Genomic DNA, 57,198 nt, shown 5'->3' on the forward strand with positions numbered 1-57,198 from the left:
ACAGCAGACCTCGCCGCAATCCACCACCTCACCCCTTGACACACCATAGGAGCATCATTGGGTGCGTGGGACGCAACCAACGCCACATTGGGTGCGTCAGATGCACCCAATGTGGCATTGGGGCGGTCTTGGCCGAGGCGGGCGGCGGGTGGCGGGTGGTGCTCCGCTGGAAGCGCGGTCACCAGCGCGGACACCCCCGGCGCGCGTCGCCGGACATGCTCACCCGGTACGGTGACCGGCTATGAGTGCTGAAAAGATCCGGGTCGCGGTCGTGTTCGGCGGGCGCAGCAGCGAGCACACCATCTCGTGCCTGTCCGCGGGCAGTGTGATCTCGAACCTGGATCCGGATCGCTTCGAGGTGCTCCCGGTCGGCGTCACGCCGGGCGGCGGCTGGGTGCTCGGCACCGGCGACCCGAAGCAGCTCAGCATCCAGGGCCGCGAGCTGCCGTCGGTCGAGTCCGGCCGCGCGCTCGTGCTCGCCGGCGACCCGACCAGCCGCGAGCTGCGCACGGTCGACCCCGGACAGGCCACCGAGGTGCTCGGCACCGTCGACGTCGTCTTCCCGGTGCTGCACGGCGCCTTCGGCGAGGACGGCACCATCCAGGGGCTGCTCGAACTCGCCGACATCCCGTACGTCGGGCCCGGCGTGTTCGCCAGCGCGGCGGCGATGGACAAGGAATACGCGAAGAAACTGCTCGCCGCGGAAGGGCTGCCGGTCGGCACGTACGCCGCGCTGCGCCGCGGACAGTCCACTTTGGCCGAACAGGACCGCGAACGCCTTGGCCTGCCGGTGTTCGTGAAGCCCTCGCGCGCCGGTTCCTCGGTCGGCATCTCCCGGGTCGCCGAGTGGTCCGAAGTGGACGCCGCGATCGAGCTGGCCCGGCGCACCGACCCGAAGGTGCTCGTGGAGGCCGCGGTGCGCGGGCGCGAGGTCGAATGCGGCGTGCTGGAATTCCCGGACGGCCGCGTCGAGGCGTCGCTGCCGGCGGAGATCCGGGTGCTCGCCGAGGGCGAGGACGCCTGGTACGACTTCGAGACCAAGTACCTCGGCGAGGACGCCGAGCTGGACATCCCGGCCAAGCTGGACGACGCGCTCTCCGACCGGCTGCGAGCGATGGCTGTCGAGGCGTTCCGCGCGCTCGACTGCCAGGGCCTCGCCCGCGTCGACTTCTTCGTCACCGAGGCGGGCGACCTGGTGATCAACGAGGTCAACACGATGCCTGGCTTCACCACGAAGTCCGCCTACCCGAAGATGTGGGAGGTGACCGGGGTGGACTACCCGACGCTGCTGTCGACGCTGATCGACACCGCGCTCGCCCGGGGCACCGGCCTGCGCTGACCGGCGGAACTACTGCTTTTCGAGCCGTCCGGTCAGTGGAAGCAGCGCCAGCGGGATCGCGACGGCCGCGGCGAGCGCGATCAGCAACGGCACGCGTTCGCCGGGCGTGAGATGGTGCAGCAGCTGGATATGGATCACCAGGTGCGGCGCGGCGAACGTCAGGTACACCGCGAGTGCGGTGCGCGCCAAGATCCGCCGGGTGACGAAAAAGCTCACGCCCAGCGCCACTGAGGTGGCCAGGCTCATCGCGCCGTAGTCCATCATCAGATGCGCGTTGTAGGGCATGCGCATGCCCACCCAGGGGATGTCGAAGAACGAGCGCGGCGACCACAGCGCCCAGTTCCCCACGGCGAACTGCGCCACGGCGATGAAGGCCAACCCCGCGCGCAGCCAGGCACGGGCGCTCATGCCGAAAGGAACTGGTCGAAGGTGATCCGGCCGTCCGCGTGCTCCGGGGTCAGATGTCCCCCTTCGCGGTAGCCGCGGAGGCCGGGCATCGGCAGCGACACCACCGGGCGGCGGCCTCCGCGCGAGCGAAGGTAAGCGCGGGCCAGGTCGGCGGCGGGGCGCACCTCGGGCCCCGCCCAGGTCGGGTGCCCGGCCGGACGGCGGCGCATCGGCCAGCAGGGCCAGGCGCGCGGCCACCTCGCCGGTGTCGACGGTTTGGAAGCTGACCCCGCGAGGCATCACGACCACCGGCAGCCACCGCTGGCTCGCGCACATCCAGGCGACGAGTTCGTGGAACTGGGTCGTCCGCTGGATCGTCCACGGCAGACCGGAGTTTTCCACGAGCCGCTCGCAGGCCAGTTTCGCGCGGTAGTAAGGCAATGCCACCCGGTCGACGCCGACGATGGACACGTACAGCAGATGCGGACGCCCGGCTCGCGCCGCCGCTTGGACGAGGTTGCGGGTGCCGTCGAGGTCCGAGCGGCCGTTTCCGGTCGCGCAGTGGACGATCGCCTCGACGCCGTCGACCGCCTCGTCGAGGCCTTCGCCGGTGAGCAGGTCGCCGTAGAGGGTTTGCGTCGAGGGCTTCCGGCTCAGCACGCGGACGGCGTGACCGTCCGCCGCAAGACGGGGAACGAGCGCGCGGCCGAGGCGGCCGGTGCCGCCGGTCACCAGGATCCGGGTTGTCACGGGTGTCCTCCTCTGGGAGAGAGCGTCCCCTTAAGAACCGGACAGGCCTCCCGAACGTGACAACGACCGGAGTTTGTCCGGGTTGGCGACGATGCGGACCCCGGTGATCCGGCTGTCCGACGTCTCCGGCACCAGCACACCCACCAACGTCTCGCCCATATAGGCCAGCAGCCCGAGCGAGCCGTTCACTTCCGCGGCCGACAATCTCGTCTCCGGACCGGCGAGGCGGAACGTGCCCGCGAAGTAACGCGCCACCTTGGCGAGGCCGGAGACGGGCCGCCGGGCCGCGCCGACCTTGCCGCCGCCGTCCACCCACACGGTCACGTCCTCGGCCAGCACCTTCTCCAGCCCCGGCAGGTCACCCTGCTCCGCGGCGGCCAGGAAGCGCTCCACCAGGTCGCGGCGAGGGGACGTCCGGCGCGCGGAGCTGTCACGGGTCTCGGCCAGGTGCTTGCGGGCGCGGGCGTACAGCTGCCGGGAGTTCGCCTCGGAGGAGTCGATGACCTCGGCCGTCTCCCGATGGCTGTAGCCGAAGGCTTCGCGCAGGACGAACACCGCGCGTTCCACCGGGTTGAGGCTTTCCAGCAGCACCAGGAAGGCCAGCGAGACGGTCTCACGCTGCTCGGCGCGGTCCAGCGGGCCCAGCGCGCCGCCCGCGGTCAGGACTGGCTCCGGCAGCCAGAAACCGGCGTAGCTCTCCCGGCGCGCACGTGCCGAGGTCAACCGGTTCACACACAGGTTGGTAGCGACTTTGGCCAGCCAGGCCCACGGCGAGGCGACCGCGTCGGCCCGATGCCAGCGCAGGAAGGTGTCCTGGACGACGTCTTCGGCCTCCTCGGCGGAACCCAGCATCCGATACGCCAGCCCGAACAGTTTCGGGCGGTGCCGCTCGAACTCCTCAACCGCGTCAGCTGTCACGCGGTGACCTTACGATGATCCACGAACACACCCAGCCCGGTAAGGAAAACAGCACGTGCAGATCGCATCCCGCCTCGACCGGCTCCCGGTCACCCGGCGGCACCGGTACTTCGTGGCAGTGGTCGGCATCGCCACCTTCTTCGACCTCTACGACTTGTTCCTCGCCGCGACCATCAGCACTGTCCTCACCAAGGAATTCGGCGTCACCCCGACGACGCTGAAGTACGTGCTGGCGTCGGCGTTCGTCGGCGCGTTCGTGGGCGCGGTGTTCCTCGGCAGGCTGGCCGACCGCCTCGGCAGGCGGCGCGCTTTCCTGCTCACCCTTGGCCTGTACTCGGTGTTCACGCTGCTCGGCGCGTTCAGCACCGACGTGTGGATGCTGGTGATCTGCCGCTTCATCGCCGGGATCGGCATCGGCGCGGAACTCCCGGTGGCCGACGCCTATCTCGCCGACCTCTTGCCCGCCCGCGCCCGCGGTCGTGCGACAGCTTGGGCTTACACGATCGGCTTCTGCGGCGTCCCGGCCGCCGGCTTCCTGGCCCGCGCGCTCGTCGGGCACGCGCCGCTCGGTATCGACGGCTGGCGCTGGCTGTTCGTGATCGGCGCACTCGGCGCGGCGATCGTGTGGGCGCTGCGGTTCACCCTGCCGGAATCGCCGCGTTGGCTTGCCGCACAAGGGAGAATCGGCGAAGCGGACGAGATCGTGCGCAAGCTCGAAGCGAGCGCGCCGCAGCCGTTGCCCGAACCGGAGCCGGAACCGCCCGCGCCCGAACCGGTGAGCGCGTCGGCGCTGCTGCGCCCGCCGTGGTTCCGCCGCACCGCGATGCTGTACGTGTTCCAGCTGCTGCAGTCGTTCGGCTACTACGGTTTCGGCTCGCTGGTGCCGATTGTGCTGGCGGCCAAGGGTTTCGGCCTCGTCAGCTCGCTGACCTTCGCCGCGCTCACCTTCCTCGGCTATCCGATCGGCTCCGCGCTGTCCATCCCGATCATCGAACGGCTGGAACGCAAGTGGCTGATCGTCGCGAGCGCGGCGGCGATGGCGGCGTTCGGCCTCGCCTTCGGCTACGCCACGTCCGGCGCGCTGATCGCGGTGTTCGGGTTCTGCTACACCGCCGCGAGCAACGTGTTCTCCAACGCGTTCCACACCTACCAGGGCGAGCTGTTCCCGACGTCGCTGCGCGGCACCGCGGCCGGTTCGGCTTACGCGCTGTCCCGGCTGGCGACGGCCGCGATGCCGTTCGTGCTGCTGCCGATCCTGCACGCGGCGGGCGCGACGACGATGTTCGCGGTGGTCGCGGGCGCGATGGTGCTGCTGATGATCGACGTGGCGGTGCTCGGGCCGCGCACGACCGGCGAATCGCTGGAGAGGATCGCGGCTAGAACGTCAGGGGCTTGACCGGCAGCTTGGCCGCGATCGCGTCCGAAATGGTCTGCAGCGGACCCGTTCCGGCGCTCGCCGGCACCGTCAGCGCGACGTAGACCGGCCGGTCGACCGCGTACCAGGTGGCCGAACCGCCCTGCTCGATCTGCAGCCACTGCACGGTGTTGACCACGCGCAGCGGCGAGGTGCGGGTGAGGTCCGGCGGGCGTTCCAGGCCGCAGCGCAGCACGACCGGATCCGGTTCGCCCCACGCGATGGTCGCCTTCGGCGCGGGCTCGGCGAGCGTGCGCGGCGACAGTTCCTTGCCGTTCGACGTCAGCGTGGACGGGACGCCTGCGGTCAGTTTCGCGCAGTCGGCCGACCCGGCCTGCGGCGCGGGAACGGAAACGAGCGCGAGGGGCTGGTTCGGGGCGGCCTGCTCGGAGGAGCTTTTCGTCAGCGCGACGACCGCGACCGCGACTGCCAGCGCGGCCACGAGCAACGACGCGGTGACGAGGACGACCTTCGGCGGGGCCCCGGTCTCGGTGTCTGCCACCGGATCAGTGGACCACGGCTCAGAGATGGACGACCGGGCAGGTCAGCGTGCGCGTGATCCCTTCCACGTTCTGCACGCGGGCGACGACGAGCTGGCCGAGCTGGTCCACTGTGTCCGCGGCGGCGCGCACGATCACGTCGTACGGGCCGGTGACGTCCTCGGAGCTGGTCACGCCCGGGACCCCGGCGATCTCCGCAGCCACCGCGGCGGCCTTGCCGACCTCGGTCTGGATGAGGATGTATGCGTGGACCACGGCGTGCCCTTTCGTCGGTGGCGGTCGAGTCGAGGTAGGAACGGTGTAGACGGTGTAGGAAACGTAGCGCCAGCCCTGGGAAAAACCTAGGGGATCCGATTGTCGGTGGCCGATCCGACACAGGCGAGGGAAACAGGAGGTGACCGGTGTCACCGGACGAGCACTCGGTGGCCGGGACGGGCGAATTCGGCCTGATCCGGCGGGTCACCGAAGGACGCGAGCAGCCCGCGTCGACATTGCTGGGCCCCGGCGACGACGCGGCGGTTCTCGCCGCGCCGGACGGCCGCGTGGTCGTGACGACCGACGTGCTGGTCCACGGCGTGCATTTCCGGCTCGACTGGTCGAGCCCGGAGCAGGCCGGGCGCAAGGCGGTCGCGGTGAACCTGTCCGACATCGCCGCGATGGGCGCGAAACCGACGTCGGTGGTCGTCGGCCTCGCCTGCCCGGCGGACACCCCGGCGCGGGTCGTGACCGAGATCATGGACGGCATGTGGGCCGAGGCGCGCGCCGCAGGCATCGGAGTGTCCGGCGGCGACCTCGTGAGCGCGGACCAGCTCGTGATCAGCGTCACCGCATTGGGCGACCTCGAAGACCGCGAACCGGTGACCCGCGCGGGCGCGCGCCCCGGCGACGTGCTCGCGGTGTGCGGACGGCTCGGCTGGGCCGCGGCGGGGCTCGCGGTGCTGCGCCGCGGATTCCGGTCGCCGGTCGGCGTCGTGAACGCGCAGCGCTGCCCGGAACCGCCGTACGCGGCCGGTCCGCAGGCCGCGCTCGCCGGCGCGACGGCGATGATGGACGTGTCCGACGGCCTGCTCGCCGACCTCGCGCACCTGGCCGCCGCGTCCGAGGTCGGGCTCGACGTGCAGACCGCGCTGCTGGAGGTTTCGACGCGGCTGAAGGAGGTCGGCAGCGCGCTGGGCGCGGACCCGCTGCAGTGGGTGCTGACCGGCGGCGAGGACCACGCGCTGGTCGCGACGTTCCCGCCGTTCGACGACCTGCCCGAGGGCTGGCGCAAGATCGGCGTGGTCACCATGCCCGGCTCCGGGGTCACTGTGGACGGCGAGGAGTACGCCCAGCAAGGCGGTTGGGAGCACTGGCAGCAGTAAATTGCCGTGAGGCCGGCAGCGAGTCTTCATTAGGCTGAGCACTGTGGACATCCGTGTGGTCGCCTTCGACCATCCCGACGCCGGCAAGCTGATGGCCGAGGTGCAGCTGGAATACGTGCGCCGCTACGGCTCCGAGGACGAGACCCCGATGGACGCCGCGCAGTTCGCGCCGCCGCGGGGTCTGTTCCTGGTCGGCTACCTGGACGACGTGCCGGTGGCGTCCGGCGCGTGGCGCGCGCACGACGGTCCCGAGCCGACCTTCCGGCCCGGCGACGTCGAGCTGAAACGGATGTACGTGGTCGAATCCGCGCGCGGCCGCGGTTTCGCCCGCGCGATGCTCGCCGAACTGGAACGCACCGCGGTCGCCGCCGGACGCCGCCGGGCCGTGCTGGAGACGGGTACCGAACAGCCCGAGGCGATCGCCCTCTACCGTTCGTCGGGCTACGTCGAGATCCCGGCCTTCGGCTATTACGGCGATCTGCCCGAAAGCCGCTATTACGGCAAGGACCTCGCGCACGACTACTGACCGGAGGCGGCTTTGGCCATCTACGCGCTCGGCGACCTGGTCCCGACGATCCACCCGGACGCCTACGTCCATCCCGACGCCACCGTGATCGGCGACGTCCGGATCGGGGCGCGCGCGTCGGTCTGGCCGCAGACGGTGCTGCGCGGCGACCACGGGTACATCGAGATCGGCGAACGCTCGAACGTGCAGGACGGCTGCGTCATCCACTGCACCGCGCGGCATCCGACGATCGTGGGCCCGTCGTCGGCGGTCGGGCACGCGGTGCACATCGAGGGCGCGAAAATCGGCACCGGCTGCCTGATCGCGTCGGGTTCGGTGGTGCTGAACGGAAGCGTGATCGAGGACGGCGGAATGGTCGGCGCGGGCGCGGTGCTGTCGTACGAATCGACGGTCGGGACCGGCGAGATCGCGCTCGGCGTCCCGGCGAAAACGCGGCCGAACACCTCGTTCCCGGCGGACCAGATCGCCTCGGTGGTGGATTCCTACGTCCGGCGCGGGGCCCGGTTCCGGGCGGAGTTGCGCAGGCTGGACCCGCCACAGTGACCCCGGGCACGTGGCGCTAGGCTCGCGGGCCGTGACTGGACGACCGCTGGACGAAATCGTCGAAGCCGGCTGGGCGAAAGCCCTGCAACCAGTGGCCCCGCAGGTAGCCGCGATGGGGGAGTTCCTCCGCGCCGAGATCGCCGCGGGCCGCACCTATCTTCCCGCGGGCGAGCACGTGCTGCGCGCGTTCAAGCAGCCGTTCGACGACGTCCGCGTGCTGATCGTCGGGCAGGACCCGTACCCGACGCCCGGGCACGCGGTCGGACTGAGCTTCTCGGTGGCCCCGGACGTGCGGCCGATCCCGAAAAGCCTGATCAACATCTACCAGGAGTACTGCGAGGACCTCGGCCACCCGGCGCCCGCCAACGGCGACCTGACCCCGTGGGCGGAGCAGGGCGTGCTGCTGCTGAACCGGTCGCTCACCGTGCAGCCGCACAAGTCCAACTCGCACCAGGGCAAGGGCTGGGAACAGGTCACCGAGCAGGCGATCAAGGCGCTCGCCGCGCGCGGCGGACCGCTGGTGGCGATCCTGTGGGGCCGCAACGCGCGGAACCTGCGGCCGATGCTCGGCGAGGTGCCGTGCATCGAATCGGCGCACCCGAGCCCGCTGTCGGCGCGCAACGGCTTCTTCGGGTCGCGTCCGTTCAGCCGGGCGAACCAGCTGCTGGTCCAGCAGGGCGCGGAACCGCTCGACTGGAAGCTTCCCTGACGCGGCGTGTCCAGTTCCGGCGGGCGGCGCCGACCACCAGGGTGAGGAACGACTGAACCCCTGGAGGAAAGCCATGACCGCCACCGTCACGTCCGCCGACGGCACCCCGATCGCCTTCGACACCTACGGTTCGGGTTCGCCGGTGCTGCTCGTCGGCGGCGCGGTGAACGACCGGACGACCGTCGCCGGACTGGCCGCGGTCCTGGCCGACGCCGGTTTCACCGCGGTCGCCTACGACCGGAGAGGCCGCGGCGACAGCGGGGACGCACCGGTCTACGCGGTCGAGCGCGAGATCGACGACCTCGAGGTGCTGATCGAGGCCGTCGGCGGGTCGGCCGCGCTGTTCGGCCACTCGTCGGGCGCGATCCTGTCCCTGGAAGCGGCGGCGCGCGGCCTGCCGGTCACGAAGCTGGCGGTGTACGAACCGCCGTTCATCGGCGACGACCGTCCGCGGCCTGCCGAAGACCTGGTCGACCGGGTCAGCGCCTGTCTCGCCGCCGGGGATCGGGACGGCGCGGTCGAGCTGTTCCTGGTCGAGGGCACCGGGACCCCGGCGCCGGTGGTGGAGTCGATGAAGTCCGCGCCGGTGTGGGGCTGGTTCGTCGGCCTGGCGCACACGCTGCCGTACGACCTGACGATCTGCGGGCGCGGCAACCACCTGCCGACGGACCGGCTGGGCGCGATCACCGTCCCGGTGCTGTCGCTGTCGGGCGGCGCGGGGGAGGCGTGGATGACGTCGTCGGCGAAGGCGGTCGCCGCGGCTGTCGTGCATGGGCGGCACGAGGAGGTGCCGGGGCAGGATCACGGGGTGCTGAACGCGCCGGAGTCGCTGCGGGATGTGCTGACGGGCTTCTTGAGGTGACGAGGGGGCCGAAGCACTCGCCCCTTTCCCTCCCAAGGCGACCCGGCGCGGGGGTCCAGGGGCTCGCCCCATGCCTGCTGGACCATCCACAAAGGACGCCAGAACCGCCGAATTGCCCGATTGATGCCTTCATGGCCGTATCTGAAGGTCCGTGAGGGGAACCCTGAGGGAATCAGGGTCCGTGAAGGTGGCCCTCACGGACGACCCCCCCGCGCCCGCCGACGCGCCCGGAGTCGCTGCGGCAGGTGCTGGCGGGCTTCCTGCGGTGACGAAAAAGGGGCGGGTGCCGAAGCACTCGCCCCTTTCCGAAAACCGCTGAACTCAGCCGCGGACGACCTTGCCCGCCTTGATGCACGAGGTGCAGGCGTTCAGGCGCTTGCGCTGGGACACGCCGACCTTCGCGTGCACAACCTGGATGTTCGGGTTCCACCGGCGGTTGGTACGCCGGTGGGAGTGCGAGACCGACTTGCCGAAGCCGGGTCCCTTGCCACAGACGTCGCACACGGCAGCCACGTCGAACTCCTCTGGATATGGGACAAAGAATGCGCGCCTGAACTTGCCAGGCAACTCGACCATAGTAACGAGTGGTTTCGGGGGCCTTGCCGCGGGGTCGTTACCCTCGCGGGGACCGGCTAGGAGGTTACGGGGTGCGGGTGCTGGACGCGGCGGCGGTGTCGGGCTGGGCGGCGGCCTCTGTGCGCAGCTTGGACGGGCTGCGCGCGGCGATCGACGGCATCAACGTCTATCCGGTCGCGGACTCCGACACCGGCTCCAACCTGCTGTACACGATGACCGGCGCGCACGAGGCCCTCTCCGAGGCGGAACCGGCCGACGCCGCCGAGGCGCTGGCGGTACTGGCGCGCGGGGCGGTGGCGCACGCACGGGGTAACTCGGGGGTGATCCTGTCCCAGGTCGTGCGGGGGATGGCCGACTGGGCAGCCGGCGGCGGGGATCTCGACGGCGCGGGTCTCGCCGCCGCGCTCGGGCGTGCGGACCAGGTCGCCACGGGCGCGGTCAGCAGGCCGGTCGCCGGGACGATGCTGACCGTCCTGCACGCCGTGGCCGCCGCCGTCCGAGGGACCACGCGGGCGTTGCCCGAGGTCGCGCGCGAGGTCGTCACTGTGGCCGCGGCGGCGCTGGAGGAGACGCCCAAGCAGCTGCCCGCGCTGGCCAAGGCCGGGGTGGTCGACGCCGGGGGCCGGGGCCTGGTCGCGGTGCTCGACGCGCTGGCAGGCGTGATCACCGGCGAGACCGAAGAACCCGGGCACGACCTGCGGGCGGTGGCTTCGCTGCCGGAGCAGGTGCCGTACGCGTGGGAGGTCATGTACTTGCTGGACGAGGTCGACGAGGCCCGGCTGCCGGCGTTGCGGAAGGAACTGAGCGGGTTCGGCGACAGCGTGACCGTGGCCGGCGACGGTTCGGGCAGCCACGCGGTGCACGTCCACTGCGCGGACATCGGCGCGGCCATCGAAGCCGGGCTGCAGCTGGGCAGGCCGCGCAAGATCCGGGTCGAACCGCTGATCACGCCGACGCCGATCGAACCGGGAGGCGGCATCGACCGGTCGGTGGTCGCGGTGGTGCGCGGCGGCGGGCTCGCCGAGCTGCTGCGGGCCGAGGGCGTCGCCGTGCTGGCGGTTCCGGACGGCGAGCTGCCCAGCGTCGAGGACATGATCGGGCTGTTCAACGAGGCGGCCGGGCGGCATCTGAGCGTGCTGCCGGGCGGGCCGGACCTCACCTCGGCCGCCGACGCCGCCGCCGGGCATCCGATGGCGGGCGAACGCGACGTCGTGGTGATCCCGTGCGCGTCGCCGGTGCAGGTGCTGGCCGCGCTCGCGGTGCACGACGGCGAACGCCGGGTCAACGACGACGTCGTGGCGATGGCCGAGGCGGCGGCCGCGACCAGGCGTGGCGAGCTGCGGATCGCCCGCGAGGAGTCGCTAACCTGGGTGGGCCGGGCCCAGTCCGGCGACGTGCTCGGTCTGGTCGACGACGAGGTGGTGCTGATCGAACCCGCCCCGGCGTCGGCGACGAACCTCGTCGCGGCGGCGGTCGGCGTGCTGAACCGGATGCTGGCGCTCGGCGGCGAGCTGGTCACCGTCCTGAGCGGCGCGGACGCCCCGCCGAGGGTGGCCGCCGAACTCGCCGGGCAACTGCGGCTGGAGCACCCCGAGGTGGAGTTGACGAGTTACGCCGGCGGGCAGAGCGACGCCGTGCTGCTGATGGGGGTCGAATAATCATGGCCGGGCTTCGCGACAAACTCCCGCTGCTGCTGGGCGCGAAAACGGCGAAGGCACTGTCGGCCGCGCTCGACATCGAGACGGTTTCCGATCTGCTGCGCCACTATCCGCGCCGGTACGCCGAACGCGGCGAGCTGACCGACATCGCCGGGCTGGAGCTCGGCGAGCACGCGACCGTGCTGGCGCGGATCGAGAAGATCAGCAAGCGCCGGATGAAATCCCGCAACGGCACCATCCTCGACATGGTGATCACCGACGGCAAGCGGCGGCTCGCGTGCGCGTTCTTCAACCAGGCGTGGCGCGAGAAGGAGCTGGCCCCCGGCAAGACCGGGCTGTTCGCGGGCAAGGTCACCGCGTTCCGGGACACGCTGCAGCTGGCCAACCCGGAGTACGAACTGCTCGACGCCGAACGCGAGGCCGAGGCGGTCGACAACTTCCTCGCCGAGATCATCCCGGTCTACCCGGCCGCGCAGGGCATGCCGACCTGGTCGATCGCCAAATGCGTGCGGCAGGTGCTGGACGTGCTGGAGGTCGGCGGCGACCCGATGCCCGAGGAACTGCGCAAGCGGCACGGGCTGCCCGGCCTGGAGCGCGCGCTGCGCGGCATCCATCGCCCGGAGGACTGGGCGCACCTGGAGACGTCGCGGCACCGGCTCAAGTGGGACGAAGCGATGGCCGTGCAGCTGATTTTCGCGCAGCGGCGGCATTCCGCGGTGTCGCGTCCGGCGAAGGCGAGCCCGCACGTCGACGGCGGCCTCCTCGACGCGTTCGACAAGCGGCTCCCGTTCGACCTGACCGCGGGCCAGCGCGCGATCGGCGAAGAGATCGCCGCCGACCTGTCGTCCGAGCATCCGATGAACCGGTTGCTGCAGGGCGAAGTCGGGTCCGGCAAGACGGTGGTCGCGCTGCGGGCGATGCTGCAGGCCGTCGACTCCGGGAGGCAGGCGGCGATGCTCGCGCCCACCGAGGTCCTGGCCGCGCAGCACGCGCGCTCGCTGCGCGAAATGCTCGGCGACCTCGGCATGGCGGGCGAGCTGGGCGCGGCCGAGAAGTCCACCCGGATCACGCTGCTCACCGGGTCGATGGGCGCGAAGGAACGCAAGAAAGCGTTGCTGGAGACGGTAAGCGGCGAGGCGGGCATCATCGTCGGCACGCACGCGCTGATCCAGGACACCGTGCAGTTCGCCGATCTCGGGCTCGTGGTCGTGGACGAACAGCACCGCTTTGGGGTGGAGCAACGGGACGCGCTGCGCTCGCGCGGAGCCGACTCGACGAGCCCGCACGTGCTGGTCATGACGGCGACGCCGATCCCGCGCACGGTCGCCATGACGGTCTACGGCGACCTGGAAATCTCGGCGCTGCGCGAAATGCCGGTCGGCCGTTCGCCGATCAAGACGACGGTCGTGCCGGTGGCGGAGAAACCCGCGTGGTTCGACCGGGTGTGGCAGCGGGTCAGCGAGGAAGTCGGCAAGGGGCACCAGGCGTACGTGGTGTGCCCGCGGATCGGCGACGAACCGCCGTCGGACAAGAGCGACAAACGCCCGCCGCTCGCGGTGCTGGACGTCGCGCCGGATCTCGCCAACGGCGCGTTGAAGGGCTTGAAGATCGCCGCCCTGCACGGCCGGATGCCGACCGACGAGAAGGACGCCGTCATGCAGGCGTTCGGCGCTGGGAAGGTCGAGGTGCTGGTCGCGACGACGGTGGTCGAGGTCGGCGTGAACGTCCCCAACGCCACGGCGATGGTCATCCTCGACGCCGACCGTTTCGGCGTGAGCCAGCTGCACCAGCTGCGCGGCCGCGTCGGGCGGGGGAGCGTACCCGGATTGTGCTTGCTGGTGACCGAAACTCTCGACGGGACTTCCACCCGCGAACGGCTGGCCGCCGTCGAGTCCACCACGGACGGTTTCGAACTGTCCCGATTGGACCTGGAACTGCGCCGGGAGGGCGACATCCTCGGCGCGGCCCAGTCCGGCAAGCGGTCCGGGCTGAAGCTGCTGTCGCTGCTGCGCGACGAGGACGTGATCACCGAAGCGCGGGCGCAGGCCCAGGAGATCGTGACGGCCGACCCGGAGCTGGCTTCGCTGCCGGGGCTGGCGCAGATGGTGGCCGACGTGGTCGACCTGGAGCGCGCGGAGTACCTGGAGAAGAGCTGACCCTTCTCGCGGCGGTGGGGCCGGGAGTCCCGGCCCCGCCTTCTTGATCAGTCGGATCCGTCGAGGTCGTCTGAGTCGTAGTCGTGCTTTCGCTTGCTGGAGCTGCCGCCGTAGCTGCCGCTGCTGTAGTTGCCCGAGTGACTGCTGCTGCCGTAGGTGCCGCTGCCGCCGTAAGTGCCGCCGCTGTGGCTGCCCGAGTGGCTGCTGGTGCTGGGCCCGTAGACGTATTGGGTGCCGTTGCGCCCGCTGCTGCCGCTGGGGTAGTAGCTGCTGCTGTGGCCGCCGCTGCCGCTCGGGTAGTAACTGCTGCTGTGCCCACCGCTGCCGCTCGGGTAGTAGCTACTGCTGCTGTGGTGGCTGCTGCCGCTCGGGTAGTAACTGCTGCTGTGCCCACCGCTGCCGCTCGGGTAGTAGCTACTGCTGCTGTGGTGGCTGCTGCCGCTCGGGTAGTAGCTGCTGCTGTGGTGGCTGCTGCTGGGATAGCCGCCGCTGTAATGACTGCTGCTGGACGGCTGAACGGTCCGGATGTAAGGCGCCGAACTTGAGGACGACCCGGCGTGCCCGCTGCCGCCGGAGTACCCGCCGCCGCTGTAGCCGCCGGAGTGGCTGCTGCTGCCGCCGTAGCTGCTGCTCGGCTTGACGGTCTTGACCTCCGGCACCCAGTCCGCGACCGGGTTTCCGCGGTAGCCGGGCGTGCCCTTCTTCCACCACACCTGGTTGGAACCGTTGCTCGGGGTCGTGTCCCGGTATCGCTGTTCCTTGCCGCCGCTGGCGTTGGAATCGGCGCGCTTCTCGAGCCAGCCGAACGAGTTGGGGTCGGCGTTGTGCGCCTGGTTCGCCGGGCGGTCGTTCTTGTAGCCCACTTTGTTGAAATGCGCGCTGGCCGAGGGGCTGTGCCCCATGACGAGGTTGCTGTGGCCCTTGACGACCCCGGTCGGGTTTCCCTGGTAGTCGCGGGTGTAGTAGCTCCGGTTCGGGTCCATGTACCACTTGGTGTCCTCGCCCCGCTTCTTGAAGGCGGGCGGCGGGGACACCGCACTGCGTTCGAAGATCGGCCGCATCGCCTTGCTGCGGTGGGACAGGTTGGCGTACCCGTAGTGGCCGCGCCGGTCTTTCGGGCCGGTTTTCTTGTGCTCCACGTACACCGTCCCGCCGGGGGACTGCTTCCGCGAGCGGCCCGACGGGTCCGGCGTGAGGCTGGGACCGCGGTCGTACGGGTCGGGGCTGGGGCTGCGCTCCGAACAGCTGCTGCCCGCGAGGCCGAGCGGGTCGACCAGGACGTGCGGGTTGCTGACGTAGGCGTGCGGGTCCGGTCCGCCGGCGAGTCCGATCGGGTCGGGGCTGACGTAGCGGGCGAGCGCCGGGTCGTAGTAGCGGTGCAGGTTGTAGTGCAGGCCGGTTTCCGCGTCGAAGTACTGGCCCTGGAACCGCAGCGGCGTCCCGGTTTCCCCGGCCGTGTCGACTACGAGGCCGAACAGGCTGGTGCGGGCGTGCCAGACGATCTGGCCCTGTTCGTCGAGCAGTTCGGTCGGGGTTCCGGAAGGCTCGGCCACGATGGCGAAGAACTGCGCGTCGACCTTCTCCTGCGGGCTCTCCGGAACGGCGCGGCGGCGCTGCAGCAGCGGCCGGAAGGAGTCCGGTTCGTAGTCCCACACGGTCGTTTCGGCCGTGCCGCCCGCGGAACGCGTTTCCTCGACCAGCGTGTCGCCCGCCCAGGCGAAGTCGACGCGTTCGAGCGAGGTGCTCCCGTCGGCGGCGAAGTGCTCCTTGCGGATCCGGCGGCCCATCGGATCGTAGGTGTAGCGCCACGAGGTGCCGTCCGGGACGCGGACCGCGACCAGCCGCTCCAGCGGGCCCCAGGTGTACTCCCAGGTCCGCCCGTCCTCGTGCCGGCGGGTGCGCATCCGGCCGGCGTCGTCGTAGGTGTAGCGGACGTCGCCCGCCTCGGTGATGACCGACGCCGGGCCCGCGCGCCTGCCGAGCCGGTCCTCCTCTTCCGGAGCGGGCCAGGCGGCGTCGACGAGCCGTCCGGTCGCGTCGTAGGCGTACTGCTCGCTCCAGCCCTCCGCACGGACCGACGTGACCCGGCCCCGGACGTCGAGGGTGAACCAGCGCGAGCCGGACGCCTGGTCGTCGATCCGGGCGGGCAGGCCGTCGGGGCGGTAGTGGTAGCGCCGGTCCCGGTCCAGTTCGCCGGACGCGGCCTGCACCGCCTGCCCGGCCAGCTGCCCGGCCGGGTCCCAGGAACGGAGGATCGCCGCGCCCTCGCCGAAGGTCCGGCGGACCTCGCGGCCCGCCGGGTCGTACTCGAACCGGGTGCTGCGGCCCGACGTGTGCAGCGCGGCGGGTTCGCCCGCTTTGCCGTACTCCCAAGTGCTTTGCGCCCCGGACGGCGTCCGCCGCCGGACCAGTTCGCCGGACTGGTCGTATTCGGTCCGGACGGTGCGCCCGTTGACCGTCTCGGCGATCACCCGGCCGGCCGCGTCCCGCGTGTACTCGATGCGGGTCGTGCCGTCGTCGACGACGACGAGCTGGCCGAGGACGTCGTGCTCGAACCGGGTGCGCACGGTCCCGGACGGCCCTTCGACGACCTCCTCGACCGGGTTGCCGCGCAGGTCGCGGCGCAGCTTCACGACGTCGCCGGACTGGCTGCGGATCTCGGTCAGCTCGCCGGCCGCGTTGTAGCGGTAGGTCGAGGACGCGCCGCCGAAATCGGTCTCGCGCACGAGGTTTCCGGCCGGGTCGTAGTCGTAGCGCCAGACCTGGCCGTGTTCGTTGGTGACGCCGACCAGCCGCAGTTCGGTGTCGTAGGCGTATTCGAGCCGGGTGCCGTCCGGACGGATCTCGGCGGAGATCAGGTCGAAGTGGGTCACTTCCTGCTGGGTGATCGCGGACGAGGCGTCGGCGTGCAGGCGGTTGTTGCCCTCGCCGTCGTAATGCCATTCGTCCGTCGACCCGTCCGCGCGGCGGTGCCAGGCGAGCGCGCCGTCGACGGTGTAGCCGAATTCCTCGACCGCACCGGTCGGGTCGACGGTGGAGGAGAGCCTGCCGAAACAGTCGTAGCGGTAGGCGGTCGTCGCGCCGTGCGGGTCGGTCACCGTGATCGGGTTGCCCGCGTCGTCGGACACCACGGTCAGCTTCACGCCCGACGGATCGGTGAGCGACGCGAGGTGGCCCCACTCGTCGTAGGTGTACGCGGTGACGCCGCCGTCGGGTTCGGTCAGCCGGGTCACGTTGCCGCGTTCGTCGTATTCCCAACGGGTTTCGACGCCCGGAGCCTCCACCAGGTGCACCGGCTGGCCGAATTCGTCGCGTTCGATCGACCATTCCGTGCCGTCCGGACGGCGCACGCCGATCAGGTTGTTCAGCTCGTCGTAGCGGTAGCGCTGCGTCCGGCCGAGTTCGTCGGTTTCGCTGAGCAGCCGGTCGCGCGCGTCCCATTCGTATTCGCGCGCGGCGCCGAGCGGGTTGACCTCGCGCAGCAGCTGGCCGGCTTCGTTGAGGTGGTAGGCGGTGCGGTGGCCGAGCGAGTCGACGACGTGGGTGACGTGGTTGACCACGTCGTAGTCCATCGTGACGGTGAGGCAGTCGCCCGAGCCTTCGGTGCGCACGACCCGGCCGTTTTCGTCGTAGTGGAAGCGGTACCACTCGCCGTTGCGGTCGGTCCACGCCTCGATCCGGCCCAAGCGGTCGTAGCTGTACCGGAACGGGAGCCCGGACTCGTTCGTGACCTCGGTGAGGTTGCCGTTCGCGTAGCCGTAGCGGACCAGTTGCACCTCGGCGCCGTCGCCGGTGACTGTCGAGAGCCCGGTGACGAGCCCGCCCTCGGTGGCGATGACGATCCGGTAGCCGCCGCTGTGCCGGATCGCCGTCGGCGTGCCGCGCGGGTCGCGTTCGAAGTAGATGTGCTCGTCGTTGCGGTCGGCGATCGAGCGGATCGGCCGGATCTGCTGAGTGCCGCGTTCGAAGGTGAGGACCCGCTGCCGCTCGCGGTCCTCGATCACGAACCCGCCGCCGGGCTCCTGGGCGAGAAACCGCGCGGGCCCGTGCTCGGCGGCCACCCACTCGTCGCCGCGCGGGAACGGGAAAACCTGCACGATCCCGTCCGCACCGGCGAACCACACCTGGTCGTCGTACACCTCGACCCGCTCGTCCAAAGTGGACACCCAGGCCCCGCCGAGCCAGCCGCCCGCGCGGAACGCCGAGAAATGCGCGCGCTCGAAGACCATCGGCAGCGCGCTGCGGAACGCCGCGTCGGTCTCGGTCATCACCATCTGCCCGGTCGCGACGTCGATCGGGTCGCCGGTGGTGCAGATCTTGTTCAGCGACCGCGAGTTCTCGCCCTGCTTGTCGAGCGACCGCTCGCCGCCCTGCCCGCCGCGGGCCCCCGACGCCGACGTATGCCCGTCCGTCCCGCCGTGGTTCCCGCCGCCCAGCCCGCCGCGGGTCCCTTCGGGGTCCGGGCTCCGTTCAGCCTGGTGCTGCCCGCCGCCGTGCTCGCCGGACGGATGCGTGGTCCCGCTGTGGTCGCCGGACGTCGTCGTGCTCTCGTCTTTGGAGACAGACCGGGATTTGGCGTTGATGTCCTTGGGCTTCGGCGCCGGGGCGCTCTTGCCACTCTTGAGCCCCTTCAAGGACTTCGCCGCGTCCTCGAACAGCACGCCGGCCTTCTTCAGCAGCGGGATCAGCGCCTTGAGGGCCTTGACCAGCTTCGAGGTCACCTTCGCGATGGTCGAGGAGGTCTTGGCGACAGCGGTGACCACCTGCGGCACTACCCACGCCATCCCGATCCCGAGCGTGAACACCACCTGCAACGCCCACGAGATCAGGTGCCCGACCAGATCCGCGATCGTGTCCCGCACCAGCGACCGCACCGCCGCGACAATCTCCCCGGCGGTCTTCACCCCGCTCGCCGCGCCCTCGCTGCCCTTCTGCGCACTGGCGATCAGCGCGGACGTGTCCTCGGCTTTCTTGCGGTAACTGTCGGCCGCGTCGCCCTGCCAGTCCTGCACATCCTTTTTGACCAGCTCGGTCAGCTCGGTCGAGACGCCTTCGAGTTCCTTGGCGACGTTCGTCCAGGTCGCGGCTTGCGACGCGATCTCGTCCGCGTTGCCGGTCAACGCGTCGAGCGCTTCCTTCAGCGGCCCGACGTGCTCCATCAGCCAGCCGACCCCCGCCGCGAAAATCGCGCCGAACGGATCCATCACCGCGGTGAGCACGTCCAGCGCGGTGCCCACCGCCCCGATCGCGACCGCCGCCCAGTTCTTGCTCTCGATCGCGGTCTTCAGTCCGGTCGCGTCCTCCAGCAAGGGAATCCCGGCCATCGCCGAGGTTTCCTTCACCGGCGCGATCAACGGATTGGTCATCGGTTGTCTCCTGGTACGCACGGGCATGACGAACGAGCGGAGCCTGACCCGCCGATCCGACGAGGCTATCGGCCGGGCAGCCGCGGTGCCGCCGGGGCACGGCGGTGATGCCTGAACTCCCGGAACCCTTGCCCGAACGCACCCGCTCGTTCCCGGCGGGTCCGTTTCCGCCCCTTTGTCTGTCCTTTGTGGACTTGTTCCGGGTGTCGGTAAACCGCATGCGTGCCCAGGCCTTTTGTGCTGAACTTCCGTTACCCGAGCCTTCCGGAGGAACGATGCCCGACCTCGTGATCCGCCCCGCGACCCCCGCCGACGCGCCTGGCATCGCCACCGTCCACGTGGGTTCCTGGCAGGCGGCGTACGCGGGTTTGCTGCCGGAGGAGTTCCTGTCCGGCCTGTCGGTCGAGGCGAGGGAACAGTTCTGGGCGGCGAACCTGGCGGACACGTCCGTGCCGCACACCATCCTGACCGCGACCCCTCCCGGCTCCGCCACGATCACCGGTTTCGCCGTCTTCGGCCCCAGCCGGGACGACGACGCCACCCCGCACACCGGCGAACTGTCGTCGATTTACCTCCTGCCGTCCGAATGGGGCCGAGGGATGGGACGGGCGCTGCACGAGGAGTGCGTGCGCGGCCTGGCGGCCCAGTTCGAAGTAGCGACGCTGTGGGTCCTTTCGACCAACACGAGGGCCCGGGGCTTCTACGAACGCGCCGGCTGGGTCATGGACGGAACGACAAAGGTAGAGACGATGTCCGACGGGGCGGTGACCCTGGAGGAGGTGCGGTACCGGCTGCCTTTGGGTGGTTGAGGTTCGCCGCCTGGCTCAGTTGGGCTGCCGGACGGCCGCTGTCGTTCACGATGGCGGCTGTGCGGTTCCTGCTGACGACTCGCGGTTTGCTTCCGTTCGGTTGACCGGCTCGCTTTGCCGTGCGTGCTCGCCGCGTGGCCGATTGGTGGCGACTGGGATGCGTGGCCGTTTGGTGGCGGCTGGGATGCGTGGCCGTTTGGTGGCGGCTGGGATGCGTGGCCGTTTGGTGGCGGCTGGGATGCGTGGCCGTTCGGTGGCGACTGGGATCCGTCGCCGTTCAGCGGCAACTGGCTAGGCGGTTGACCCGCCAGACGTGCCCGACCTCTCGCCGTTGAGCGACGATCCCCTGCTCAACCCCATTCGACGGCTAGCTTCGCGGGTCCCGTCGTTGAGCGGCGATTGCCCCAGCCCTCCCGGTCCTTCGCCGTTTCGCGGCAGATCTTCGGCCGGTTCCTCTGCCAGCTTCGTTCGGCCTGTCGCCATTTCATGGCAAATGCTCGCCTGACCTCGCGGCGGGTCTCATTCGGTCTGTCGTCTTAGCGGCGAGCGTCCGGTCGGTCTCGCGGCGGCTTCATCCGACCTGTCGCCGTCTAATGGCGAACACCGAACCGGTCCCTCGGCGAGCCACGCTCAGCCCGTCGCCGTTCCGCGGCGAAACGCCCGCCCAACCCTCTGCCAGCCCCACCTCACCCGTCGCCGTTTTCCGGCAACAAGCCCCCACCTCACCCAGGAATCAGCCCCCCGTCGCCCCTCCCGGGCAACCGCCGCCTCAACACCCCCGCCCGAGCCGCCGCCGCTCCCGCTTCCGCCGCGACCTCCGCCGTCGCCTCCGACACCGGCTCCCGCGACACGAACAACCGGTAGAACACCGGCCCGCACACCGTCCGCGTCACCTCGTCCGGATCGGTGTCCGCCGGCACCTCTCCGCGCGCCGCCGCCCGCTCCACGATCACCGCCGCCCGGGCGTGCCGGTCCCGGTAGAACTCGCGCAACGCTTCGGCTGCCCGTTCCGAGTGGAATGCCGCCAGCACCGCGGCCGTCGGCAGCTCCCGTTGCCCCGGAGAGGTCAACGCGCGCACCACGTCCAACGCCATTTGCCGCAAATCGGCGACGAGCGATCCGGTGTCCGCCGGACTCCACGGTTCCTCCGCGCCGAACCTCACCGCGGCGGCGACCAGCCCCTCGCGCGATTCCCACCGCCGGTACACCGTCGTCTTGTGCACGCCGGACCGCTCCGCGACCGCCTCGACCGTCAGGTCCGCGAACCCGACCTCCGCCAGCAGATCGAGCGTTGCCCGCAAAACGGCGACGTGCGTGCGTTCCGTGCGCCCGCCCGGCCGGCTCGTCCCCGGTAACCCCGGTAACCCCGGTAACCCCGGTAACTCGGTTGCCAATTGCGACCCCTGTTGCATTAGTGTCCTCAGTATGACACCGCTGAGCACCCGTTCGCCGCTAAACGGCGACGTCGCTTCGATCACCGACCTGATCGGCGACGCGCGCATCGTCGCGATCGGAGAGAACAACCACCACATCCGCGAGTTCGGCGAGCTTCGCGTCCGGTTGCTCCAGCGGCTCGTCGAGGACCACGGCTTCACGGTGCTCGGCTTCGAATCGGGATTCGCCGAGGGCGACCTGGTGCAGCAGTGGCTGAGCGGCGGTCCCGGAACGGTCGCCGACGTCGCGCGAGAAGGATTCACCTTCACCCTCGGCGATTCGGTCGAGGCGCACGACATGCTGACCTGGATGCGCAGCCACGGCGGTGTCCGCTACGCCGGACTCGATCTGCCCAGTTCGAGCGGTTCGCCGCAGCCAGCGTTGCGGATCGTCCGGAGCTTCGTGGAAGAGGTCGATCCGGAGGTGCTGCCGCTGGTAGACGCCGCGATCATCGCGTCCGAGCCGTACTCGGGGGTCAGCAACGCGGTCGCGCCTGGCCGTTATGCGGCAATGTCCGCCGCGGAACGCGACGCTGCGACGGCCGCGTTGACCACTCTCCTCGCGCACCTTCGTTCCCTGTCGCCGGTTTACCGGCAACGGAGCGAGCCGGCCCGGTATGCCATCGCCGAACACCACGCGGTCGGCGCGCTCCGCGTCGATGCGTACATGCGCGAGTTGAGCGCGATGATGTCAGGAACGGCACCGTCTCTCCAGGGGTCGTCTCGCGACACGTACATGGCTTCAACCGTGAAGCTGCTTCGCCAGCTGTACGGCGAAGGCGAGAAGATCGTGGTGATGGTCCACAACGGACACCTGCAGCGCGTGCCCTTCGCCGCGTTGCCGACCATGACGTTCCCCTCCGCGGGCACGCACCTCGCCGCGGAGTTCGGGGACGACTACTTCGCGCTCGGCCTGACTGCGGGCACCGGCACGACCACCGGTCTCGAGCCGGATGAGAGCGAGCGTCTCGGGTTCCGGGTCTATGCACAGGAGTTGGAGCCACCCGTCGAGGGCAGTGTCGAGGCGGCCCTGGCCGCCGCGGATCCGTGTGTGGTCGATTTGCGGCAAGACCGAGCGAAGGGCCTGACCGGGTCGTCGAGCATGCGGCACGCGCACATGTTCACGAAGGTCGACGTCGTGCAAGCCTTCGACGCGCTCGTGTACCTGCCGACGATGTCGGTGAGCGCGCACGTCCCAGCCGCGAAGTAGCGACCGGCAGACCTGCGGTTAGCCACTGAGTGGCGAAACATCGACCGGCAGACCTGCCGTTAGCCACTGAGTGGCGAAACATCGAGCGCCGTCGTCCATCGTCCCTCCCGCCTGTCGTATACCGGTGCGTCCGCGCGGCCGGCGGAGGGGACGGGGACCAGCCCATCGTGTGACGTCGAGTTGCCGCCCTGTGGCGACCGGGATACGACCGCAGGCATGCGGAACCGAGCGGCGCGTGGTCTTTTTTCGGCAATACTGACGTTTCTGCTGGTCGCCGGTGTGCAACCGGCCGCGCTGGCGGCGGGCGGGACGCAAGCCAACCCGCCGAGCTGGGCGCTCGACCGGATCGACCAGCGAACCGGCCTCGATCAGCAGTACCGCTACGACTCCGACGGCTCCGGCGTCACCGTCTACGTGATCGACAGCGGCGTCGACGCCAAACACCCGGATCTGCGCGGCCAGGTCATGCCTGGCAAGGATTTCCTCACCACCGGCGCGGACACGTCGGACACCAACGGCCACGGCACCCGGGTCGCGGGAATCGTCGCGGGACACAGCTACGGCGTCGCCAAGGCCGCGCAGATCTTCCCGGTCCGGGTGCTCGACAAGGCAGGCGGCGGCTCGACCGACACGATCATCGCCGGCCTGAACTGGGTCGCCAAGAACGCGCACCAGCCGGCGGTCGCGGTGCTGGGCATCGGCGGCGTGCCGAACGAGCAGCTCGACAACGCGGTCAAGGGCGTCGCCGCGGTGATGCCGATCGTGCTTCCGGCGGGGGAGGGCAGCACCGACGCCAGCCAGACCTCGCCCGCGCGAGTCCCCGAAGCGCTCACCGTCGGTGCGACTGACGTCCAGGACCAGGTCGCGCCCTTCTCGAACTTCGGCACGTCGCTCGACTTGTACGCGCCAGGCGTCGACATCCCCGCGCCGATCGCCGGCACCGCGGAGGTCGGGACGCTGTCGGGCACCTCGATGGCAGCGGCCGTGACCGCCGGAGCGGTGTCCCTTTACCGCTCCGCTCACCCAGACGCCGCGCCCAATGCGGCAACCGAAGCAATTGTGCGGGACGCAACGCAGAACGTGGTCAAGAATGCGCCCTCCGAAACCGCGAATCGGCTGCTGTGCACACTGCCTGCGGGAACGCCCTGACGGTTGCGGCGCGGAGCCCCGGCCAGCATCATGCACGCAGGTCGGCGCGCATGATGTCCATCACCTGGACTACGGCTCCCGCACCGCGGGACGAACCGGGTAACGTGCCTTCGATACCGATCCGAAAAGGGAAGGACCGGGCATGTTCCGCAAAGTGCTGGTGGCCAATCGCGGCGAAATCGCGATCCGGGCGTTCCGCGCAGGTTACGAACTGGGCGCGGGCACAGTCGCCGTGTTTCCGCACGAAGACCGCAACTCACTGCACCGGCTGAAGGCCGACGAGGCGTACGAGATCGGCGAACCGGGCCATCCGGTCCGCGCCTACCTCTCGGTCGAGGAGATCGTCAAAGCCGCCAAGAAGGCGGGTGCGGACGCGGTCTATCCGGGCTATGGCTTCCTGTCGGAGAACCCCGACCTGGCCAGGGCCTGCGAAGAGGTGGGGATCACTTTCGTCGGCCCGAGCGCCGAAATCCTCGAACTGACCGGCAACAAGGCGCGCGCGGTCAAGGCGGCGCGCGAAGCCGGAGTCCCGGTGCTCGGCTCGTCGCAGCCGTCCAGCGACGTCGACGAACTGGTCGCGGCGGCCGACGAACTCGGCTTCCCGGTGTTCGTCAAGGCGGTCGCCGGCGGTGGTGGCCGCGGCATGCGCCGCGTCGAGGACCCGGCATTGCTGCGCGAGTCGATCGAGGCCGCCGCGCGTGAAGCTGAGTCCGCGTTCGGCGACCCGACCGTGTTCCTGGAGAAGGCCGTGGTCGAACCGCGGCACATCGAGGTCCAGATCCTCGCCGACGGCGAGGGCAACGTGATCCATCTCTTCGAGCGCGACTGTTCCGTGCAGCGCCGCCACCAGAAGGTCGTCGAGCTGGCCCCCGCGCCGAACCTCGACCCCGAACTGCGCGACCGCATCTGCGCCGACGCCGTGAAGTTCGCCCGGCAGATCGGCTACCGCAACGCGGGCACCGTCGAATTCCTGCTGGACCGCCAGGGCAAGCACGTGTTCATCGAGATGAACCCGCGCATCCAGGTCGAGCACACAGTCACCGAAGAGGTCACCGACGTCGACCTCGTGCAGTCGCAGCTGCGCATCGCCTCCGGGGAAACCCTCGCCGGCCTCGGCCTGTCGCAGGACAAGATCTACCTGCGCGGCGCCGCGCTCCAGTGCCGCATCACGACCGAGGACCCGGCCAACGGGTTCCGCCCGGACATCGGCCAGATCAGCGCGTACCGCTCGCCGGGCGGTTCAGGCATCCGGCTCGACGGCGGAACCGCGTTCTCCGGCACCGAGATCAGCGCCCACTTCGACTCGCTGCTGGTGAAACTCACCTGCCGCGGCCGCGATTTCCGCACCGCGGTCGGCCGTGCCCGCCGCGCGGTCGCCGAGTTCCGCATCCGCGGCGTGGCGACGAACATCCCGTTCCTCCAGGCAGTGCTGGACGATCCGGACTTCCGCGAGGGCAACGTCACCACGTCGTTCATCGAGGAACGGCCGCACCTGCTGACCGCGCGCCACTCCGCCGACCGCGGCACGCGCCTGCTCACCTACCTCGCCGACCAGACGGTGAACCGTCCGCACGGCGAGCGTCCGCGCACGCCCGAGGCCGCGACGAAACTGCCGAAGCTGCCCGCGGATCTCACTCCTCCGGACGGCTCCAAGCAGAAGCTGACCGAACTCGGACCGGAGGGATTCGCGCGCTGGCTGCGGGAAACGCCGCAGCTCGGCGTCACCGACACGACCTTCCGCGACGCACACCAGTCGCTGCTCGCGACGCGCGTGCGGACGAAGGATCTGCTCGCCGTCGCCCCAGTCGTCGCCGCGACCGTGCCGCAGCTGCTTTCCCTGGAGTGCTGGGGCGGCGCGACTTACGACGTCGCGCTGCGCTTCCTCGCCGAGGACCCGTGGGAACGGCTGGCGCAGCTGCGCGAAGCCGTGCCGAACATCTGTCTGCAGATGCTGCTGCGCGGCCGCAACACCGTCGGCTACACGCCTTACCCGACTGAGGTCACCACGGCCTTCGTCGAGGAGGCCACCGCGACCGGCATCGACATCTTCCGCATCTTCGACGCACTCAACGATGTCGAGCAGATGCGGCCCGCCATCGAGGCCGTCCGCGCCACCGGCAGCGCGGTCGCCGAGGTCGCGCTCTGCTACACCTCCGATCTGTCCGACCCGAACGAGAAGCTCTACACGCTCGACTACTACCTGAAGCTGGCCGAGCAGATCGTCGGAGCCGGGGCGCACGTCCTGGCAATCAAGGACATGGCTGGCCTGCTCCGCGCACCGGCCGCGGCCCGGCTGGTGACCGCGCTGCGCAAGGAATTCGACCTCCCAGTGCACATCCACACGCACGACACCGCGGGCGGCCAGCTCGCCACCTACCTGGCCGCCATCCAGGCCGGTGCTGATGCCGTGGACGGAGCCGTGTCGTCGATGGCGGGCACCACGTCGCAGCCGTCGCTCGGCTCGATCGTCGCGGCCACCGATCACTCGGACCGCAGCACCGGCCTCGACCTGCACGCGATCGGCGACCTCGAGCCGTACTGGGAGAGCGTCCGCAAGATCTACGCCCCGTTCGAGGCCGGTCTCGCGTCGCCCACCGGCCGTGTCTACGACCACGAGATCCCCGGCGGCCAGCTCTCCAACCTGCGCACGCAGGCGATCGCGCTGGGCCTCGGCGACCGGTTCGAGGACATCGAGGCCATGTACGCCGCGGCGGACAAGATCCTCGGCCACCTCGTGAAGGTGACGCCTTCGTCCAAAGTGGTCGGCGACCTCGCGCTGCACCTGGTCGGCGCCGGCGTTGCCCCGGCGGACTTCGAGGCGGAGCCGAACAAGTTCGACATCCCGGACTCGGTGATCGGCTTCCTGCGCGGCGAACTCGGCGACCCGCCCGGCGGCTGGCCGGAGCCGTTCCGCACCAAGGCGCTCGAGGGCCGTTCGGCGGCCAAGCCGGTCGCCGAACTGTCCGAAGAGGACCACAAGGAACTCGCCGAGAACCGCCGCGGCGCGCTGAACCGGCTCCTGTTCCCCGGTCCCACCAAGGAATTCCTCGCGCACCGCGACGCGTACGGCGACACCAGCGTGCTCCCGAGCAAGGACTTCTTCTACGGTCTGCGCCCGGGCGAGGAGTACTCGGTGGACCTCGAACCCGGCGTCCGGCTGCTCATCGAGCTGGAAGCCATCGGCGAGGCCGACGAACGCGGCGTGCGGACCGTGATGTCCACGCTCAACGGCCAGCTCCGGCCGATCCAGATCCGGGACCGTTCGATCGCCTCGGACATCCCGGCCACCGAAAAGGCCGAGAAGGGCAACCCGAAGCAGATCGCCGCGCCGTTCGCGGGCGTGGTGACGCTGCAGGTGGCCGAGGGCGACGAGGTCGCGGCCGGAGCGACCGTGGCGACGATCGAGGCGATGAAGATGGAAGCGTCGATCACCGCTTCGGCGGCGGGCAAAGTCGGTCGGCTGGCGATCACCTCCGTTCAGCAGGTCGAGGGCGGAGACCTTCTCATCGTGCTCGAATAGCCCGCTCCCGCGCCACTTTTTTCGGTACGAGGGGTCCCTTCGCTCCAAAACGGAGCGAGGGGACCCCTCGCGCCATTCGCGGCTCGCTTTTCCCGGGGGTTTCGCGCTAGCGTCGAAGCATGCTGATCAACGCGGTGCCGCAATGGCAGGGCGCGATCAGCCCCGGAGCGAGGGGGCTGGTCGAGGGCTGCCGCGCACTTTCCGAACTGGCCGGGCACGTGCTCGGCAAGCCGGTGCACCACGTACGCCAGGACGCCGCGACGTCCGGCGTCGTCACCGGGATAGCCAACCGGGCCGTGCTCACGGGCATGAACCGGCAGCTGCAGCTCGCCGCACTGGAGGCGCCGGAAGGCCCGGTGCTCACCATCGGCGGCGACTGCGGCGTCGAGCTGGTCCCGGTCGGCGTCGCGCGTTTCCGTTACGGCGCAACGCTTGGCGTCGCGTGGTTCGACGCGCACGCGGATCTGAACACCGCGGAATCCTCGCCGTCCGGCGCGTACCACGGCATGGTGCTGCGGTCGTTGCTCGGCGAGGGCGACAAGGATTTCGCCGCGAGCCCGGCGCTCGAACGGGGGCGGGCGGTGCTGTTCGGCACCCGCTCGCTCGATCCCGCGGAAGAGGAAGCCGTCGCCGGCGGCCTCGCCGTGCGGTCCGACGACGTCGCGGCAGCGCTGAACGCCGCGGGAGCCGAACGCGTTTATCTGCATGTGGATTTGGACATTCTCGATCCCGGAGAGTTCGCCGGAGTGAATTATCCGGAACCCGGCGGTCTCACGATCGCCGAATTGGTCGCGGCAATCGACGGGCTTTCCGGAATGGACGTCGTCGGTGCGGGCATCACGGAATGCGTCGGCACGGAAGTCGCCGCGCTCGAACCCGTGCTGGCCGCGGTGGGGAGGGTGCTGATGGAGGGCTGAACCTCCGCGTCGAGGCGGTGAGATCCGCGCCTCGTCCGGTGAGTGGACCGCGGGAACGCACGGGCAAGAAGGAGGTGGCCCGCCGAGACCGTGCGGAAGAAGGTTCACAGAACGGCGAAAACCGCGCCGGCCGGACGATCGCCAGGGTTCACCGCGAAGACGCGTCCAGGCTCGCCAATGCCACGCGCACGGCGTCGACGGCTTCGTCCGGCGCGACCCCGAGTTCCCGGCTGTGCCGGGCGTAGTCGGCGGCCGCGTCGCGGAGCAGCGCGCCCGGATCCGGCCGGTCGGCCGGGCCGGTCACGACGGTTCCGCGTGCTCGTGCGGTGGTGACCCAGCCGGCGGTCTCCAGTTCGCGGTACACGCGGGCGATGGTCCCGGAGGCGAGCCCGAGGTCTCTCGAAAGCTGACGGATCGGCGGAAGACGGGCGTCCCGGGCAAGGGAGCCGGTCGTGATCGCGCGGACTATCTGGTCGTGCACCTGACGCCAGGGCGGAACCCCGCTTTCGGCGTCGACCACTACTCGCAGCGGCATCTACCGCGCTGCCGTGGTTGTCGCGCGCTGCTTCGGCGGCGGGCCGACGATCGCGAGGAAAGCGGCGACGGTGGCCGCGAACGCGAGGAACGTGGCGAGGTTCCCGACCGTCGTCCAGCCGAGTGTGGCAGCCGTTCCGGTGCCGAGCCCGAGAGCGACGCGGGCGCTGCGAACGCGCAGCGCCAGGTCGACTTCCGGGTCGCCGGCGGCCGGACGCCGCACCGCGAGGAGCACGATGATCCACGACACCGCGGCCGCGCCGACGGTCACCGCGAGCGGGCCCCATTGCCGCAAAACGGCGAGGTGCACGACAGCGGCGATCATGGCCAGCCCGGAGACGACGACCGTCCACAACGGAGCGAAATCGAGCACGCCGCGCGGTGCGAGCACGGCTTCCCTGCGGGGTTCCCGCGAGGGGCGTTGCGCGAGGATTTCGGCGGCGAGCCCGCCGAGCAGCACCACGAACACCAGCGAGTTCGCGTTCCGTTCCCCGACGAGATCCGTCGCGCCCGGAATGAGCGGGAGACCGAGGAACAGCCACGGATACCAAAATCGACGGCGGCGCAGGTAGCGCACGGCCACCGACACCTGGTCGGCGGCCGGGTCCCGCACGCCCCATTTCACGAGCAGCCGGACGCCTTGCTTCTCGCCCGGCCACAGCACGATGAGGATGATCAGGCCGAACAGCCCGGTGATGCACGCGACGCCGATCGCCGTGTCGAGATGCATGGCGGATCCCTCCCTCTTGTATCAAGTACATGCTACAAGAGGGCCGGCCACTCTGCCGGGTGACGCTCCGTGGCTGTCCTCGTTGCCCGCTGGGCCACGGCTGAAGGCAGGTACCTCGGTTCGCCCGTTCGTACGCATGGCGTAGCGCGCCTGGTGGTGCGTTGTCGCGATGTGCGGCCCTGACCTCGTGAACTTGTCACAAAGGTGACAAGAAATCGGTTTCTCCCCGGACTTGTGACACGTTTAGCGTTGGTTTTTCGATGTGTCGGGTGTCACCCCTCAACGGATGCGGGGGCTTCCGGCGGTGCTGCGGCGTCGCCGGGGACCGGGGCGGAGCGAAGGAGCTGCGATGTCGGTGGAGCGCGGACTCGATCACGCTGTGCCGTCGGCCGCGCTGCCGCGCAAACTCGCGGAGATCCTTCGCCCGGAACTGGCGAGTCTGTCCGCCGAGATCGTCGACGAAATCCGCGCGACGATCCCCGCCTACGCGCGTCCGCTCGACGGTCCGTACGGGAGGTCGATCCGGGCGGGCGTCGAGTATGCGATCACGCTGTTCGTCGCGCAGATCGCCGACCCGCGGGCGTCGAAGGAACAGTCGCACGAGGTGCACCATCGGCTCGGGCAGAACGAAATGCGGGAAGGGCGGAGCCTCGACACTCTGCAGTCGGCCTACCGGGTCGGCGCGCGCGTGTCGTGGCGCCGGATCATGCGCGTCGGACGGAGGGCTGGCCTTTCGTCGGCCGTGATGTCGCAGTTGGCCGATGCCATGTTGGCGTTTATGGACGAATTGGCGTCGGTCGCGCTGGACGGCTACCTGGAGGCGAAAGCCCGCACGGCCGGTGCGTTGGACACTTGGCGGCGAAGATTGCTGGGCGTCCTGCTGGAGGTGCCGGCCGCTCCGCCGAAAGCGATCGCGGAGTTGGCCCAGCTCACCGGTTGGGTCGTCCCGGAACAGGCGTCGCCGATCGCCGTCCAGTCGCCGCTGAACGGCAGGGCCCGCCGGCACGCGACGCTCGATTCGGATGTCCTGGCCGAGCTGGACTCCGCCGAGCCGTGCATCGTCGTGCCCGGGGCGGTCAACGGCGCTCGGATGGCGACCCTTCAGGCGGCACTGCCGAATTGCCGGTTGTCCGTCGGACCGTGTGTGCCGCTGGCCAGCCTCGCCGATTCCCTGCGCTGGGCGCGGCGGACCCTGGTTCTCGCCGATCGGGGGCGAATCGCGGCCGAGCGGGTCCTCCGCGCGGAGGAACACCTCGCGGCCCTGCTGGTTCACTCGGACGGCGCGCTCACCGAACTCCTCCGGACCCGGCTTTTCGCCCCGCTGGCGGAGATGACCGACAAACAACAGGACCGCCTGCTCGAAACGCTGCGCGCGTGGCTCGACAGCCAAGCGAACGTGGTCGAAATCGCCGAACGGCTGCAAGTCCACCCGCAGACGGTGCGGTACCGCATGCGCCAGCTGCAGGCAACGTTCGGCGAGCTGCTGCGCGATCCCGCGGCACGGTTCGAAATGGAACTGGTCCTGCGCGCGGCCACGCCCGAGCGGCCGCACGCAGAACTGCCTTGGCCGACCCCGCTCAAGAGCACGAGCGTGGTGCCCGCCAGCCGGCGGCCCAGCTCGTGCGAGGGCGCGAAAAGCCGCCGCTGACCAGCGGATCCCGGCTTTTGCCGAAAAATGGCGAATGCGGTTTCGCCCGCAGACGGCGACAACGAGTGCGGTTTACTCGTCGTCGGCGACAGCGGGCGCGGCTTGCTCGCAGACGGCGACAACGGGTGCGGTCTGCTCGCGGTCGTCGGCACCGGTCGCGGTTTGTGACGTCGGCGACTGGTTCGGAAAGGGACGGTTGTTCGCGTTGTCCGCGCTCAGGCTGGCTCACAGGGGCCTGGAGGCGTCGGTACCGGGCTCGGTTTTGCTCGCAGGCGTCGGCAAGAAGTCGGCACCTGAGAGTCGTGGCGCGCCAGCAGACGGGCGGCGGCTCAAGTAACTGACCGACGCCGCGCTCAGTGGCCGTAGTCGAAAGGCTGGCGCTGAAGTCGCTGAGGGGCGGGTCCGCGGAGAGCCGGCCGCGGACTCTTGCCAGGCGCTGGAGCAGTCAGTGCGGAGTGGCTGTCGCGGAACCGGACGCGGTGGGTGGGTTCGTCGCGGAGGCGGGCGGGGCCGGGGTCTTCGAAGAGGTGTCGGTGCCAGTCGTCGGTTGAGTGGCTGTCGCGGGCTTCGGTTTGGGGGTCGAGCCCGGTGGGGTCGGGGGCGGCGGGCACTGGGTGTGGTTCGGCTTGGTGCACTCGCCGAAGTTGACGGCGACGACCTTGGCCTGGTTGATGTTCGTCGTGGTGGAGGCCATGCCGGTCAGCAGGGGGTTGAGCGGTTCGGTGGTGCCGCAGTGGACGAACGGGGGCAACGTGAAACCGCGGTAGTCGGGGTCCGCCGCGTTCGGGTCGGTGCCTACGGTGCCGCCTTGCAGTGCGTTGTACGGGCCGAAGAGGTTGAGGGAAATCGGCGAAGCGGAGACGCAGTCCGGGCCGAGGTCCAGGGGGACGCCGTTGACCTTGGCGTTGCTCATCCTGGCCATGACTTTGACGTGAGTGGTCAGGATGGTCTCGCCGGGCGGTGCGCTGAGCTGGGCGTTGAGTTCGATCAGCTTGGCGTTGTGATAGTCGACGGGAAGGAACTCGACCGTGGCGCTCACCGGAACGAAGCCGAAGCCCAGGAAGGTCGCGGTGACCGGTTTGAAGCCGACGGAACCGGTGATGGTGCTCGGATCGTGCTGGATGCCGTTGTCGTCCAGCACGATCGTCCAGACTCCGTTGAGCAGTCCGGTCGGTTTGCTGGTGACGGTCGCGCCCAAGCGGTAGACCGACGAGTTGGCGACGATCTGCACCAGGTTCAGCGGGGTCACGATGGTGAAGCCGCCGCCGTCCTGAGTGGTGGCTTCATTGCGTGGCGCGGCGGCCGGCGGCGTGTTCGGGTTGCTGGCGCTTGGCTTCGTGGGGGCTGGGGCGACGAGGATTGAAGCCAGGGTGGTCTTCTGGTCTGGGGCCAGAGTGCACCGGACCGGGGTAGTCTCGGCGGTGGTTTCAGTGGCCGGTTTTAGGGCGATCGTCGGGGCACCGACGTCGAAGGTGACTTCGCCGGGGACGGTGATCGCCTGGTCTGGCAAGTCCGCAGTCGCGGTGAGCTGCATGTCGCCGTTTTCCGGCAACGGCGTCGGGGCGATCGTGAACGGCGCGGGGACCGCGGTGCTCTTGTCGCCTTGATGCGCGGTCAGGTCCAGGGCCAGGCCGCCGCGGAGGCTGGTGGCGGGGGCCGGCGCCAGTTGGGTGGCGACGGTCCGCGGGAGCGTGAACGTCGCGGTCAAGGAGCGGAATTTGACCGCGGAGCCGACTGTCGCCGTCGCGGGCAGGGTGGCGGTCGTGGTGAGGGTGATCCGCTGGGGGCCGGCGGGGGCGGCGAACGGGCAGTCCAGGGCGACGGTCGCGGTCGCTTGTTGTTCGCCGGTCGAGGGCGGGGCGGCTGGGGGCGTCGGGTCGGTCGCTGCGGAGCTGACGCCGGTGAGGCCGCCGGTTCCGATCGACAGGGCGGCGAGGGTCGCCAGTGCGGCGAAAGTTGTGCGGCGGGCAGCTAGTTTGCGGAGTGCTGGCATTGAGACGCCCTCCTCGCCCGCGGGGAATGGTTCCCGGGCGAAGTTACCGGTGGGTTTACCAGGCGGGCAAGAGGGCTGGCGGTACGGGTGGATTTCCGTTGGCGCAGCGGGGTTTTCTTATGTTCGCGGGCTAGTTCGGGGAGGGGTTTTCATCGGAATCTGACAAAGAATCCGCGAGCCCGCCGACGGCTGCGAGTATCGCCGGAAAAGTGCGGAGAAAGGAGCTGCGATGGCGACCGGGTACAGAAGGTGGGGCGGGGCCGCGGTTGCCGCCGTTGTCGCGCTCGGAGCGAGCAGCGTGAGTGCGGCGGCCGCGAGTGAGCCGCAGTTGATGGCGGCGAACGGCGTGTATGCGTGGGGAGTCACGAACGCGATCCTGCGTACGCCGAAGACAGTGGCGTCCGGAGTCTCTTCGGTGTCGGCTGGGGGACTGGTCGCGTTGGCGCTCAAGGACGGTGCCGTGATCGCATGGGGGGACAACAACTTCGGCGAAACTGAGGTGCCGGCGGACCTCGCGTCGGGGACGAGTCAGATCGCCGCCGGCTGGACGCACGGGCTCGGCCTCAAGGGCGGCAAGGTGTATGCGTGGGGGAACGACTGGTATGGCCAGACCGATCTTCCGCCAACGGTTTCCAGCGGGGTGACGGCGATTTCCACCAGTTCGGTGCACAGCCTCGCGTTGCTGCAAAACGGACAGGTCGTGAGCTGGGGCAGCCGGTCGGATGTGCCGGACTTCGCGCAGTCGGGAGTCAACGCGATCTCGGCCGGCGGCGACCACAACCTCGTGCTCAAGAACGGCAGCGTGCTCGCGTGGGGCAACAACACCTACGGCCAGGCAACGGTTCCGGCGGCGGCGCAATCCGGGGTGACGGCGATTTCGACCGGGTTCGACCACAGCCTCGCGCTCAAGAACGGCGGCGTGCTCGCGTGGGGGCGCGACAATGTCGGCCAGATTGATGTGCCCGCAGCGGCGACGAGCGGGGTCGTCGCGATCGACGCGGGGTGGAACCATAATCTCGCGTTCAAGGCGGACGGGTCGGTCGTCGGCTGGGGCAACAACACTTACGGCCAGGCGACGGTGCCCCGGCCGCCGATCTGCGGGCCGGTCGTCACCGGGTCCGCGGGCGACGAGTTCAGCCTTGTGGTGACGGATCGTTCGATTCCCTGCCACTGAACCGGCGGCGGAGGGACGGCCGTGCGCCGTCCCTCCGCCGAGTGGGTCAGCCGATCGTGCCCGAAGGGCTGAAGTCGGTGCCCGACGGAGCGGTGCACGTCATGGTCCAAGGAGTCCAGCTGTTGTCGGATGCCTTGTGGAACTCGAGTTCCGCGGAAAGCGTCGTGTCGAGGCCGAACGTCACCGTGCCGGGGCTGCCCGGCGCGGTGTAGGTCGGGATCGACGACGACGGCGTCTGCGCGATGTGCACCGTGATCGCGCCGCCCGCCGGGTAAATCTGCTCCGGGATCTGCAGGCCGGAGGCGGACGACGGGGACAGCGAACCGTTGTCGACGGTGATCGGGACGTCGGCGGTGCCGCGGATGCCGTCGTAACCCGCGGCGGTGAGCAGCGCGTGGACCAGCGCGGTGATGGTGGCGGTGCCGGAAACGTTGGCCGGCGTCGTGGTGCCGTTCACGGGGATCGTGTCCGGCCCGTCGAACTGGGCGGTGACCGACACGTTCTGCGCCGGGATGGCCGGGAAGGTGCAGCTGTAGTTCGCGGGGCCGGCCTGGTAGGTCGCGGTGGCGGCCGAGGCCGTGCCCGCGGTGAGGATCGCGATCGCGCCGACGGCGACGCCGGTCACCGCGCTCGTGGACAGTTTGCTGAGCCTGGGCATACCATTCTCCTTAGATCGGACTGCGGTTTTTCGCGGCGTCCTGCGCGGTGGGGACGGAGGGGTGCGCGGATTCCGTTCCGGGGCATTCACCGGAAACGGGGCGGGCTCGGCAAGGAATCCCGGCCGCGAGCCCAAGGTTACCCGCGAGTTCAGTCGGCAACAACCCTGGTTCCGTCCTGTTCCGTGGTCCGGAAACTGGACCGATTCTTTTGTCATAGGCCGCGTAAACGGTACCGGCGTTTCGTGGGAAGGTGACAATTCGCGGAAGATCGGGCAGGCGAAAACGGGGTGCCGGAAACTGTCCCGGCACCCCGTTTCCGTGTAGTGGATCAGTTCTTGGAGGTAAGGGTCAAGGAGATCGTGTTGTCCGGTCCGGACACCAACGCGCCGAGGGCGAGATCGGCGATGAAGCAGTTCTTGAAGTCCGGAATCGTGTACTTTCCGCTGAGCGTGATCGGCTTGGTGATGTCGACGTTCGCCGCGGACAGCGTCAGGTCGATCGGCTTGACGGTCGTGCAGCTGCCGGGCACGGTCGGCACCGGGAAGACCGGCTCGATCGGGCCCGCCCAGATGTCGCTGATCTCCATGTTCGCGGTTTCGTGCGTGGTGAGTGTGCCGTTCGCGAGGCTGCCGGTCGCGGGTGCGGTCGGCTTGACGGTGACCTTCGCCTTGATCTTGAAACCGCCCGCGAGCAGCGAAATGTGCGCGGTCGAGGGCGGCAATTGCAGATCGGCTTTGAGGCCGACGGCTCCGGTTTGGTCGTCGACCAGAAGATTTCCGGCGAGACTGCCGGGGCCGAGGGCGAGAGTGCTGCCGGTCTTCTTCACGACGGTGCTGCCGGCGACCGAGTAGGAGATCGGAATGGGGATTTCGGTCGCCGACGCGGGAACAGCGGAGGCGAGGCTGACCGCGGTCGCGGCTGCCGCTGCGAGCACGCCGGTTCTGGCGATCCGGGAAATGGGCATGACGGTACTCCTTCGGCGGTGAGGAAACAGAATTTCATCGGGGCACGAGATCGGTGACGAACCAGTTTCCGTCAATTCTCTGAGCGGTGACGGACAGTTGTGCCGCAGCTGTCTCCGGAGTGGCGGAATTCCCCCTTGCGGCGGACTGGTCGAGGAAAACGAGCAACTGGGCGTGGTCGTCGGTGAGCTGCTGAACGGAGGTGGCCGAGACTCGGGAGGTGAGAGTCAAGCGCTGATTCGGGGCCATGGTGCGGACCTGGGCGAAGAGTTTTTCGTAGGACTCGCGGGCATGTCCGCGCAGGAGGGTGGCGGCGGCGTTCTCGGTGACACCGGTTTTGTCGTAGGTGTAGGAGAAGATCTTGGTGAGGGTGAGGCTGATCGCGGAGGCGACCTCGGCGGTGGCGGGCTGATCGGTCAGCGCACGATTGGAGGCGGCGGCGGACGCGGTAGTGGAGCGGGTTTCGACGGTGCACCAGACGCCAGCGGTGGTGAGGAGGACGGTTAAGGCCAGGAGGATCGCGGGCAGGCGGCGGGAGGTTTCGGGGCGGAGTGGGGAGGGGGTCGGGTCGGCGGTATCGGTGGCGGTGACGCGCGGCTGGGCGACGTCGGCTTTGGCGACGGCTGACTGAGTGGTTTCGGTCGTGGTGGTGAGCGTGGCTGTGGCGGGTTCGGGCTCTTGTACGCGGAGCGTGCTGGTGGGTGGCGGAGCGGTTTCGGTCGTGCTGGCGGGCTGGGTCGCGGCGGTCCTGGGTCCGTTGGATGGCTGGGCGGGGTCGTCATCGATGCCGCGTGGCTGGGTGGAATCGGCAGCAGTGGCGTCCGGCTGGGTGGAGCTGGCAGCAGTGGCGCCCGGCTGGGTGGAGTTGGCGACGGCGGTAGCAGCGGCCTGGGAGGAGTCGGCTTCGGCGGTAGTGGTGGGTTGTTCGGCTGGTGGGTGCTCGGGTTCGGTTGTGGTGGCAGGAGAACCGGCGGAGTTGCGGCGTGTCCTCGGCCAGAGACGTGCGGGTTTCATGATCCGGCCACCCCCAACTGTTCCAGTGCGCTGAGTTTCCAGCCGGATGCCGTGTGGGCCAGGGTGGCGGCCAGACGGGTGCGTCGGGTGGGTTGTGGGGTGCCGTCCTTGGTGACGGTGATTTCTACGGAGGCTAGGAGTTTCGCGGTGCCGGCTTGGGGGTCCAGGTCGGAGAGTCCGGCGTCGAGGACGTGGCCGGTGATGGCGGAGCCGGAGGGCGGGACGGTGCCAGGCAGGGATGTTTGGAGGGCACCGGTCGTCGCGGCTTGCCATCGGGCCAGGTCTTGGTCGCGGTGTTGCGGGTCGAAGGTGGTGACGGTGGTGATCAGGGTGCGGCCTGCGGCGACGGCTTCGTCTCTGGTCGTGCCGGCGGTTGCGGTGGGGGAGGTCGCGGCGGTGTGCCAGGACCAAGCCGACCAGGCGGCGAAAGCGGTGGCTGCGGTCAGGGCGAGCGCGGCGGCCCGCGTCAGGGTGCGGCGGGGGGACTTGGTCGTGGCCGGGGACTCGGTGGAGTCGTCCGAGCTGTCACCGGGCTGAGGCGTGGGCTCGGTGGCGGCCGTGCTGTCGGCGGACCGACCGCCGGTGTCGGTAGTGGGGGCAGTGCTGGCTGCGGTGTCGATCGTGGAGGTGGCGTCGGTTATGGAGGCGGTCCCGGCTGCAGAAGCAACCCCGTCAGCGCGGTCAGCATCCGACCTCACAGCAGCGAGAGGCAAGGAGATGGTGCGAGTCAGTTTCCCCGGCGTAGCCACAGCATCTCCTCCAGATCAGTCGAAGTCGGCAGCCCCGCCGCAACCCCCGGGAATCCGCCGGGCTGGGCGGGCGTCGGGACTCCGGCGTGCGGGGCGTTTTGCGAGCCGCGCACCGAAGACGGGTTGCCCGCGGGCAGGGTGCAGGCTGCGGAGGTGTTGAACGGCAGCACCGGCATCTCCGCGCTGCTGCGGATTTTCGTGCCCTCATACCCTTTCCGGCACGGCGGCGGGTCGAAGAACGTCAGCGCCAGCGAGAGTTTCCCGCCGTCTGGGGTGATGGCTGAGGACGTCGCGGCTACGGTTTTCGGGAGGGTCACCAGCAGTTGCTCCAGGCCGTCGGTGCGGGCGCTGAAGACGTCCGCGGTCGTGAGCAGGTTCGCCATCAGGATTGGCAGGCCTGGGCTGGTGTCCCGGAGCAGGCCGGTGATCTGCGAAGCGGCGGGAGGAGCGGTGGCGATCAGCTGGCGCAGGTCGCCGTCGGAGGAGGCTAGCTGGGTGGCGAACAGGTGGGCGTTGCGGCTGAAGTCTCGCCAAGCATCTGAAGACGCGGCTTGCGTTTTCAGCACAGTTGAGCCGTCGTTGATGAGTTTTGTGGTTTGGGGCAGGTGTGCGGAGGCGGAATTGGTGAACGACCTTGCGGTGTCCATCAGCAGTTGCAGGTTCGGGCCGGTGCCTTGCAACGCGTTGTCCAGTTCGTTCACCACCGTGCGCAGGTCCTCGGTCGGCACGGACGCGGTTAGCGAGTCCACATCGGACAGGAAGGTCTGCACGGGCAGCGGCAGGGTGGTCGCGCTGCGGGGGATTATGCTGCCGTCTTCCAGGTACGGGCCGCGGTCGGTGGGGGGTTGCAGGTCGACGTATTGCTCGCCTACTGCGGAGCGGTTCGCGACGATTGCGCGCGCGGACGAGGGAATCGGCGGCGCGGAGGTGTCCAGCAGCAGGTCTGCTTCCATGCCGTGGTCGGTCAGGCGGAGCTGGCCGATCCGGCCGACGGCGACGCCGCGGTAGGTGACCTCGCCGTTGGTGAAGATGCCGCCGCCTTCGGCGAGTTCCAGGCGGACGGTGTAGGTCCCGGCTCCGAACAAGCGCCCGATTCCGGCGTATTTCGCGCCTACGAAGGCGGTCGCGGCCAGGGCGATGACGACGAAGGCGATGACCTGGACCCGGATCCGTCTGGTGAGCATCAGCGGCCTCCGGGCGAAAGCGGCAGGGTCGGAAGGCCTGGTGGGACGCCTTGGCCGGGCGGCGGCAGCTGGACGTCTGAGCCGGGGATCAGCGACGCGTAGACGTTCAGGTAGTCGCCCTTGATCGCGTCCAGCACGGGGTCGGTGAAGGGGAACGAGGGCAGGATTTCCAGCGCCTTGGGCAGGTTCTGGCCCGCGTCGGCCAGGCGGCGCAGGATGGGGGCGAGCGCGCGCAGGTCGGCGGCCAGGTCGTCGCGGCTCTTGTTCGCGACGTCGGTGGCCACTGTGGACAGTTGATCGAGCGACTGCAGCATGGTCACGAGCTGCGGGCGCTGGTCGGTGAGGGTTTTCAGGCCCGGCGTGAGGTCGGTGAGGGCGTCGGCGATCTGCGAGTTCCGGTCGGACAGCGTCGCGGACAGGTGGTTGAGGCCGTCTAGTGCGGCGGTGATGTCGTGGCGGTGTGCGTCGAGGTTCGTCATCAGCTGGTTGACCCCGGCGAGGAAGCTGCGGATCTCCTCCTCGTTGCCGTCCATGGCCTTCGTCAGCTCGCGGTTGATCGTCTGCAGCTGGCCGATTCCGCCGCCGTTGAGCAGCAGTGACAGTGCGCCGAAGATCTCCTCGAACTCCGGGTTGCGGTTGGTTCGCGACACCGGGATCACGGCTTTGTCGGCCAGTTGCCCGGAAGGAGCCGAGGTCGGCGAGGCCAGTTCCACGAATTTCTCGCCCAGCAGCGACGATTGCCGCAGGCGGGCGACCGCGTTCGCGGGCAGGTGGACGTCGCCGTTCACGGCTAGGACGGCCTCGGCGGTCCAGCCGTCGCTGCCCAGCCGGATCGACTGGACCCGGCCGACGGGGACGTCGTCCACCTTCACCGCTGCCTGCGGGACCAGGTCCAGGACGTCGGCGAACTGGACGGTGACCTCGTACGGATGCGCGCCGAGGTCCGCACCGCCGGGCAACGGGAGGTCGTAGACGCCGTGGAAGCCGCCGGGTGCCGAGCAGCCGGCCAGTGTGCTCACCGCCAGTGCCAGGAAAAGCCGTCGCGCCTTCATCGGCCGCCTCCCGTCACGGCCACGTCCGTTGCCGGCAGCGGCAGGTATTCCAGCAGGTCAGAGCGGCCTTGCAGACGGCCGGTGGCCGGATCCACGGCGTTCAGGACGTTTTGGGCGGCCAGCGGGGCGACGTCCAGCGCCTCGGCCAGCGAAGCGCGTTGATCGACCAGGAGCTGGGTCGTGCCGGCCAGTTTGTCTACATTGGACTTGATGGCGGCCCGGTTGTCCCGGATGAAGCCCTGGACGGACGCGAGTGCGCTGCCCAGCGAGCGCAACGCGTCGGACAGTTCGAAGCGGTTCGCCGAAAGAGTGCCGGACACCTTGGCCAGCTGCTGGTTCACGTCGGCGACCTGACGGTCGTTCGTGGCGAGCATGGTGGTGAACTTCTGCAGTTCGTCGACCGTGCCGAACAGGTCCTCGGAGTTGCCCGCCAAAGTACGCGCGAGGCGGGCGAAATCGCGGACGGAAGTGTTGAACGCCTTGCCGTTGCCGTCGAGGTTCGCCGCGCCGGTGCGGAGGAGGTCGGACAGTGCGCCGTGGGAGTTCGCGCCGTTCGGGCCGAGGGCTTTGCTCAGCGTGTCCAGGCTGGAGTACAGCTGGTCCAGCTCCACCGGCGTGCCCGTGCGATCGGGAGTGATGACCGCACCGTCGGCCAGACGCGGGCCGGTGCGGGCGAGTTTGCCCAGCTGGACGTAGCGGTCGGCGACCACGCTCGGCGCGATGACCAGCGCGGTCGTGTCGGCGGCGACCGGGATGTGCGGATCTACCGATAAGTCGACACGCACCTGGCCGCCCTGCGGAAGCACGGCGGTCACCTCGCCGACCTTCACCCCGAGCACCCGGACGTCGGATCCGCTGTAGACGCCGACGGCCCGCGAGAAGTACGCCGTCACGCGGTATCGGCCGGAGCCGGAGAACACCCACCACATCACGCCGCAGATCACCAAGGCCATGACCAGCACGAAGACGACGAAACGGTATGTGCGCGCGGTCATTTCGCGCCTTCCTTCGGCGGGGTGCACGGATCGCGGTTCTCCGGGATGAGGCCGCACAGGTAGCTGTCGATCCAGCGGCCGTTGCCCGCGGAGTTGTTGAGCACACGGAAGTACGGCCCGGCGAGCTTGAGGCTTTGCGCGAGGTTCGCGTCTTGCCGCTGCAGCAGGTCGGTCACTTGGTTGAGCTGCTGCAACGCCGGTGCGAGCTTCTCGGTGTTGTCCGAAACCAGGCCGGACAGCTGCTTCGCGAGCTGCTGGGTTCCGACGAGCAGTTGGTGGATCGCTTCGCGGCGGCGGTCCAGTTCGGTGAGCAGCAGGTCGCCGTCTTTGACGAGCTTCTCGAAGTCGTCGTTCGAGTTGGCGATGGTGGTGGTCAGTTTGCGTGCGTTGGCCAGCAGTTCGGCGATCTCGTTGTCACGCGAGGAGACCGTTTTCGACAACGCGCTCAGCCCGTCGAGCGCGGTACGGACGTGTTGCGGCGAGTTGCGGAAGGTGTCGCTGATCGTGGCGAAGCTGCTCGCGAGCTGCTTCGTGTCGATCGCGCCAGCGGTGTCGGCGAGGCCGTTGAACGCGTCGGTGACGTCGTACGGGGTCACCGTGCGGTCGCGCGGGATGGGCTGGTCCGGGTCCTGCTCCGCGCGGCCGGCCGGGTCGAGGGCGAGGAACTTGCGGCCCAGCAACGTTTTGATCTTGATCTGCGCGGACGTCCGGTCGCCGATCCACGCCTTCTTCACCCGGAAGCTGACCAGTACGTGGTCGTCGTCGAGGTCCACCCGGGACACTTCGCCGACCTTGATCCCGGCGATCCGCACCTCGTCGTCCGCCTGCAGCCCGGCGGCCTCGCTGAATTCCGCCTGGTAGGTGGTGCCGCCGAGGAACGGCAGATTGTCGTAGTTGAGCGTGCCGGTGAGCACCGCGGCCAGCGCGACGCTGCCGACGACCCCCAGCACGAGCGGATTGCGCTCCCGGAACGACTTCACGCGCCACACCTCGCCGCGGTCGCCGGCACCCCGCGCGGCGGCGACGTTTGCAGGGTGGCACTGCACAGGTAGAAGTTCATCCACGAGCCGTACGACCCGAGCGTGCCGATGCCGTTCATCTTGCGCGGCAGCGTGGTCAGCGCCTTGTCCACGTCGGCTTCCCCCTTGTTCAGGTTCCGGGTCAGCGCGTCGAGGCCGGAGATGCTGTCCTTCAGCCCCGGCCGGATTTCGGTGAGCAGCCCGCTGGTGGACTGCGTCAGCGCGGCCAGGCCGGACACCGCGTCGCCGATCGCGGTGCGGTCCTCGGCGAGCCCGGACACGAGCTGGCGCAGCGTCGACACCAGCGTCGTGAGCGAATCCCCCTTGCCGTTCACCGTTTTCAGCACCGAGTTCAGGTTTCCGATCACCTCGCCGATCACCCGGTCCCGGCCGGCGAGCGTGCTGGTGAGCGATCCGGTGTGCTGGAGCAGCTCGGTCACCGTGCCGCCTTCTCCTTGCAGGACTTGGACGATCTCGCCGGACAGGTCGTTGACGTCCTTCGGCGACAGGGCTTGGAAGAGCGGTTTGAAGCCGTTGAACAGGTCGGTCAGGTCGAGCGCCGGAGTCGTGCGGTCCAGCGGGATTTCGCCGCCCGGCGGCAGTGTCCCGGCAGCGGCGCGGGGGCGTTCCAGCGCGAGATAACGCTGGCCGACCATGTTGCGGTACTTGATCACCGCGCTCACGTTGGCGGGCACCGTGCGGCCGTTCTCCAGCGAGAAGCTGACGTGCGCGCGGTTGCGGTCGACCACGTCGAGGCCTTCGACCTGCCCGACCTTCACCCCGGAAATCCGCACGTCGTCGCCGATATTCAAAGCGGTGGCGTCGACGAACGTGGCCCCGTACCGCTGGCTGTCGCCGACCGAACCGCCGGTGATCGACAACGCGAGAACGACCGTCGCGAGCACCGTGACCAGGATGAAGATCAGGCTTTTGACCAGGGGAGCGGCAAGGTTTCTCACTTCGCCGTCACCTCCGTTCCGCGGTAGAGCGGGCCGACGAGCACGCTGCTCCACGCCGGGACCTCAGCGGTCGAAATGCCCAGCGGAGGTGCGATCAGCGGGGCCAGGAACTGTTGCTCCTGCGGGGAATTCGCGATGCCGAGGTCGCCGGACGACGGCACGGCCGCCGGAGTGCCCGCGCTCGGTGCCACCCCGCTCGGGTAGCAGCGCGGGCCGGTCTTCTCGGTGTACGCGGGAGCGTCCTTGCCTGGCACGTATTTCCCGCGCGATTGCGACACCGTGACCTCGACGTGCAGCCCGGGTTCCTTCGTTCCAGCGCCGAGGACCCGGTCCATCGCCGGTTTTAAGTCGGTGAGCGCCTGTAGAGTGCAGGGGTAGCTGGGGGAGTACTTGGCGCCGATTTCGAGCGGGCGGCGGCTGTCCGCGGACAACGCGATGATGTTGTTCCGGTTCTGCCGCAGGAACGTCGTGAGATCGCGCGACGACGTCGTGACCTGCTGGTACAGCGAGCCGAGGTCCGTGCGTTTCGCGTCGATCGTGCCGAGGGTGACCGACGAATCGGTGAGCGCGTCGAGCAGATCGGGTGCGATGTCGCCGTACATCCGGGTGACGGTGGCGAGGTCGCGCACGTTCCGGTCCAGCTGCGGCAGATTCGGGTTGAACCGCCGCAGATAGTCCGACGCGGTCGCCAGCGTCTGGCCCAGTTCCGCGCCCCGGCCTTGCAACGCGGTGGACACGGCGGTCAGCGTGGTCGCCAGTTTCTGCGGCTGCACGGCCTTCAGCACCGGCAGCAGGTTGTCGAAGACGCGTTCCAGCTCGATCGCGTTCGCCGACCGGTCCTGCGTGATCACGTCGCCGGAACGCAACGGCCGCTTCCGGTCGGAGTCCGGAATGGACAGTTGCACGTACCGTTCGCCGAAGAGCGTCTTGGGCACCAGCAACGCGGAGACGTTGACCGGCAGCCATTGCACCTGGTCCGGGTCCAGTGCCAGCGAGATCTCCGCGCCGTGGCGGGACGCGTGCACGGCCCGGATTTCGCCGACCACCACCCCGCGCGCCTTCACCTGCCCGCCCGCGCGCAGCTGGTTGCCGACGCGATCGGCCTGCAGCGTCACCGGAACTGTGGTGGTGAAGTCCTTGTTGTAGATCTTCACCGTGAGCACCACGAACGCCGACAGCGCCGCCAGGAACAGCACTCCGGCGGTGCGGACGCGGGTCTTGTGCCATCGCCGGTTCATCCGGCCACCTGTACGGTCGTCGTCGCGCCCCAGATGGCGAGGCTGAGGAAGAAGTCCAGGACGCTGATCGCGACGATCGCCGTCCGCACCGCCCGGCCCACCGCGACACCGACACCGGCCGGACCGCCGCTCGCGCGGAAACCGTAATAGCAGTGTGCGAGCACCACGACGACGCTGAAGACCAGCACCTTCCCGAACGACCACAGCACGTCGCCAGGCGGCAAGAACAGCAGGAAGTAATGGTCGTACGTGCCCGCTGATTGGCCGAATCCCCACACCGTGACCTGCCGAGACGCGAGATACGACGACAACAGACCCACCGCGTACAGCGGAATCACCGCGACGAACCCGGCGATCACCCGCGTGGTCACCAGATACGGCACGCTCGGGATGCCCATCACTTCGAGCGCGTCGATCTCCTCGGAGATCCGCATCGCGCCGAGCTGCGCGGTGAACCCGCAGCCGACCGTCGCCGACAACGCCAGCCCGGCCACCAGCGGCGCGATCTCGCGAGTGTTGAAGTACGCCGAGATGAACCCGGCGAACGCCGACGTGCCCACCTGGTTCAGTGCCGAATACCCCTGCAGCCCAACGACTGTCCCGGTCGCGACGGTCATCCCGACCATCACGCCGATGGTCCCGCCGATCACCGCCAGCGCACCGCTGCCGAAACTCACCTCGGCCAGCAGTCGGACGATCTCGCGCAGGTACCGGCGCACCGCGCGCGGCACCCAGCCGAGCGCGCGCAGGAAGAACAGGATCTGGTCGCCGAGGGTGTCGAGGAAGCCGAGCCTGCGGTCGATCGCCTCGAGTACGCGCGTCGGAGTCGGGGTGGCCATCAGCTTCCCTTCGGCGGCACGAGCTGGAGGTACACCGTGGTGAGGATCAGGTTGAGCACGAACAGCAGCAGGAACGTGATGACGACGGACTGGTTCACCGCGTCGCCGACGCCCTTCGGCCCGCCGCGCGGGTTCAGCCCCCGGTAGGACGCGACGACCGCCGCGACGAACCCGAACAGCAGCGCCTTGATCTCGCTGATCCACAGGTCCGGCAGCTGTGCCAGCGCGGAGAAACTCGCCAGGTACGCGCCCGGCGTGCCGCCCTGCATGATCACGTTGAAGAAGTAGCCGCCGAGGACGCCGACCACGCTGACCATGCCGTTCAGGAACACCGCCACGCCCATCGCGGCCAGCACCCTCGGCACGATCAGCCGCTGGATCGGCGAAACCCCGAGTACTTCCATCGCGTCGATTTCCTCGCGGATGGTGCGCGAACCGAGATCGGCGCACATCGCGCTGCCGCCCGCGCCCGCGATGAGCAGCGCGGTCACGATCGGGCTGGCCTGCTGGATGATCGCGAGCACGCTCGCCGCGCCGGTGAACGACTGCGCGCCGATCTGCGTGGTCAGCGACCCGATGTGCAGCGCGATCACCGCGCCGAACGGGATCGACACCAGCGCGGTCGGCAGGATCGACACGCTCGCGATGAACCAGAACTGCTGCACGAGTTCGCGGAACTGGAACGGGCGGCGGAAGGTCAGCCGCACGACGTCGAGCCCCAGTGCGTAAAGCCGTCCGGTCTGGCGCAGTGCCGCGGCGCCGGGAACCGCCATCGCCCGACCTCCCAGCGATTTCCGGGCACGGCGGAATGCCCGCCGAACGCCCGTTCCGGTGCTGATCCGTTTGGCGGATCGGTCCGGAAGGGAAAAGCCGGCGGGGTTACCGTGCGGTTTCGTTACTGGTCAGTACGCTAACGACGGCCTTGCCCGCAGACAAGAACTTGCCCCGTCCTGCGGGGTCACGGCGGCGTAACCGCCGAATTCTTGTGCGGTTGTGACAACTGCCGGGAATGCGGTTGTCAGTGCCGGAAAAGAAATACCGGCACGGCGGTTTCCGGGCAATTCAGCGGGAGAGCCAGCGGTGCAGCGAAGCGGTCAGCGCCTCGGGTGCGTCGAGCTGGATCAGGTGCCCGGCCGAACGGACCAATTCCAGTCCGGCGCCCGGGATCATCCCGGCGAGCCGGTGCGCGCGGTCCACCGGAATCCAGGTGTCGTCGGCGCCCCACACCACGAACGTGGGCACGCTGATGTCGCGGTAGCGCGGCTCGATTTCGTCGGTGTACCGCTGATCGGCTGCCGCGATCTGCCGGTAGAACGCCGCCTGCCCGACCGGACCGAGCCACGGCCGAACGAGCATGTCGTGCGCTTCGGCGGACAGCGGACGGTGTGCCGCGCCGGCGATGTACTCCCGCACCAGCGCTTCGTGCAGGTTCGGCGGCAACTGCGCGAACACGGCCGCGTTGTCCGCCACCAGCCGGAAGAACTCCGAACCCCACGGCGCCAGCGCGACGACGTCCACCAGCGCCAGCGAGCGGTAAGCCGCGCCGTGCAACAGATACGCGCGCAGGCTGACCGCGCCGCCGTAGTCGTGCGCCACCACGTCCGGCTCTTCGAGGCCCCAATGGTTCAGCAGCGCGGCGAACGTCTCGCCCTGCGCGGCCAACGAGACGTCCTGGCCTTCGGCCATTGTGGAGCTGCCGTAGCCCGGCATGTCCCACAGGTACACCGTGAAGTCCTGCGCGAACGTCGAGGCGATCGGCTCCCACAGCTTCGACGACCACGGCGTGCCGTGGCAGAACACGAGCGGCGGCCCCGAACCCTGCCGGGACCACCGCACCTGCTGCCCTCGCCAGTCGAAGACCTCCATCAGCGCTTCAGGTCCTGCACGATCTCGTACGAACGCACGCGGTCCTCGTGGCCGTGCACCATCGTGGTGATCATCAGCTCGTTCGCGTCGGTGTCGGCCAGCAGCTGGTCGAGTCCCTTCCGGACGCTCTCCGGTCCGCCGACGATGCTCGACCCGAACCGCTCGGACAGGAACGCACGGTCCATTTCGGTGTACGGGTACTCGGCGGCGTCCTCCGGCGTCGGCAGCGCGATCGGACGGCCGCGGCGCAGGCTGAGGAAGGTCAGCCCGCTCGGCCCAGCCAGGTACTCCGCGCGCTCGTCGGTCTCGGCGGCGATCACCTGCACGCCCAGCATCACGTACGGCTCGGAAAGCACTTCGGACGGACGGAAGTTCTCGCGGTACAGCCGCACCGCCGGCAGTGTGTTCTCGGCCGCGAAGTGGTGCGCGAAGGAGAACGGCAGCCCCAGCCGCCCGGCCAGCTGCGCGCTGAAGCCGGAGGAACCGAGCAGCCACACCGGCGGCTTGTTGCCCTCGGCGGTGACCGCGTTGACGCCGCGCGCCGCGTCCGGTTCGAAGTAGGAGATCAGCTCCATCAGGTGCTCGGGGAAGTTCTCCGCGGACAGCCCGCCCGGCCCGCGCAGCGCGAGCGCGGTGCGCTGGTCGGTGCCCGGCGCGCGGCCGATGCCGAGGTCGATCCGTCCCGGGTGGAACGCCTCCAGCGTGCCGAACTGCTCGGCCACCACGAGCGGCGCGTGGTTCGGCAGCATGATCCCGCCGGAGCCGACGCGGATGCTTTCGGTGGCGTCCGCGACGTGCCCGATCAGCACCGCCGTGGCCGAGCTGGCGATGCCCGGCATGTTGTGGTGCTCGGCGAGCCAGTACCGGTGGTAGCCCAGCCGCTCGGCGTTGCGGGCGAGATCGAGCGTGTTGCGCAGCGCTTCGCCGACCCCCTTCCCTTCGGAAACGGGGGAGAGGTCGAGCACGGACAGCGGCACGTCAGGCAGGGAGGTCACGTAAGGGCGTAACGCGCGGGGCGGGCGTTCCCTTCCCGGTCACGTCTCGTGAGTGGCAATCACGGTTCTAACCGCGATTGCCACTCACGAGGGCAGCCAGTCCGGGTTCGAGGCCAGCACGATCAGCTGCTGCGTCGCGCGGGTGAGCGCCACGTACAGCACGCGCCGCCCGGTCGAGGACTCGGTGACCAGGTCCATCGGCTCGACCAGCACGACCGCGTCGTACTCGAGGCCCTTCGAATCGAGGGACCCGACCACTTTGAGCCGCTCGTCGGTCTGCCCGGCGAGCCAGCCCTCGACCTCTTCGACGCGGTCCATGGCGGTGATCACACCGACCGTGCCCTCGACCGCGCCGAGCAGTTCCTTCGCCGCGCTCTGCGTCGCGGTCGCCAGCGCGCCCTGGTCGACCGGCCGGACCTCCGGCTCGATTCCGGTGGTGCGCACGGCCTTGGGCAGCTCGTCCGCCTGCGCGTGGCCGGCCACGACCTTCGCCGCGAGGTCGAAGATCTCCGCCGAGTTCCGGTAGTTCGTGCGCAGCGTGAAGCGCCGTCGCGTGGTCTTCACGCCGAACGCCTGATCGCGCGCCTGCGCGGCCTCGTCCGGATCCGGCCACGAACTCTGCACCGGGTCGCCGACGACCGTCCAGCTCGCGTACTTGCCGCGCCGGCCGATCATCCGCCACTGCATCGGCGAAAGGTCCTGCGATTCGTCGACGACCACGTGCGAGTACTCGTCGTAGTGCTCCGGACGGTGCGGCGCGCCCCCGGAGCTGCCGCGTTCCGGGGCCGCCTCGACCACGGTCTGCCTGCGCCGCCGTTTCGGCTCCGGCCCGACCAGCATGCGCAGCTCGTCCAGCAGCGCGACGTCGGCCACCGACCAGCCGCGCGAACGGTCCGCGAAATCGGCCGACAGCAGGCTGATCTCGTTCCGGTTCAGAATGCCCTTCGACGCCGCGGCCATCCGCTTCTCGGCACCGAGCCACTTGAGCACCTGCGCCGGGTACAGCACCGGCCACCACACCACGAGGAAACGGTGGAAGTCGATGCGCTCGCCGAGATCGGTGATCAGCTCCGCGCGGTCGATCTCCTTGCCGTCCGCCTTCGCGTACTCCTCGGCCTTGTCCGCGAGCGCGCCCAGCAGCAGCTCTGCCACGCGTACGCGTGACCGGTTCGGCGGCGCGCCCTGCGTGTGCGCCTTGCGCCGCACCTTCTCCAGCTCGCGCGCGGTGAGCTTCAGGACTTCGCCGCGATAGACGATCTTCAGCTCTGTCGGCGCTTCGGGCGGGGTGTCGCGCAACGCGCGCAGAAGCACCTTTCGCATCCGCAGCGAACCCTTGATCGCGGCGAGCGCGGCTGTGTCCTGTCGTGTCGCTTCGAGACCGTCGAGCACTTCGCCGAGCGCGCGCAGCTCTACGTTCGTTTCGCCCATCGACGGCAGCACGCGCGAGATGTACGTGGTGAAGACGCCGGACGGCCCGATCACCAGCACGCCCGCGCCGCCGAGCTGACGGCGGTGGCGGTACAGCAGGTACGCGGCGCGGTGCAGCGCGACGGCCGTCTTGCCGGTGCCCGGACCGCCGGTGATCTCGGTGACCCCGCGCCACGGTGCCCGGATGACCTCGTCCTGTTCCTTCTGGATCGTGGCCACGATGTCGCGCATCTTCTCGCCGCGCGAGCGGCCGAGCGCGGCCATCAGCGCGCCCTCGCCGACGATCTGCATGTCCTCGGGCACGGCGTCGGCGATCAGCACGTCGTCGTCCACGTCCAGCACCGTCTGCCCGGAGCAGCGGATCACCCGGCGGCGCACGACGTCCATCGGCTCTTCGGCGGTGGCCTGGTAGAACGCGGCGGCGGCGGGCGCGCGCCAGTCGGTGACCAGGTTGTCGAACTCGGTGTCGCGGATGCCGAGGCGGCCGACGTAGATGTGCTCGCGGTCGAGGTGGTCGAGCCTGCCGAAGACCAGGCCCTCGTACTCGGCGTCGAGCGTCTGCAGGGTCTGGTTCGCGTGGTAGACCATCATGTCGCGTTCGAACAGCATCGACGCCTGCTCGAAGATCGCTTCGCGCTGGGCGCCTTGGCCGAGCTCGTAGCCCTTGGCCCGCATCGCCTCGGCCTGGGTCCGCAGCTCGGCGAGCCGCGTGTAGACCCGGTCGACGTGTGCCTGCTCGACGGCGATCTCAGCCCGTCTCACCCGGGGTTCCGACACGCAACGCTCCCTTGAACTCCATCAACGCGCCTCTGGAGGGCGAAGGACGACTCTACGCGCCCGCGCGCGCGGGTTCGGCAAGTCCTGCCCAACGCCACATCGCGACCTTGGGCGAAGATGGCCGGGTGACGAGGATCGTGGCGGGGAAGGCGGGCGGACGGCGGCTGAAGGTGCCGCCCAAAGGCACCCGCCCGACGTCGGAGCGGGTGCGCGAAGCGCTGTTCAACGCCCTCGAAGTGGCTGGTGAGCTGGACGGGGCCCGCGTGCTCGACCTCTACGCCGGCTCCGGCGCGCTCGGTCTCGAAGCGCTTTCGCGCGGTGCTGCGGACGCATGGTTCGTGGAAGCCGACCGTCGCGCCGTGGAGGTGCTTCGCGGCAACGTTGCCGATTTGCGGCTAGGCGGCACGGTCCGAGCCGGACAGGTCGAGACAGTGGTCGCCGCGCCCGCGTCGGTGCAGTTCGACGTGGTGCTCGCAGACCCGCCGTACGCGGTCGACGCTGCTTCGCTGGGCACAGTGCTCGCTTCGCTGCACAGCGGTGGCTGGCTCGCCGACGGCGCGTTGACGGTGATTGAACGAGCCGCGCGCGACGGTGCGCCGGACTGGCCGTCGACGTTTAAGCCGCTTCGCGACAAGCGCTACGGCGACACGGCGCTGTACTGGGCGGAGTACGACGGCTCATCTGAGGTGTGACGCAGTCGCCACGAGAGCGCGCGCGACGGCGTGGCTTGATAGCGTCCGCGCCATGCGGCGTGCGGTCTGTCCCGGCTCTTACGATCCGGCCACCAACGGACATCTCGACATCATCGAGCGGGCTTCGGTGCTCTTCGACGAGGTCGTCGTCGCGGTGGGGGTGAACAAGAGCAAGAAGGGCCTCTTCAGCGTCGAGGAACGCATGGAGATCCTGCGCGAGATCACCGCGAAGCTGCCGAACGTGCGCGTCGATTCGTGGCAGGGCCTGCTCGTGGACTACTGCCGCGACAACGACATCGCCGCGGTCGCGAAGGGACTGCGCTCGGTCAGCGACTTCGACTACGAGCTGCAGATGGCCCAGATGAACCGCGAGCTGACCGGGCTGGAAACGCTCCTGATGGCCAACAACCCGGCGTACGGCTTCGTGTCCAGCTCGCTGGTCAAGGAGATCGCGGCGCTCGGCGGCGACATCGAGAACCTGGTGCCGCCGGTGGTCCACGAACGCCTCCTCGCGGCCTACGCGAAGCGGGACTGAGGTCCGCGAAGCGAACCCCGAGGGACTCTGAGTCCCGATGCCTGGGACTCAAGGCGGCGCTGCGGGTGTGGTTGGACAGCGTCCGCCCAGGTCGAAAGGCCTGACGGGGCTAGGCATGCTGGCGGTCACCGTGTCCTCACAGACGACAACCCAGCCTCCGCCGTCCGCGCTGGCCCCGGCGAGAAATGCCTCAACCGCCCCCAGTGCGGCGTCTTAAGTTCCTGGCATCGACTCTGATTCCCGCAGGGTTCCGCTCACGGGGTTTGAGCCCGCGGAAGCCCGCCTCGCCGGCTTCTGGCAGGCGTGAGTGGCGAGCCGGGCCGAAAGGCCAGCCCAGCGGCCGATTTAGCCTGAACGGATTACAGCCTTCGTCGGGACTTCGGCCGCGGCCTGAAGCTGTTCACCTCGCGTCATTCTGTCGACCACCCCACCGGGTTACGGTCCGAAAATGACCAACAACCGCAGCCGCATAGTCGGTGTCCTTTTCGCACTGCTGGTCGGTTTCCTGGGGTTCGGCACGGCCGCGGAGGCCGTCCCGCTGTCCCCGGCGGTGCCGGCGTCCGTGCAGCCGAAGCAGAACTCCTGTGGCGATCTGTCCGGCTTCACGCACGTCAAGCTGTCGGCGCTGCCCGCGCAGGCGACTGACACCTACAAGCTGATCCAGACGAACGGGCCGTTCCCGTACCCGAAGAACGACGGCGTGGTGTTCACCAACCGCGAGGGGATCCTGCCCTCCTGCGCCTCGAGCTACTACCACGAGTACACCGTGCCGACGCCCGGTTCGAGCAACCGCGGCACCCGCCGGATCGTGACCGGGCAGGGCGGCGAGTACTTCTACACCGGCGACCACTACAAGTCGTTCAAGGTCATCGACATCGACGGCGGCAGCACCCCGACGAAGTGCGGCGACCTGTCGAAGCTGAGCCCGGTCGGCTACTCGAAGCTGTCCGCCGACGCCAAGCAGGTCGTCGACGGCGTCCGCGAAGGCACCCTCAACGACGGCACCACCTACGAGAACCGCGAAGGCGTCCTGCCGGTGTGCGACTCCGGCTACTACACGCTGTACGACGTCGGTTCCGAGGACCGCGTGATCTCGGGCAAGGGCGGCGAACTCGTCTACACGCCGGATCACTACGCGACCTTCCAGAAGATCGATCTCAACGGTTGAGCACGGCGCGCCGGGGCGGTCCCACCTCCGGGTGAGACCGCCCCTCCCGGCCCCGGCGAGGACACGCCCGGTCGGGTGCTCGTTCACCGGTTCAGGCTGCGAAGCGGGCAGACTGGAAGCCAGTGATCGGGGAAACTGCTTGAGGGAGTGGCCGTGTACCGGGTTTTCGAGGCACTCGACGAGCTCGTCACGATCGTCGAAGAGGCCCGTGGGGTTCCCATGACGTCCAGCTGCGTGGTGCCCCGCGGCGACGTCCTCGAGCTGCTCGACGACGTCCGCGACGCGCTTCCCGGCGAGGTGGACGACGCGCAGGACGTGCTCGACAAACGCGACGACCTGCTGCTGGCCGCGCGCAAAGAGGCGGGCGAGACCGTCGCGAGCGCGAACGAGGAGGCCGAGCGGACGGTGTCGGACGCCACGTCCGAGGCCGAGCGCATCCTGGCCGACGCGCGCGCCCGCGCGGAGCAGATGCTGGGCGACGCGCACAACGAGGCCGAGCGCATGGTCGCGGGCGGACAGGCCGAGTACCAGAACCTCACCGAACGCTCCCGCGCCGAGTCGGAGCGGATGATCCAGGCCGGCCGCGACGCCTACGACCGCGCGATCGAGGACGCCCGCGCCGAACAGGCCCGGCTGGTGTCGCAGACCGAGGTCGTGCAGGCCGCGCACGCGGAATCCGCGCGCATCGTCGACGAGGCGCACGCCGAAGCCGACCGCCAGCGCGCCGACTGCGACGCGTACGTCGACGGCAAACTGGCCGAGTTCTCCGAGCTGCTGGCCACCACGCTGCGCACCGTCGACTCGGGCCGCAACCACCTGCGCTCGCCCACGACCGGCCACGGCGGCGGCCGCTCCACGCTGTACGACTACCAGGTCTGACGGTTCCCGCTCGTGCGTGCTGGTGCCGGTTAGAACCGGTCTGGGCACTCACGAGGCCCGCGCGGGCTTAGGCGCCCAATGCCAGGGACCTAAGCCGGGTGGCCTCAGCCTGCTGACCATCCCTAAAGGACACCCGCTTGAGCGAAATGCCCGATTAGCGCCGGTGTGCCCGTTTCTTCAAGTCCGTGAGGGGAACCCTGGGGGAATCTGATTCCGTCAGGGTTCCCCTCACGGACGGCACGCCCAGTTCCCGCCGCTCGCGTCGCCCCGACGCGAGCCAGCCCGGTCCGCCAGCCGCTTCGGCCTGGGCGGACACGCCTCAGCCGCACCCCATAACGCCGCCTTAAGTCCCGGGCATTGGGTTCAGCCGATCGGGCCGCACGCACCTCCCGGCGGCGGGGGCCCTCGTGCGCGCGTAAGCCGGTTAGAACCGGCACCAGCACGCACGAGACCGGTCCCAGAGGCGGGCCCTCGTGCGTGCGCAAGCCGTTGAGAACCGGCGCCAGCACGCACGATGTCCGGCCACCTCTAACGATGTCCGCGGGGCCTGCGTACGCTGGTAGGCGATGTCCGAAAACCCTGCCCAGAACCCCCGCCCCGCGCAGCTCGACGACCGCAGCCCGTGGGTGGTCGACACCCGTGAGCTGGGCCGCCGCGCGGGACTCAGCCGGGAGCTGCACCGCAGCGCGCCCGTGCCGACCGCGCTCGGCGTGCCCGGCGTGCTCGAGATCCGCGAAGGCGAGCCGGTCGAACTCGACCTGATGCTCGAGTCCGTGGTCGAGGGCGTCCTCGTCACCGGCACCGCGACGGCCGTCGCCGCCGGCGAGTGCTCGCGCTGCCTCGATCCGGTCACCGAGCAGATCGAGGTGGACCTGACCGAGCTGTTCGCCTATCCGGGCTCGGCCACCGAGGAGACCACCGACGAGGACGAGATCCCGCGCCTCGTCGACGACCGGATCGACCTCGAGCCGACCGTCCGCGACGCCGTGGTGCTGGCGCTTCCGCTCGCCCCGCTGTGCCGCGAGGACTGCCCGGGACTGTGCGTCGAATGCGGCGTCAAGTGGGCCGATCTCGAGCCCGGACACGGGCATGAGAAGATAGACCCTCGGTGGGCCGCGCTGGTCGAGCGATTCGACGAGAACGCGGGCGAAAAGCCTGCGCACGGCTCCGGAGAGCAAGCCTGACGAGCGTCCAGCTCGATCCGGGAGAAGTAAGTTCGCTCGCAACCGCGAGCAGACCGTTTGAAGGAGATCTACTCGTGGCCGTCCCGAAGCGGAAGATGTCGCGATCCAACACGCGCTCCCGCCGCAGCCAGTGGAAGGCGGCTCCGGTTCAGCTGGTGCCCTGCTCCAACCGCGCCTGCCGCCAGCCGAAAATCCAGCACGTCGCCTGCCCGGCATGCGGCCAGCACAACGGCCGCCAGGTCGTCGAGCCCGCCTGAGCCGGCAGCCGACCATGGGGGGTAAGTCCGTCGGGAGTCCCGCGGCCGATCCCGCATCGCTGCTCGAGGCGCTCGGGGTCGTTCTCGACCCCGAGCTGCTCCGTCTTTCGCTCACGCACCGCTCGTACGCGTACGAGCACGGCGGCCTCCCGCCGAACGAGCGACTGGAGTTCCTCGGAGACGCGGTGCTCGGCCTCGTCGTCACCGACCACCTCTACACCACCCACCCCGACCTGCCCGAGGGCCAGCTCGCGAAGCTGCGCGCCAGCGTCGTCAACATGCACGCGCTGGCCGGCGTGGCGCGCGGGCTCGGCGAGGGCGGTCTCGGGGCGCATCTGCTGCTGGGCAAGGGCGAAGAACTCACCGGCGGCCGGGACAAGGCGAGCATCCTCGCCGACGGTCTCGAAGCCGTCATCGGCGCCACGTACCTCGCGCACGGCATCGAGGTCGCGCGCAAGCTCGTGCACCACCTCTTCGACGGGTTGCTGGCCGAGGCTCCGCTGCGCGGGGCAGGCCTCGACTGGAAGACCAGTCTGCAGGAGCTGACCGCCTCCGGGGGACTCGGCGTGCCCGAGTACCGCGTCGAGGACAGCGGTCCCGACCATCGCAAGGAATTCACCGCCACGGTGCTGGTGGCGGGCCGCGCGCTGGGCGAAGGCAACGGCACCACGAAGAAGGAAGCCGAGCAGAAGGCCGCGGAGACCGCCTGGCGGTCGCTGTCGGAGGAACTCGGCACGGGCGACGACGCGAGCTGAACGCGTTTTCCCTCTCTTTCCGGGGCTGGTCGGCGGCAACGCTGACCAGCCCCGTTTTCGTGCTGAGGCACCGGTCCCGTTTTTGTCAGGGGTGCCGGGCAGAATGAGCGCATGCCCGAACTACCCGAGGTCGAGGTCGTCCGCGCCGGCCTCGAAGCGCACGTCGCCGGCCGTACCGTCCGGGCCGTCGAGGTGCTGCACGACCGCGCCATCCGGCGGCACGCGCAGGGAGCCGCCGACTTCACCGGACGCCTCGCCGGCGTCACGATCGAGGCCGCCCGGCGGCGCGGCAAGTACCTGTGGCTGGAGCTGTCCGACGGCGAGGCGGTGCTGGCGCATCTCGGCATGAGCGGCCAGATGCTGGTGCAAGCCGAGGACGCGCCGGACGAGAAACACCTGCGCGTCCGCGTCCGGTTCGCCGACGACGGACCGGAACTGCGCTTCGTCGACCAGCGCACCTTCGGCGGCCTGGCCCTGGACGACCTGGTCGAGGCCGACGGCGACACCCTGCCCGGAACCATCGCGCACATCGCCCGCGACCCGATGGACCCGAAGTTCGATCCGGAGGCCGCCGTGCGTGCGCTGCGTTCGCGGCGCACCGAGGTGAAACGCGCGCTGCTCGACCAGACGCTCGTGTCCGGCGTCGGCAACATCTACGCCGACGAGGCGTTGTGGCGCTCCAAACTGCACTGGTCGCGGCCGACGGAGAAACTCACTGCCGCACAAGGGCGAACGCTGCTGTCCTCGGCCACCGACGTGATGTCCGCGGCACTGCTGGCGGGCGGCACGTCGTTCGACGCGCTGTACGTGAACGTCAACGGCCAGTCCGGCTACTTCGAACGCTCGCTCGACGCGTACGGCCAGGAAGGCATGCCGTGCCGCCGCTGCGGTTCGCCGATCCGCCGGGAGCCGTTCATGAACCGGTCGTCGTTTTCGTGTCCGCGGTGCCAGCGGCGGGCGCGGGCGGCTTAGCTGAGCGGAGGCGAAGGGAAGCGGCCTCGGTTTTCGCGCTCATGACGTCACCGGCGGGCGCGAGGCGGGCAGGTGCCGGGCTGCCACGGCTCGGTGGTGACTGCGGTGGCAGGCCCGGCACATGCGGTTCATGAGCCAGTCGTCGTTTTCGTGCCCACGACCTCAGCGGCGGGCGCGGGCCGAGCCGTGCGAAGGCGGGTAAACACCAAGCCCGCCAAGGTGATCGCGAGCGAAAGCCACGCGAACCAGTCGCCGAAGGTAGTGTGGAACGTCGCGCCGGGGCCGGCCGGGACGTCCGCGGTGACTGCCGTGAACGGGGCCGGGCCGCCGGTGCGGGCTTCGCCGAGGACGCGGCCGTAGCCGTCGGACAGCATCAGGCTGCCGTTCGCGTCGGAGAGTGCGATCGACTGGCCGCTTTCGACTCCCCGGAGCAGCGCGTTGCGGGTGTGCTGCCAGCCGCCCTCGTCGTTGCTGCCCGGCGGGACCGCGAGTTCCGCCGGAATGGCGAGGACGCGCGAACCGGCGGCGGCGTAGTCGCGGCTGGGGGAGGCGAAGGTCGTGTCCCCGCAGATCACCAGTCCGGTCGGGACTTTCGCGCCGGGGACGAACACCAGGTCGTGGCCCGGCGGGCTCACCAGGTCGTGGTGTTTCAGGTACCGCGCGGGCGGGGCACCGTCGGCGGGGAAGGCCAGCGCGTAGGCGTAGTTGTGCTTGCCTGGCCGGTCGTAGTACTCGAAGCCGATCACGATCGCCGCGCCGCGTGCCTTGGCCGCGCTGCGCATTGGCTCGACCAGGGCGGCCGGCCATTCCTCCTCGGCGCTGAAAGCGGCTTCGGGCA

The 57,198-nt window shown here is 69.6% G+C and carries 50 protein-coding genes and 1 pseudogene (1 of these 51 only partly in view); 24 read left to right on the forward strand and 27 right to left on the reverse strand.

What is annotated here, in order from left to right:
- Positions 1–241 precede the first annotated feature (241 nt).
- Complete coding sequence (locus tag ACFSVL_RS19085; protein WP_378305943.1) at positions 242–1,339, forward strand: D-alanine--D-alanine ligase family protein; 1,098 nt, start codon at positions 242–244, stop codon at positions 1,337–1,339.
- Between the two features lie 9 nt (positions 1,340–1,348).
- On the opposite strand, the gene ACFSVL_RS19090 is transcribed toward ACFSVL_RS19085, so the two are convergent.
- The 3 genes and pseudogenes from ACFSVL_RS19090 to ACFSVL_RS19100 all read right to left on the reverse strand — a co-directional run bounded on the left by ACFSVL_RS19090 (position 1,349) and on the right by ACFSVL_RS19100 (position 3,394).
- Entirely contained in the window at positions 1,349–1,747 is a 399-nt protein-coding gene (locus ACFSVL_RS19090; protein ID WP_378305945.1) for a hypothetical protein, read from the reverse strand.
- Positions 1,744–2,476, reverse strand: a pseudogene (locus tag ACFSVL_RS19095) (SDR family oxidoreductase). Before ACFSVL_RS19095 ends, ACFSVL_RS19090 begins: the two are co-directional and overlap by 4 nt.
- Positions 2,477–2,506: 30 nt before the next feature.
- On the reverse strand, positions 2,507–3,394 hold the full coding sequence (locus tag ACFSVL_RS19100; protein WP_378305947.1) for an RNA polymerase sigma-70 factor: 888 nt from the start codon (positions 3,392–3,394) through the stop codon (positions 2,507–2,509).
- A gap of 55 nt (positions 3,395–3,449) precedes the next feature.
- Between ACFSVL_RS19100 and ACFSVL_RS19105 the strand changes: the two genes are divergently transcribed.
- On the forward strand, positions 3,450–4,790 hold the full coding sequence (locus tag ACFSVL_RS19105) for an MFS transporter (RefSeq protein WP_378305949.1): 1,341 nt from the start codon (positions 3,450–3,452) through the stop codon (positions 4,788–4,790).
- On the opposite strand, the gene ACFSVL_RS19110 is transcribed toward ACFSVL_RS19105, so the two are convergent.
- Together ACFSVL_RS19110 and ACFSVL_RS19115 are read right to left on the reverse strand one after the other, a co-directional pair.
- Entirely contained in the window at positions 4,771–5,310 is a 540-nt protein-coding gene (locus ACFSVL_RS19110; protein ID WP_378305951.1) for a DUF3515 domain-containing protein, read from the reverse strand. The two genes, ACFSVL_RS19105 and ACFSVL_RS19110, sit on opposite strands and share 20 nt — an antisense overlap.
- A 19-nt stretch (positions 5,311–5,329) precedes the next feature.
- The gene (locus ACFSVL_RS19115; protein ID WP_009074118.1) at positions 5,330–5,563 is read right to left on the reverse strand and encodes an Lrp/AsnC ligand binding domain-containing protein; all 234 of its coding nucleotides are present in this window, start codon (positions 5,561–5,563) and stop codon (positions 5,330–5,332) included.
- 146 nt (positions 5,564–5,709) lie between these two features.
- Between ACFSVL_RS19115 and ACFSVL_RS19120 the strand changes: the two genes are divergently transcribed.
- From ACFSVL_RS19120 to ACFSVL_RS19140, 5 genes are all read left to right on the forward strand, one after another.
- Positions 5,710–6,669 carry a thiamine-phosphate kinase gene (locus ACFSVL_RS19120; RefSeq protein WP_378305953.1) on the forward strand — a complete coding sequence of 320 codons (960 nt, stop codon included), beginning with the start codon at positions 5,710–5,712 and terminating at the stop codon, positions 6,667–6,669.
- 43 nt (positions 6,670–6,712) lie between these two features.
- On the forward strand, positions 6,713–7,195 hold the full coding sequence (locus tag ACFSVL_RS19125) for a GNAT family N-acetyltransferase (RefSeq protein ID WP_378305954.1): 483 nt from the start codon (positions 6,713–6,715) through the stop codon (positions 7,193–7,195).
- A 12-nt stretch (positions 7,196–7,207) separates the two neighbouring features.
- Positions 7,208–7,738 (forward strand): gamma carbonic anhydrase family protein, encoded by a 531-nt coding sequence (locus ACFSVL_RS19130; protein WP_378305956.1) that lies wholly within the window; start codon positions 7,208–7,210, stop codon positions 7,736–7,738.
- Positions 7,739–7,769: 31 nt separating this feature from the next.
- Positions 7,770–8,447 carry a uracil-DNA glycosylase gene (locus ACFSVL_RS19135; protein ID WP_378305958.1) on the forward strand — a complete coding sequence of 226 codons (678 nt, stop codon included), beginning with the start codon at positions 7,770–7,772 and terminating at the stop codon, positions 8,445–8,447.
- Positions 8,448–8,520: 73 nt separating this feature from the next.
- The gene (locus ACFSVL_RS19140) at positions 8,521–9,309 is read left to right on the forward strand and encodes an alpha/beta fold hydrolase (protein ID WP_378305959.1); all 789 of its coding nucleotides are present in this window, start codon (positions 8,521–8,523) and stop codon (positions 9,307–9,309) included.
- A 321-nt stretch (positions 9,310–9,630) separates the two neighbouring features.
- Here the strand turns inward: ACFSVL_RS19140 and rpmB are convergent, their stop codons facing one another.
- Positions 9,631–9,822 carry a 50S ribosomal protein L28 gene (gene rpmB, locus ACFSVL_RS19145; RefSeq protein ID WP_009074135.1) on the reverse strand — a complete coding sequence of 64 codons (192 nt, stop codon included), beginning with the start codon at positions 9,820–9,822 and terminating at the stop codon, positions 9,631–9,633.
- A gap of 134 nt (positions 9,823–9,956) precedes the next feature.
- Here rpmB and ACFSVL_RS19150 point away from each other — a divergent pair, with 134 nt between their 5' ends.
- Entirely contained in the window at positions 9,957–11,543 is a 1,587-nt protein-coding gene (locus ACFSVL_RS19150) for a DAK2 domain-containing protein (RefSeq protein WP_378305961.1), read from the forward strand.
- A gap of 2 nt (positions 11,544–11,545) precedes the next feature.
- The gene (recG, locus tag ACFSVL_RS19155) at positions 11,546–13,699 is read left to right on the forward strand and encodes an ATP-dependent DNA helicase RecG (RefSeq protein WP_378305963.1); all 2,154 of its coding nucleotides are present in this window, start codon (positions 11,546–11,548) and stop codon (positions 13,697–13,699) included.
- Between the two features lie 47 nt (positions 13,700–13,746).
- Here recG and ACFSVL_RS19160 read toward each other — a convergent pair whose 3' ends face one another.
- Positions 13,747–19,065, reverse strand: coding sequence for an RHS repeat-associated core domain-containing protein (locus ACFSVL_RS19160; RefSeq protein ID WP_378305965.1), 5,319 nt, complete (start codon positions 19,063–19,065; stop codon positions 13,747–13,749).
- A gap of 275 nt (positions 19,066–19,340) precedes the next feature.
- On the opposite strand from ACFSVL_RS19160, the gene ACFSVL_RS19165 reads away from it, so the two are divergent.
- Positions 19,341–19,874 carry a GNAT family N-acetyltransferase gene (locus tag ACFSVL_RS19165; RefSeq protein WP_378305966.1) on the forward strand — a complete coding sequence of 178 codons (534 nt, stop codon included), beginning with the start codon at positions 19,341–19,343 and terminating at the stop codon, positions 19,872–19,874.
- Between the two features lie 722 nt (positions 19,875–20,596).
- Here ACFSVL_RS19165 and ACFSVL_RS19170 read toward each other — a convergent pair.
- Positions 20,597–21,286 (reverse strand): TetR/AcrR family transcriptional regulator, encoded by a 690-nt coding sequence (locus ACFSVL_RS19170; protein ID WP_378305968.1) that lies wholly within the window; start codon positions 21,284–21,286, stop codon positions 20,597–20,599.
- A gap of 13 nt (positions 21,287–21,299) precedes the next feature.
- Between ACFSVL_RS19170 and ACFSVL_RS19175 the strand changes: the two genes are divergently transcribed.
- The 4 genes from ACFSVL_RS19175 to ACFSVL_RS19190 all read left to right on the forward strand — a co-directional run bounded on the left by ACFSVL_RS19175 (position 21,300) and on the right by ACFSVL_RS19190 (position 28,103).
- Complete coding sequence (locus tag ACFSVL_RS19175) at positions 21,300–22,517, forward strand: erythromycin esterase family protein (RefSeq protein ID WP_378305970.1); 1,218 nt, start codon at positions 21,300–21,302, stop codon at positions 22,515–22,517.
- Between the two features lie 216 nt (positions 22,518–22,733).
- Entirely contained in the window at positions 22,734–23,666 is a 933-nt protein-coding gene (locus ACFSVL_RS19180; RefSeq protein WP_378305972.1) for a S8 family peptidase, read from the forward strand.
- Between the two features lie 142 nt (positions 23,667–23,808).
- On the forward strand, positions 23,809–27,186 hold the full coding sequence (locus tag ACFSVL_RS19185) for a pyruvate carboxylase (protein ID WP_378305973.1): 3,378 nt from the start codon (positions 23,809–23,811) through the stop codon (positions 27,184–27,186).
- A gap of 119 nt (positions 27,187–27,305) precedes the next feature.
- Entirely contained in the window at positions 27,306–28,103 is a 798-nt protein-coding gene (locus ACFSVL_RS19190) for an arginase family protein (RefSeq protein WP_378305975.1), read from the forward strand.
- A gap of 148 nt (positions 28,104–28,251) precedes the next feature.
- Here ACFSVL_RS19190 and ACFSVL_RS19195 read toward each other — a convergent pair whose 3' ends face one another.
- Both ACFSVL_RS19195 and ACFSVL_RS19200 read right to left on the reverse strand, forming a co-directional pair.
- A complete protein-coding gene (locus ACFSVL_RS19195; protein ID WP_378305977.1) occupies positions 28,252–28,638 on the reverse strand; it encodes a GntR family transcriptional regulator in 387 nt (128 codons plus the stop codon).
- Complete coding sequence (locus ACFSVL_RS19200; protein WP_378305978.1) at positions 28,639–29,367, reverse strand: hypothetical protein; 729 nt, start codon at positions 29,365–29,367, stop codon at positions 28,639–28,641.
- A gap of 349 nt (positions 29,368–29,716) precedes the next feature.
- On the opposite strand from ACFSVL_RS19200, the gene ACFSVL_RS19205 reads away from it, so the two are divergent.
- The gene (locus tag ACFSVL_RS19205; RefSeq protein ID WP_378305980.1) at positions 29,717–31,015 is read left to right on the forward strand and encodes a PucR family transcriptional regulator; all 1,299 of its coding nucleotides are present in this window, start codon (positions 29,717–29,719) and stop codon (positions 31,013–31,015) included.
- A gap of 445 nt (positions 31,016–31,460) precedes the next feature.
- On the opposite strand, the gene ACFSVL_RS19210 is transcribed toward ACFSVL_RS19205, so the two are convergent.
- Entirely contained in the window at positions 31,461–33,008 is a 1,548-nt protein-coding gene (locus ACFSVL_RS19210) for a DUF6801 domain-containing protein (protein WP_378305982.1), read from the reverse strand.
- A gap of 229 nt (positions 33,009–33,237) precedes the next feature.
- Between ACFSVL_RS19210 and ACFSVL_RS19215 the strand changes: the two genes are divergently transcribed.
- Complete coding sequence (locus tag ACFSVL_RS19215) at positions 33,238–34,182, forward strand: RCC1 domain-containing protein (protein WP_378305984.1); 945 nt, start codon at positions 33,238–33,240, stop codon at positions 34,180–34,182.
- 46 nt (positions 34,183–34,228) lie between these two features.
- Here the strand turns inward: ACFSVL_RS19215 and ACFSVL_RS19220 are convergent, their stop codons facing one another.
- The 15 genes from ACFSVL_RS19220 to ACFSVL_RS19290 all read right to left on the reverse strand — a co-directional run bounded on the left by ACFSVL_RS19220 (position 34,229) and on the right by ACFSVL_RS19290 (position 49,918).
- Complete coding sequence (locus ACFSVL_RS19220) at positions 34,229–34,840, reverse strand: DUF6801 domain-containing protein (RefSeq protein WP_378305986.1); 612 nt, start codon at positions 34,838–34,840, stop codon at positions 34,229–34,231.
- Between the two features lie 329 nt (positions 34,841–35,169).
- A complete protein-coding gene (locus ACFSVL_RS19225) occupies positions 35,170–35,805 on the reverse strand; it encodes a hypothetical protein (RefSeq protein ID WP_378305988.1) in 636 nt (211 codons plus the stop codon).
- Positions 35,806–35,839: 34 nt separating this feature from the next.
- Positions 35,840–36,817, reverse strand: a complete 978-nt coding sequence (locus ACFSVL_RS19230) for a hypothetical protein (RefSeq protein ID WP_378305990.1) — start codon at positions 36,815–36,817, stop codon at positions 35,840–35,842.
- Positions 36,814–37,566 carry a hypothetical protein gene (locus tag ACFSVL_RS19235; protein ID WP_378305991.1) on the reverse strand — a complete coding sequence of 251 codons (753 nt, stop codon included), beginning with the start codon at positions 37,564–37,566 and terminating at the stop codon, positions 36,814–36,816. The genes ACFSVL_RS19230 and ACFSVL_RS19235 overlap by 4 nt, the downstream gene beginning before the upstream one ends.
- Positions 37,545–38,750, reverse strand: a complete 1,206-nt coding sequence (locus ACFSVL_RS19240; protein WP_378305993.1) for an MCE family protein — start codon at positions 38,748–38,750, stop codon at positions 37,545–37,547. Before ACFSVL_RS19240 ends, ACFSVL_RS19235 begins: the two co-directional genes overlap by 22 nt.
- On the reverse strand, positions 38,750–39,802 hold the full coding sequence (locus ACFSVL_RS19245) for an MCE family protein (protein ID WP_378305995.1): 1,053 nt from the start codon (positions 39,800–39,802) through the stop codon (positions 38,750–38,752). The genes ACFSVL_RS19240 and ACFSVL_RS19245 overlap by 1 nt, the downstream gene beginning before the upstream one ends.
- Positions 39,799–40,797, reverse strand: coding sequence for an MCE family protein (locus tag ACFSVL_RS19250; protein WP_378305997.1), 999 nt, complete (start codon positions 40,795–40,797; stop codon positions 39,799–39,801). Before ACFSVL_RS19250 ends, ACFSVL_RS19245 begins: the two co-directional genes overlap by 4 nt.
- Complete coding sequence (locus tag ACFSVL_RS19255; protein WP_378305999.1) at positions 40,794–41,777, reverse strand: MCE family protein; 984 nt, start codon at positions 41,775–41,777, stop codon at positions 40,794–40,796. Before ACFSVL_RS19255 ends, ACFSVL_RS19250 begins: the two co-directional genes overlap by 4 nt.
- Positions 41,774–42,775, reverse strand: coding sequence for an MCE family protein (locus ACFSVL_RS19260; RefSeq protein WP_378306000.1), 1,002 nt, complete (start codon positions 42,773–42,775; stop codon positions 41,774–41,776). The genes ACFSVL_RS19255 and ACFSVL_RS19260 overlap by 4 nt, the downstream gene beginning before the upstream one ends.
- Positions 42,772–44,013 (reverse strand): MCE family protein, encoded by a 1,242-nt coding sequence (locus ACFSVL_RS19265; RefSeq protein WP_378306002.1) that lies wholly within the window; start codon positions 44,011–44,013, stop codon positions 42,772–42,774. Before ACFSVL_RS19265 ends, ACFSVL_RS19260 begins: the two co-directional genes overlap by 4 nt.
- Positions 44,010–44,852 carry an MlaE family ABC transporter permease gene (locus ACFSVL_RS19270; protein ID WP_378306004.1) on the reverse strand — a complete coding sequence of 281 codons (843 nt, stop codon included), beginning with the start codon at positions 44,850–44,852 and terminating at the stop codon, positions 44,010–44,012. The genes ACFSVL_RS19265 and ACFSVL_RS19270 overlap by 4 nt, the downstream gene beginning before the upstream one ends.
- Positions 44,852–45,625, reverse strand: coding sequence for an MlaE family ABC transporter permease (locus tag ACFSVL_RS19275; RefSeq protein ID WP_378306006.1), 774 nt, complete (start codon positions 45,623–45,625; stop codon positions 44,852–44,854). Before ACFSVL_RS19275 ends, ACFSVL_RS19270 begins: the two co-directional genes overlap by 1 nt.
- 289 nt (positions 45,626–45,914) lie before the next feature.
- Positions 45,915–46,718: an alpha/beta fold hydrolase gene (locus tag ACFSVL_RS19280; protein ID WP_378306007.1), complete on the reverse strand. Its 804-nt coding sequence runs from the start codon at positions 46,716–46,718 to the stop codon at positions 45,915–45,917.
- Positions 46,718–47,713, reverse strand: coding sequence for an LLM class flavin-dependent oxidoreductase (locus ACFSVL_RS19285; RefSeq protein ID WP_378306009.1), 996 nt, complete (start codon positions 47,711–47,713; stop codon positions 46,718–46,720). Before ACFSVL_RS19285 ends, ACFSVL_RS19280 begins: the two co-directional genes overlap by 1 nt.
- An 84-nt stretch (positions 47,714–47,797) precedes the next feature.
- Complete coding sequence (locus tag ACFSVL_RS19290) at positions 47,798–49,918, reverse strand: HelD family protein (protein ID WP_378306011.1); 2,121 nt, start codon at positions 49,916–49,918, stop codon at positions 47,798–47,800.
- A 125-nt stretch (positions 49,919–50,043) separates the two neighbouring features.
- On the opposite strand from ACFSVL_RS19290, the gene rsmD reads away from it, so the two are divergent.
- From rsmD to mutM, 8 genes are all read left to right on the forward strand, one after another.
- Complete coding sequence (rsmD, locus tag ACFSVL_RS19295; RefSeq protein ID WP_378306013.1) at positions 50,044–50,610, forward strand: 16S rRNA (guanine(966)-N(2))-methyltransferase RsmD; 567 nt, start codon at positions 50,044–50,046, stop codon at positions 50,608–50,610.
- A gap of 52 nt (positions 50,611–50,662) precedes the next feature.
- On the forward strand, positions 50,663–51,145 hold the full coding sequence (gene coaD, locus ACFSVL_RS19300) for a pantetheine-phosphate adenylyltransferase (RefSeq protein WP_378306015.1): 483 nt from the start codon (positions 50,663–50,665) through the stop codon (positions 51,143–51,145).
- Positions 51,146–51,593: 448 nt separating this feature from the next.
- The gene (locus ACFSVL_RS19305) at positions 51,594–52,313 is read left to right on the forward strand and encodes a ribonuclease domain-containing protein (protein WP_378306016.1); all 720 of its coding nucleotides are present in this window, start codon (positions 51,594–51,596) and stop codon (positions 52,311–52,313) included.
- 153 nt (positions 52,314–52,466) lie between these two features.
- Complete coding sequence (locus ACFSVL_RS19310) at positions 52,467–53,192, forward strand: DivIVA domain-containing protein (protein WP_378306018.1); 726 nt, start codon at positions 52,467–52,469, stop codon at positions 53,190–53,192.
- A 566-nt stretch (positions 53,193–53,758) separates the two neighbouring features.
- The gene (locus tag ACFSVL_RS19315) at positions 53,759–54,376 is read left to right on the forward strand and encodes a YceD family protein (protein WP_378306020.1); all 618 of its coding nucleotides are present in this window, start codon (positions 53,759–53,761) and stop codon (positions 54,374–54,376) included.
- Positions 54,377–54,450: 74 nt separating this feature from the next.
- Positions 54,451–54,633, forward strand: a complete 183-nt coding sequence (rpmF, locus tag ACFSVL_RS19320) for a 50S ribosomal protein L32 (protein ID WP_009074209.1) — start codon at positions 54,451–54,453, stop codon at positions 54,631–54,633.
- A 14-nt stretch (positions 54,634–54,647) separates the two neighbouring features.
- Positions 54,648–55,388, forward strand: coding sequence for a ribonuclease III (rnc, locus tag ACFSVL_RS19325; protein ID WP_378306022.1), 741 nt, complete (start codon positions 54,648–54,650; stop codon positions 55,386–55,388).
- 111 nt (positions 55,389–55,499) lie between these two features.
- Complete coding sequence (gene mutM / locus ACFSVL_RS19330; protein WP_378306024.1) at positions 55,500–56,360, forward strand: bifunctional DNA-formamidopyrimidine glycosylase/DNA-(apurinic or apyrimidinic site) lyase; 861 nt, start codon at positions 55,500–55,502, stop codon at positions 56,358–56,360.
- Positions 56,361–56,488: 128 nt separating this feature from the next.
- On the opposite strand, the gene ACFSVL_RS19335 is transcribed toward mutM, so the two are convergent.
- A protein-coding gene (locus tag ACFSVL_RS19335; protein WP_378306026.1) for a nitrilase-related carbon-nitrogen hydrolase crosses the window boundary here: on the reverse strand, positions 56,489–57,198 show its final stretch. Its footprint extends 781 nt past the window's final position; 710 of the gene's 1,491 nt are visible here — the last part of the coding sequence; its start codon lies off the right edge, out of view; the stop codon is at positions 56,489–56,491.

Source organism: Amycolatopsis silviterrae (genome assembly GCF_042684085.1).
GTDB classification, from domain to species: domain Bacteria; phylum Actinomycetota; class Actinomycetes; order Mycobacteriales; family Pseudonocardiaceae; genus Amycolatopsis; species Amycolatopsis silviterrae.

Coding starts and splice junctions, on each gene's coding strand:
- ACFSVL_RS19085 (WP_378305943.1), top strand. CDS start 242: ATGAGTGCTGAAAAGATCCGGGTCGCGGTCGTGTTCGGCGGGCGCAGC.
- ACFSVL_RS19090 (WP_378305945.1), bottom strand. CDS start 1,747: ATGAGCGCCCGTGCCTGGCTGCGCGCGGGGTTGGCCTTCATCGCCGTG.
- ACFSVL_RS19140 (WP_378305959.1), top strand. CDS start 8,521: ATGACCGCCACCGTCACGTCCGCCGACGGCACCCCGATCGCCTTCGAC.
- recG (WP_378305963.1), top strand. CDS start 11,546: ATGGCCGGGCTTCGCGACAAACTCCCGCTGCTGCTGGGCGCGAAAACG.
- ACFSVL_RS19160 (WP_378305965.1), bottom strand. CDS start 19,065: ATGACCAATCCGTTGATCGCGCCGGTGAAGGAAACCTCGGCGATGGCC.
- ACFSVL_RS19165 (WP_378305966.1), top strand. CDS start 19,341: ATGCCCGACCTCGTGATCCGCCCCGCGACCCCCGCCGACGCGCCTGGC.
- ACFSVL_RS19170 (WP_378305968.1), bottom strand. CDS start 21,286: ATGCAACAGGGGTCGCAATTGGCAACCGAGTTACCGGGGTTACCGGGG.
- ACFSVL_RS19175 (WP_378305970.1), top strand. CDS start 21,300: ATGACACCGCTGAGCACCCGTTCGCCGCTAAACGGCGACGTCGCTTCG.
- ACFSVL_RS19180 (WP_378305972.1), top strand. CDS start 22,734: ATGCGGAACCGAGCGGCGCGTGGTCTTTTTTCGGCAATACTGACGTTT.
- ACFSVL_RS19185 (WP_378305973.1), top strand. CDS start 23,809: ATGTTCCGCAAAGTGCTGGTGGCCAATCGCGGCGAAATCGCGATCCGG.
- ACFSVL_RS19190 (WP_378305975.1), top strand. CDS start 27,306: ATGCTGATCAACGCGGTGCCGCAATGGCAGGGCGCGATCAGCCCCGGA.
- ACFSVL_RS19195 (WP_378305977.1), bottom strand. CDS start 28,638: ATGCCGCTGCGAGTAGTGGTCGACGCCGAAAGCGGGGTTCCGCCCTGG.
- ACFSVL_RS19200 (WP_378305978.1), bottom strand. CDS start 29,367: ATGCATCTCGACACGGCGATCGGCGTCGCGTGCATCACCGGGCTGTTC.
- ACFSVL_RS19205 (WP_378305980.1), top strand. CDS start 29,717: ATGTCGGTGGAGCGCGGACTCGATCACGCTGTGCCGTCGGCCGCGCTG.
- ACFSVL_RS19210 (WP_378305982.1), bottom strand. CDS start 33,008: ATGCCAGCACTCCGCAAACTAGCTGCCCGCCGCACAACTTTCGCCGCA.
- ACFSVL_RS19215 (WP_378305984.1), top strand. CDS start 33,238: ATGGCGACCGGGTACAGAAGGTGGGGCGGGGCCGCGGTTGCCGCCGTT.
- ACFSVL_RS19220 (WP_378305986.1), bottom strand. CDS start 34,840: ATGCCCAGGCTCAGCAAACTGTCCACGAGCGCGGTGACCGGCGTCGCC.
- ACFSVL_RS19225 (WP_378305988.1), bottom strand. CDS start 35,805: ATGCCCATTTCCCGGATCGCCAGAACCGGCGTGCTCGCAGCGGCAGCC.
- ACFSVL_RS19230 (WP_378305990.1), bottom strand. CDS start 36,817: ATGAAACCCGCACGTCTCTGGCCGAGGACACGCCGCAACTCCGCCGGT.
- ACFSVL_RS19240 (WP_378305993.1), bottom strand. CDS start 38,750: ATGCTCACCAGACGGATCCGGGTCCAGGTCATCGCCTTCGTCGTCATC.
- ACFSVL_RS19245 (WP_378305995.1), bottom strand. CDS start 39,802: ATGAAGGCGCGACGGCTTTTCCTGGCACTGGCGGTGAGCACACTGGCC.
- ACFSVL_RS19250 (WP_378305997.1), bottom strand. CDS start 40,797: ATGACCGCGCGCACATACCGTTTCGTCGTCTTCGTGCTGGTCATGGCC.
- ACFSVL_RS19265 (WP_378306002.1), bottom strand. CDS start 44,013: ATGAACCGGCGATGGCACAAGACCCGCGTCCGCACCGCCGGAGTGCTG.
- ACFSVL_RS19270 (WP_378306004.1), bottom strand. CDS start 44,852: ATGGCCACCCCGACTCCGACGCGCGTACTCGAGGCGATCGACCGCAGG.
- ACFSVL_RS19275 (WP_378306006.1), bottom strand. CDS start 45,625: ATGGCGGTTCCCGGCGCCGCGGCACTGCGCCAGACCGGACGGCTTTAC.
- ACFSVL_RS19280 (WP_378306007.1), bottom strand. CDS start 46,718: ATGGAGGTCTTCGACTGGCGAGGGCAGCAGGTGCGGTGGTCCCGGCAG.
- coaD (WP_378306015.1), top strand. CDS start 50,663: ATGCGGCGTGCGGTCTGTCCCGGCTCTTACGATCCGGCCACCAACGGA.
- ACFSVL_RS19305 (WP_378306016.1), top strand. CDS start 51,594: ATGACCAACAACCGCAGCCGCATAGTCGGTGTCCTTTTCGCACTGCTG.
- ACFSVL_RS19315 (WP_378306020.1), top strand. CDS start 53,759: ATGTCCGAAAACCCTGCCCAGAACCCCCGCCCCGCGCAGCTCGACGAC.
- rnc (WP_378306022.1), top strand. CDS start 54,648: ATGGGGGGTAAGTCCGTCGGGAGTCCCGCGGCCGATCCCGCATCGCTG.
- mutM (WP_378306024.1), top strand. CDS start 55,500: ATGCCCGAACTACCCGAGGTCGAGGTCGTCCGCGCCGGCCTCGAAGCG.